The 56087-nt window shown below is 69.0% G+C and carries 55 protein-coding genes and 1 tRNA gene (2 of these 56 running past the window's edge); 18 read left to right on the top strand and 38 right to left on the bottom strand.

Annotation, left to right across the window (positions count from 1 at the left end; genetic code table 11):
• On the top strand, positions 1–191 hold the 3' portion of the coding sequence (locus ELQ94_RS05685) for an alpha/beta fold hydrolase (protein ID WP_127048079.1). The gene continues 712 nt to the left of window position 1, outside the view; only the last 191 of its 903 coding nucleotides appear in the window; its start codon lies beyond the left edge, outside the window; its stop codon occupies positions 189–191.
• 12 nt (positions 192–203) lie between these two features.
• Here ELQ94_RS05685 and ELQ94_RS05690 read toward each other — a convergent pair whose 3' ends face one another.
• From ELQ94_RS05690 to ELQ94_RS05705, 4 genes are all read right to left on the bottom strand, one after another.
• Complete coding sequence (locus tag ELQ94_RS05690) at positions 204–1478, bottom strand: DUF445 domain-containing protein (RefSeq protein WP_127048081.1); 1275 nt, start codon at positions 1476–1478, stop codon at positions 204–206.
• 66 nt (positions 1479–1544) lie between these two features.
• Positions 1545–2684 carry a hypothetical protein gene (locus tag ELQ94_RS05695; RefSeq protein ID WP_127048084.1) on the bottom strand — a complete coding sequence of 380 codons (1140 nt, stop codon included), beginning with the start codon at positions 2682–2684 and terminating at the stop codon, positions 1545–1547.
• A gap of 37 nt (positions 2685–2721) precedes the next feature.
• Positions 2722–3759 (bottom strand): lactonase family protein, encoded by a 1038-nt coding sequence (locus tag ELQ94_RS05700; RefSeq protein ID WP_127048086.1) that lies wholly within the window; start codon positions 3757–3759, stop codon positions 2722–2724.
• Between the two features lie 33 nt (positions 3760–3792).
• Positions 3793–6174: a M1 family metallopeptidase gene (locus tag ELQ94_RS05705; protein WP_127048088.1), complete on the bottom strand. Its 2382-nt coding sequence runs from the start codon at positions 6172–6174 to the stop codon at positions 3793–3795.
• A 168-nt stretch (positions 6175–6342) separates the two neighbouring features.
• Between ELQ94_RS05705 and ELQ94_RS05710 the strand changes: the two genes are divergently transcribed.
• The 3 genes from ELQ94_RS05710 (at position 6343) to ELQ94_RS05720 (ending at position 9893) form a co-directional block, all read left to right on the top strand.
• The gene (locus tag ELQ94_RS05710) at positions 6343–7869 is read left to right on the top strand and encodes an alanine/glycine:cation symporter family protein (RefSeq protein WP_208007561.1); all 1527 of its coding nucleotides are present in this window, start codon (positions 6343–6345) and stop codon (positions 7867–7869) included.
• A 52-nt stretch (positions 7870–7921) separates the two neighbouring features.
• Entirely contained in the window at positions 7922–8908 is a 987-nt protein-coding gene (locus ELQ94_RS05715; RefSeq protein WP_208007563.1) for an oxidoreductase, read from the top strand.
• An 88-nt stretch (positions 8909–8996) separates the two neighbouring features.
• Positions 8997–9893: a helix-turn-helix transcriptional regulator gene (locus ELQ94_RS05720; RefSeq protein WP_127048090.1), complete on the top strand. Its 897-nt coding sequence runs from the start codon at positions 8997–8999 to the stop codon at positions 9891–9893.
• Positions 9894–9906: 13 nt separating this feature from the next.
• Here the strand turns inward: ELQ94_RS05720 and ELQ94_RS05725 are convergent, their stop codons facing one another.
• The 3 genes from ELQ94_RS05725 to ELQ94_RS05735 all read right to left on the bottom strand — a co-directional run bounded on the left by ELQ94_RS05725 (position 9907) and on the right by ELQ94_RS05735 (position 13364).
• Positions 9907–11118 carry an MFS transporter gene (locus ELQ94_RS05725; protein WP_127048092.1) on the bottom strand — a complete coding sequence of 404 codons (1212 nt, stop codon included), beginning with the start codon at positions 11116–11118 and terminating at the stop codon, positions 9907–9909.
• A 234-nt stretch (positions 11119–11352) separates the two neighbouring features.
• Complete coding sequence (locus ELQ94_RS05730; protein ID WP_127048094.1) at positions 11353–12090, bottom strand: response regulator; 738 nt, start codon at positions 12088–12090, stop codon at positions 11353–11355.
• Positions 12087–13364 carry a sensor histidine kinase gene (locus ELQ94_RS05735; RefSeq protein ID WP_243696885.1) on the bottom strand — a complete coding sequence of 426 codons (1278 nt, stop codon included), beginning with the start codon at positions 13362–13364 and terminating at the stop codon, positions 12087–12089. The genes ELQ94_RS05730 and ELQ94_RS05735 overlap by 4 nt, the downstream gene beginning before the upstream one ends.
• Before the next feature lie 151 nt (positions 13365–13515).
• On the opposite strand from ELQ94_RS05735, the gene ELQ94_RS05740 reads away from it, so the two are divergent.
• Genes ELQ94_RS05740 through ELQ94_RS05750 form a run of 3 tightly spaced genes read left to right on the top strand, consistent with a single transcriptional unit; the run spans position 13516 to position 16677 of the window.
• Positions 13516–14538, top strand: coding sequence for a tripartite tricarboxylate transporter substrate binding protein (locus ELQ94_RS05740; protein WP_127048096.1), 1023 nt, complete (start codon positions 13516–13518; stop codon positions 14536–14538).
• Positions 14535–15125 (top strand): tripartite tricarboxylate transporter TctB family protein, encoded by a 591-nt coding sequence (locus tag ELQ94_RS05745; RefSeq protein WP_127048098.1) that lies wholly within the window; start codon positions 14535–14537, stop codon positions 15123–15125. The genes ELQ94_RS05740 and ELQ94_RS05745 overlap by 4 nt, the downstream gene beginning before the upstream one ends.
• 1 nt (position 15126) lies before the next feature.
• Positions 15127–16677 carry a tripartite tricarboxylate transporter permease gene (locus ELQ94_RS05750; protein ID WP_127048100.1) on the top strand — a complete coding sequence of 517 codons (1551 nt, stop codon included), beginning with the start codon at positions 15127–15129 and terminating at the stop codon, positions 16675–16677.
• A 341-nt stretch (positions 16678–17018) separates the two neighbouring features.
• Here the strand turns inward: ELQ94_RS05750 and ELQ94_RS05755 are convergent.
• A tRNA-Pro gene (locus ELQ94_RS05755) sits at positions 17019–17092 on the bottom strand.
• 134 nt (positions 17093–17226) lie between these two features.
• On the opposite strand from ELQ94_RS05755, the gene ELQ94_RS05760 reads away from it, so the two are divergent.
• Positions 17227–17856 (top strand): hypothetical protein, encoded by a 630-nt coding sequence (locus ELQ94_RS05760; RefSeq protein ID WP_127048102.1) that lies wholly within the window; start codon positions 17227–17229, stop codon positions 17854–17856.
• A gap of 285 nt (positions 17857–18141) precedes the next feature.
• On the opposite strand, the gene ELQ94_RS05765 is transcribed toward ELQ94_RS05760, so the two are convergent.
• Positions 18142–18882 carry an SDR family NAD(P)-dependent oxidoreductase gene (locus ELQ94_RS05765; RefSeq protein ID WP_127048104.1) on the bottom strand — a complete coding sequence of 247 codons (741 nt, stop codon included), beginning with the start codon at positions 18880–18882 and terminating at the stop codon, positions 18142–18144.
• A 114-nt stretch (positions 18883–18996) separates the two neighbouring features.
• Between ELQ94_RS05765 and ELQ94_RS05770 the strand changes: the two genes are divergently transcribed.
• Positions 18997–19617: a TetR/AcrR family transcriptional regulator gene (locus ELQ94_RS05770; RefSeq protein ID WP_127048106.1), complete on the top strand. Its 621-nt coding sequence runs from the start codon at positions 18997–18999 to the stop codon at positions 19615–19617.
• A gap of 23 nt (positions 19618–19640) precedes the next feature.
• Here ELQ94_RS05770 and ELQ94_RS05775 read toward each other — a convergent pair whose 3' ends face one another.
• Positions 19641–20543 (bottom strand): NUDIX hydrolase, encoded by a 903-nt coding sequence (locus ELQ94_RS05775; protein ID WP_127048108.1) that lies wholly within the window; start codon positions 20541–20543, stop codon positions 19641–19643.
• A gap of 160 nt (positions 20544–20703) precedes the next feature.
• Between ELQ94_RS05775 and ELQ94_RS05780 the strand changes: the two genes are divergently transcribed.
• Together ELQ94_RS05780 and ELQ94_RS05785 are read left to right on the top strand one after the other, a co-directional pair.
• Positions 20704–21675, top strand: a complete 972-nt coding sequence (locus ELQ94_RS05780; protein ID WP_127048110.1) for a TIGR03885 family FMN-dependent LLM class oxidoreductase — start codon at positions 20704–20706, stop codon at positions 21673–21675.
• Positions 21672–23324: an alpha-amylase family protein gene (locus ELQ94_RS05785; protein WP_127048112.1), complete on the top strand. Its 1653-nt coding sequence runs from the start codon at positions 21672–21674 to the stop codon at positions 23322–23324. Before ELQ94_RS05780 ends, ELQ94_RS05785 begins: the two co-directional genes overlap by 4 nt.
• A gap of 126 nt (positions 23325–23450) precedes the next feature.
• On the opposite strand, the gene tyrS is transcribed toward ELQ94_RS05785, so the two are convergent.
• On the bottom strand, positions 23451–24746 hold the full coding sequence (gene tyrS / locus ELQ94_RS05790) for a tyrosine--tRNA ligase (protein WP_127048114.1): 1296 nt from the start codon (positions 24744–24746) through the stop codon (positions 23451–23453).
• Between the two features lie 99 nt (positions 24747–24845).
• Between tyrS and ELQ94_RS05795 the strand changes: the two genes are divergently transcribed.
• Positions 24846–25490, top strand: coding sequence for a DNA-binding protein (locus ELQ94_RS05795; RefSeq protein ID WP_127048116.1), 645 nt, complete (start codon positions 24846–24848; stop codon positions 25488–25490).
• A 4-nt stretch (positions 25491–25494) separates the two neighbouring features.
• The gene (locus tag ELQ94_RS05800) at positions 25495–26079 is read left to right on the top strand and encodes a hypothetical protein (RefSeq protein ID WP_127048118.1); all 585 of its coding nucleotides are present in this window, start codon (positions 25495–25497) and stop codon (positions 26077–26079) included.
• Positions 26080–26197: 118 nt separating this feature from the next.
• Here ELQ94_RS05800 and ELQ94_RS05805 read toward each other — a convergent pair whose 3' ends face one another.
• The 8 genes from ELQ94_RS05805 to argC all read right to left on the bottom strand — a co-directional run bounded on the left by ELQ94_RS05805 (position 26198) and on the right by argC (position 33956).
• Positions 26198–26548 (bottom strand): VOC family protein, encoded by a 351-nt coding sequence (locus ELQ94_RS05805; RefSeq protein WP_243696886.1) that lies wholly within the window; start codon positions 26546–26548, stop codon positions 26198–26200.
• Between the two features lie 66 nt (positions 26549–26614).
• Positions 26615–27217: a DNA-3-methyladenine glycosylase gene (locus ELQ94_RS05810; RefSeq protein WP_127048120.1), complete on the bottom strand. Its 603-nt coding sequence runs from the start codon at positions 27215–27217 to the stop codon at positions 26615–26617.
• A complete protein-coding gene (argH, locus tag ELQ94_RS05815) occupies positions 27214–28650 on the bottom strand; it encodes an argininosuccinate lyase (RefSeq protein WP_127048122.1) in 1437 nt (478 codons plus the stop codon). The genes ELQ94_RS05810 and argH overlap by 4 nt, the downstream gene beginning before the upstream one ends.
• A 73-nt stretch (positions 28651–28723) precedes the next feature.
• A complete protein-coding gene (gene argF, locus ELQ94_RS05820; RefSeq protein WP_127048124.1) occupies positions 28724–29647 on the bottom strand; it encodes an ornithine carbamoyltransferase in 924 nt (307 codons plus the stop codon).
• A 25-nt stretch (positions 29648–29672) separates the two neighbouring features.
• On the bottom strand, positions 29673–30854 hold the full coding sequence (locus ELQ94_RS05825; protein ID WP_127048126.1) for an acetylornithine transaminase: 1182 nt from the start codon (positions 30852–30854) through the stop codon (positions 29673–29675).
• Positions 30851–31762: an acetylglutamate kinase gene (argB, locus tag ELQ94_RS05830; protein ID WP_127048128.1), complete on the bottom strand. Its 912-nt coding sequence runs from the start codon at positions 31760–31762 to the stop codon at positions 30851–30853. Before argB ends, ELQ94_RS05825 begins: the two co-directional genes overlap by 4 nt.
• The gene (argJ, locus tag ELQ94_RS05835) at positions 31762–32913 is read right to left on the bottom strand and encodes a bifunctional glutamate N-acetyltransferase/amino-acid acetyltransferase ArgJ (RefSeq protein WP_127048130.1); all 1152 of its coding nucleotides are present in this window, start codon (positions 32911–32913) and stop codon (positions 31762–31764) included. Before argJ ends, argB begins: the two co-directional genes overlap by 1 nt.
• Positions 32910–33956, bottom strand: a complete 1047-nt coding sequence (gene argC / locus ELQ94_RS05840) for an N-acetyl-gamma-glutamyl-phosphate reductase (RefSeq protein WP_127048132.1) — start codon at positions 33954–33956, stop codon at positions 32910–32912. Before argC ends, argJ begins: the two co-directional genes overlap by 4 nt.
• 266 nt (positions 33957–34222) lie before the next feature.
• On the opposite strand from argC, the gene ELQ94_RS05845 reads away from it, so the two are divergent.
• Positions 34223–35257: a zinc-binding dehydrogenase gene (locus tag ELQ94_RS05845; protein WP_127048134.1), complete on the top strand. Its 1035-nt coding sequence runs from the start codon at positions 34223–34225 to the stop codon at positions 35255–35257.
• Positions 35258–35361: 104 nt separating this feature from the next.
• Positions 35362–36924 (top strand): helix-turn-helix domain-containing protein, encoded by a 1563-nt coding sequence (locus tag ELQ94_RS05850; RefSeq protein ID WP_127048136.1) that lies wholly within the window; start codon positions 35362–35364, stop codon positions 36922–36924.
• Positions 36925–37092: 168 nt separating this feature from the next.
• On the opposite strand, the gene pheT is transcribed toward ELQ94_RS05850, so the two are convergent.
• From pheT to infC, 10 genes are all read right to left on the bottom strand, one after another.
• Positions 37093–39621: a phenylalanine--tRNA ligase subunit beta gene (pheT, locus tag ELQ94_RS05855; protein ID WP_127050105.1), complete on the bottom strand. Its 2529-nt coding sequence runs from the start codon at positions 39619–39621 to the stop codon at positions 37093–37095.
• Positions 39622–39623: 2 nt separating this feature from the next.
• A complete protein-coding gene (gene pheS / locus ELQ94_RS05860) occupies positions 39624–40664 on the bottom strand; it encodes a phenylalanine--tRNA ligase subunit alpha (RefSeq protein WP_127048138.1) in 1041 nt (346 codons plus the stop codon).
• A gap of 40 nt (positions 40665–40704) precedes the next feature.
• Positions 40705–41631 carry an amino acid ABC transporter permease gene (locus ELQ94_RS05865; RefSeq protein ID WP_127048140.1) on the bottom strand — a complete coding sequence of 309 codons (927 nt, stop codon included), beginning with the start codon at positions 41629–41631 and terminating at the stop codon, positions 40705–40707.
• Complete coding sequence (locus ELQ94_RS05870; RefSeq protein WP_127048142.1) at positions 41628–42275, bottom strand: amino acid ABC transporter permease; 648 nt, start codon at positions 42273–42275, stop codon at positions 41628–41630. The genes ELQ94_RS05865 and ELQ94_RS05870 overlap by 4 nt, the downstream gene beginning before the upstream one ends.
• Before the next feature lie 80 nt (positions 42276–42355).
• Positions 42356–43228 (bottom strand): glutamate ABC transporter substrate-binding protein, encoded by an 873-nt coding sequence (locus tag ELQ94_RS05875; protein ID WP_127048144.1) that lies wholly within the window; start codon positions 43226–43228, stop codon positions 42356–42358.
• Positions 43229–43313: 85 nt separating this feature from the next.
• Positions 43314–44102, bottom strand: coding sequence for an amino acid ABC transporter ATP-binding protein (locus ELQ94_RS05880; protein ID WP_424976875.1), 789 nt, complete (start codon positions 44100–44102; stop codon positions 43314–43316).
• A gap of 91 nt (positions 44103–44193) precedes the next feature.
• Positions 44194–44994 (bottom strand): TrmH family RNA methyltransferase, encoded by an 801-nt coding sequence (locus tag ELQ94_RS05885; RefSeq protein ID WP_127048146.1) that lies wholly within the window; start codon positions 44992–44994, stop codon positions 44194–44196.
• A 166-nt stretch (positions 44995–45160) separates the two neighbouring features.
• A complete protein-coding gene (gene rplT, locus ELQ94_RS05890) occupies positions 45161–45553 on the bottom strand; it encodes a 50S ribosomal protein L20 (RefSeq protein ID WP_127048148.1) in 393 nt (130 codons plus the stop codon).
• 33 nt (positions 45554–45586) lie between these two features.
• Positions 45587–45781 (bottom strand): 50S ribosomal protein L35, encoded by a 195-nt coding sequence (rpmI, locus tag ELQ94_RS05895; RefSeq protein WP_127048150.1) that lies wholly within the window; start codon positions 45779–45781, stop codon positions 45587–45589.
• Entirely contained in the window at positions 45774–46358 is a 585-nt protein-coding gene (gene infC, locus ELQ94_RS05900) for a translation initiation factor IF-3 (RefSeq protein WP_127050109.1), read from the bottom strand. Before infC ends, rpmI begins: the two co-directional genes overlap by 8 nt.
• Before the next feature lie 368 nt (positions 46359–46726).
• Between infC and ELQ94_RS05905 the strand changes: the two genes are divergently transcribed.
• Positions 46727–47080 carry a DUF1844 domain-containing protein gene (locus tag ELQ94_RS05905; RefSeq protein WP_127050111.1) on the top strand — a complete coding sequence of 118 codons (354 nt, stop codon included), beginning with the start codon at positions 46727–46729 and terminating at the stop codon, positions 47078–47080.
• Between the two features lie 12 nt (positions 47081–47092).
• Here ELQ94_RS05905 and ELQ94_RS05910 read toward each other — a convergent pair whose 3' ends face one another.
• The 6 genes from ELQ94_RS05910 to ELQ94_RS05935 all read right to left on the bottom strand — a co-directional run bounded on the left by ELQ94_RS05910 (position 47093) and on the right by ELQ94_RS05935 (position 51443).
• Positions 47093–47866, bottom strand: a complete 774-nt coding sequence (locus tag ELQ94_RS05910; protein WP_127048152.1) for an SseB family protein — start codon at positions 47864–47866, stop codon at positions 47093–47095.
• On the bottom strand, positions 47850–48596 hold the full coding sequence (priA, locus tag ELQ94_RS05915) for a bifunctional 1-(5-phosphoribosyl)-5-((5-phosphoribosylamino)methylideneamino)imidazole-4-carboxamide isomerase/phosphoribosylanthranilate isomerase PriA (protein WP_127048154.1): 747 nt from the start codon (positions 48594–48596) through the stop codon (positions 47850–47852). The genes ELQ94_RS05910 and priA overlap by 17 nt, the downstream gene beginning before the upstream one ends.
• Before the next feature lie 61 nt (positions 48597–48657).
• Positions 48658–49296, bottom strand: a complete 639-nt coding sequence (gene hisH / locus ELQ94_RS05920; RefSeq protein WP_127048156.1) for an imidazole glycerol phosphate synthase subunit HisH — start codon at positions 49294–49296, stop codon at positions 48658–48660.
• Positions 49293–49901: an imidazoleglycerol-phosphate dehydratase HisB gene (hisB, locus tag ELQ94_RS05925; RefSeq protein WP_127048158.1), complete on the bottom strand. Its 609-nt coding sequence runs from the start codon at positions 49899–49901 to the stop codon at positions 49293–49295. The genes hisH and hisB overlap by 4 nt, the downstream gene beginning before the upstream one ends.
• A complete protein-coding gene (locus ELQ94_RS05930) occupies positions 49898–50980 on the bottom strand; it encodes a histidinol-phosphate transaminase (protein ID WP_127048160.1) in 1083 nt (360 codons plus the stop codon). Before ELQ94_RS05930 ends, hisB begins: the two co-directional genes overlap by 4 nt.
• Positions 50981–51047: 67 nt before the next feature.
• A complete protein-coding gene (locus tag ELQ94_RS05935) occupies positions 51048–51443 on the bottom strand; it encodes a LysM peptidoglycan-binding domain-containing protein (protein ID WP_127048162.1) in 396 nt (131 codons plus the stop codon).
• A gap of 261 nt (positions 51444–51704) precedes the next feature.
• Here ELQ94_RS05935 and lexA point away from each other — a divergent pair, with 261 nt between their 5' ends.
• Positions 51705–52427: a transcriptional repressor LexA gene (lexA, locus tag ELQ94_RS05940; RefSeq protein WP_127048164.1), complete on the top strand. Its 723-nt coding sequence runs from the start codon at positions 51705–51707 to the stop codon at positions 52425–52427.
• A gap of 73 nt (positions 52428–52500) precedes the next feature.
• Here lexA and hflX read toward each other — a convergent pair whose 3' ends face one another.
• Positions 52501–54045 carry a GTPase HflX gene (gene hflX, locus ELQ94_RS05945; RefSeq protein WP_127048167.1) on the bottom strand — a complete coding sequence of 515 codons (1545 nt, stop codon included), beginning with the start codon at positions 54043–54045 and terminating at the stop codon, positions 52501–52503.
• A 42-nt stretch (positions 54046–54087) separates the two neighbouring features.
• Here hflX and ELQ94_RS05950 point away from each other — a divergent pair, with 42 nt between their 5' ends.
• A complete protein-coding gene (locus ELQ94_RS05950; protein ID WP_127048169.1) occupies positions 54088–54720 on the top strand; it encodes a class I SAM-dependent methyltransferase in 633 nt (210 codons plus the stop codon).
• A gap of 24 nt (positions 54721–54744) precedes the next feature.
• Here the strand turns inward: ELQ94_RS05950 and dapF are convergent, their stop codons facing one another.
• Complete coding sequence (dapF, locus tag ELQ94_RS05955) at positions 54745–55626, bottom strand: diaminopimelate epimerase (protein ID WP_127048171.1); 882 nt, start codon at positions 55624–55626, stop codon at positions 54745–54747.
• A gap of 9 nt (positions 55627–55635) precedes the next feature.
• On the bottom strand, positions 55636–56087 hold the 3' portion of the coding sequence (miaA, locus tag ELQ94_RS05960; RefSeq protein ID WP_127048173.1) for a tRNA (adenosine(37)-N6)-dimethylallyltransferase MiaA. 502 nt of this gene lie beyond the right edge of the window; only the last 452 of its 954 coding nucleotides appear in the window; its start codon lies off the right edge, out of view — the gene reads right to left on this strand; the stop codon is at positions 55636–55638.

Consider the following 56087-nt stretch of genomic DNA (forward strand, 5'->3'; position numbering starts at 1 on the left):
TGCTCGCAGTAGACGGTCCGAATTTCCCGTTCACGGCGAACAGCCTCCGCCAGGTCAGCACCGGGGAGCCGACGAGCGTGAGGATCGAGAACGTCGGTCACCTCGTCGCGCAGGAAGTCCCCGACGAGCTCGCGCGCGTGGTCCTCGGCTTCATCGAGCCGATCGACGCAGCGGCGGCCGCCGCAAGCTAGCGAGGAGTCGCCTCAGCCACCCAGGACGGCGTGCGCGATCGTGAAGATCACCAGTCCCGCGAGGGCTCCCACCACGGTGCCGTTCAGCCGGATGTACTGCAGGTCGCGGCCGACCATCAGCTCGATCTTCTCGGTGGTCTCCTCCGCGTCCCACCGCGCGACCGTGTCAGTGATGATGGACGCGATATCGTGCCGGTACCGGTCGACGAGGAAGACGGCGGCATCGACGACCCGCCCATCGACACGGCGCTGGAGTGTGGGATCCGTCGTGAGCCGCGCGCCGATGTCGCCGAGCACCTGCACCGCGCGTCGGCGCAGGCCGCTCTGCGGGTCGGCGAGCGAGTCGAGGAGGCCGGCCCTAGCGGTGTTCCAGGCATCCGAAGCCAGCTCGCGCACCCGGGGACTGTCGAACACCGTCGCCTTGGCGTCGTCGAGTCGGGCCATCGTGGTCGGGTCGTTCTGCAGGTCGTCGGCCAGCCGTTCGAGGTATCCGTCGATCGCGAGGCGGGCCGGGTGCTGCGGGTCGGCTTGGGCTGCGGCGACGAACTTCACGGCTTCGTTGTACGCCGTGTCATCGACGAGGCGGGAGGCGACCGAGGGGAGCCAGGACGGCAGGCGCCTCGAGATGAGTCCCGTGAACGCGGCGTGGTTGGCGTCCAGCCATGTCCCGATGCTGTCGAGAGCGAGGTCCACCGCACCATGGTGCGCACCGGACTCCACGACGGTGCCGAGTGAACGACCGAGCGGCGGGCCCGACTCCGGCTCGATCAGATGCTTCCGGGCGAGGTCCTCGATGACGTCGTTGACGTCGTCGTCGCTCAGGGCGCGCAGGACGCTCGCCGCCATGAGCGATCCCTCCGCACCGACCCGTTCGGCGTGCTCAGGGACGCTCAGCCACTCTCCGAGCCGCGCGGCGACCCCGGCGCTGTCGAGCTTGGTGCGCACGACGTCCCCGCGGAGGAACTCGGTCTCGACGAACTCACCGAGATTGATTCCGATCTCGTCCTTGCGGTTCGGGATGATCGCCGTGTGCGGAATCGGGATGCCGAGCGGATGCCGGAACAGCGCGGTCACGGCGAACCAGTCGGCCAGAGCGCCGACCATGCCGCCTTCGGCGAACGCACGGACGTAGGCCAGTGCCGGGCACTGCTCCTGCAGCACGAACGCGATCACGAAGAGCACCGCCATGAACAGCAGCGCGCCGAGCGCGACCCCCTTCATGGTCCGCAGACCGCGTCGTCGCTCCTGGTCGGCGGGGCTCAGCAGGGTGGTCGAGGTGTGCGGCATCCGGTCATCCTCGCACGCAGCTTCCCGACAATCCTCCCCGAGCGGGTGCGACGAATCGCACCCGGCTCATCCGTCCTCACGCGAATCGGGCCAGGTCCAGCTCGCGTCGGCAACATCGCGTTCCCTCGCGGAGCGACGGCGTCGGGATTGCCCACGCTTGGTGTCGGCAGCGCCGAGACGCTCCCAGACCCAGTCGGCGGGAATGACATGCAACGCGAGAGTCTCCGTCTCGTCGAGCCGGTCGCGTCCGTGCACGAGGACGGCGGCGTGACCACCGACGCGCCATGCATATACCGGGCCCATGGTCTCGATCCCGGTCCGTGCGATGTTCCGCCCGTACCCTTCCTCTGCTCGAAGGACCGTCTCGGCATGGAAGTGGTCACCGCCGTAGAAGTGGATGGCGTCCATCTGCAGTCGGTCGCGGACGGCGTGCAGCCGCTCTCTCGCTCCCGGCGCCTCCGCGCCGGCCGAGGCCAGGGGAAAGATCGCGGACAACCCACGATCGACCATCGGGGAGCCGATGTCCACCCACGGACGCGTGGCCGTTGAGGACGGTATGGGTTGCGGTTCGTCCAGCGTGGCAAGGAGCGCCATCCCCCGGGAGCGCGCGACCAGGGCCGCCCGGTCGGTGCTCGGAAGCCCGAAGGGAACCAGGTTCTCCATATCCGACGCGGCAGCTGCGACCGCGTCGGGGCCGAACCGTCGGCGTGTGTCGGTAATGGCCGCGAGGAGCAGCGGCGTCCATTCGCCGAAAGCCGGTACGTCGGTGCGGAAGAGCGTCATCGGGGCGTTCGTCACCTCGCGGAGCTGATCCGGCACGGTGGGAGACGAGAGGGTGACGTCGACCACCCCGTCGGAGAAGATCTGCTGGGCGACGGTCGTCACCTCGACGTAGGGGACGCGGCGGCCGGGGTCGCCATCCGGGTAGTAGAGATCGAGGATCCGACGGCACTGCAGCACATCGTCGTTCTTCTCCCACGTCACTGTCCGCAGTGGCGTCGTGCTCGATGCGTAGAAGGTCACCGTGAACCGTTGCCGCTGTGCCGAGACCTCCAGGTACCACCCGGGTGGATCAGTGTCCTCGACGACACTCAGACCGGCACCCGTCTCGTAGCGCTCCCGCGCAGCGTCGGGGTCCAGGTAGGGAGGATCACCGAGAGGCTCGAGACGGAAGTACTCGAACCGGCGCGGGTAGCGGACCGTCATCGGCGGAGTCTCCTCTCCTGCGGTGCACCGGCTCCGGTCAGACGAATCGCACCCAGTTCGCTTTGTCTCCGGTCTCGACCTGCTGCAGCAACTGCAGTTGGTCTCCACCGGCCGTGTAGAGCGACACGGTCGTCGAGAGCTCACCGGCGACGACGAGGTGGCGCCCGTCCGGGCTGACGGCGAAGCCACGCGGCTGGGGCTCGGTCGCGACGAACGATCCCGACGACGTGAGCGAACCGTCCGCGGCGACAGCGATGGAACTCAGCGTGCTCGCGGTGCGCTCGGACGCCCAGACGCGGCGTCCACCGTCGGCCAGGTGCAGGTCGGCGCCCCAGATGAGGTGCTCGTCGCGCGGATCGGCGCCGAACCGGCTCACCGACAGTCCCTGGGTCGGGTGGAAGAAGTCGGCACCCTCACGGAGCTCGAGCGCACCCGTCTCGCCGTCGCGCGCGTAGTGCAGCACCTGCCCGGAGAACTCGGTGAGCACGTAGACCGCGTCCTCGGCCGCATTCAGCACGAGGTGGCGCGGACCGCTGCCGGTCGGCGCCTCGACCGTGGGCGGGTCGAGCGGGGTGAGGGCGGCGTCGGCGCCGAGAGAGTATTGCGCGATGAGGTCGTCGCCGAGGGAGACGAAGTAGGCGAAGCGGCCATCGGCGCTCGGCTGCACGGCGTGCAGGTTGGCGTATTCGATGCGGCTGACGGGCTCGCCCACCACCCCGTCCGTAACGAGTGCGCTGATGCCGAAGCCGCCGCCGTAGGAGGCGCCGAGCAGGACGGTGCCGCCGCTAGCCAGGGCGAGGTAGTTCATGCCGCCGCCGGTGAGGTCGCGGCGCGAGATCTCCGAGAGCGCGCCGCTCTCGCGATCGAGCCGCAGGGTCACGATGCCGGACGCCTCGTGCCCGTCGCCCGGCTTCACCCCCGCATAGACGAGGTCTCGATCGCCGTCGACGACGAACGTCGACGTGCCGGCGAGACCGCCGGTCACCGCGAGCCGCTCGAGGGAGTCGCCGTCGAAACGGAAGGTGCTGATGCTGCCGTCACCGGAGTTGGCCACGAGGACGAGGGAATCGGTCATCCCTCGATCGTAGACACCGCAGGCGTCGGCCGCTCAGACCTCCGCGTCGCGACGCCGACGCATCGCCCAGATCGTGACGGCCGCGCCGAGAGCGAAGAGGAGCACGGCGGCGGCAGCGAGCGTCGGCGCGCCGTCCGAACCCGTCACGGCCAGCCCGTCGTCGGGACCGTCCGACGGCGGGTCCGACGGCGGGTCCGACGGCGGGTCCGTCGGGGACGGAACGGCCTGGGGCGCGAGCACGACGGCGGTCGGCTCGCTGAACGACGGCGCGGGCGACACGAAGCCCGGCAGGGTTCCGGTGACCGCGACGACGAAGGCATATCCGACGTCGTCGGACCTGACCTCGTAGGTCGTTCCGGTCGCACCGTCGATGGCGACCAGGTCGGACTCCGCCGCGTTGTCGAGGTCGTCCTCGGCGATCCGGAACCACTGGAACGCGAACGTCGTCCCGTCGGCCCACTCGCCGGGGGCGGCCGTCAGCGTCTCGCCGACCGCGGGTTCGCCCGCGATCGTCGGGGCGCCGACCGGGTCGATCGCGTAGGCCGAGATCGGGGTCGAGATCTCGCAGACACCACACGTCGCGCCGAGGCCCTCCGGCGCGACCGCGAGGACCAACGGCCCGGTGGACGCGTCGTCGGACACGGTCGCCGTGAACGACGCGACGGAGGGGCCGGCTCCCGAGGCGACCTCCGGAACCGTCCACGTCAGGGTGTCGCCGTCGAGCGAGAGCCCGTCCGCCAGACTCGTCGGGTCGATGCTCGCCCAGGGCAGCACCTGCGACAGGTCCGCGACGGCGGTCGTGCCGCCGAGAGTGCCGAGGCCCGTGTTCGCCGCCGTCAGCGTGTACGTGACGCTGTCACCGCGGGACAGCGGAGTGTCCGTCGCAGCGCCCGCGGAGAGGTCGAGGGTCCACACGTCGGGCCATTCCGGCTTGTCGAGGTCGAACAGCCAGTCTTGGAAAAACGCGCCCAGATCTTCGCCCGAGATCTCCTCCGTGAGAGCGATGAAGTCGGCGGTGGAGCCGTCGCTCCCGTTGAGGCGCTCGTACCACTGGCGGAAGATCTCCTGGAACTCCTCGTCGCCGATCGAGAGGCGGAGCGCTTCGAGTGCCATGCCGGAGCGTGTGTAGGCCTGGAAGCCGAAGAGGTCCGCGGGGTCGTCGAAACCGGCGACGGGCACCGTCCAGGCGGAACTCGACTCCGGTGTCCCTTCCCACTCCGAGTACCACACGGACTCGGTGTCGTCCCCGCCGTAGAGCGCCGCGGTGGCGGCCGAGCCGATGTGCTCGGCCGGCCCCTCGTTGAGCCAGATGTCGCTCCAGTCGGAGAGGGTCACAGCGTCGCCGAACCACTGATGCACGAGTTCGTGGATGAGCGTGCCGAGGCCGGCCGAGCGGTCGAAGAACGACCGGTCCTGCGTCTCCAACGCGTAACCGAGCCCCGCGTTGTCGACGACGATGCCGGTGCTGTTGCCGGGGTACGCGCCGTAGGCCGTCTCGAGCCAGCCCAGCACCGTCTCGATCTCGTCGCGCGAGGCGAGCGAGGTGGCCTTGCGCGTGTCACTCAGGTCCGAGTCGATGAAGCTCCACTCCGGGATCTCGCGTCCGCTCGGAAGCGCGATCGTCGACTCGTGGATGTCGTAGCGGCCGATCGAGACGAGCGAGAGGTACGTCGTCATCTGTTCTTGCTGCTCCCACGACCACGTCGTCGTGCCGGCGTCCGTGTCGTCGATCCGACCGACGAGCTCGCCGTTGCTGACCGCCGCAGCGGTTCCGCCGCCGATCGTCGTGGGGATCGTGACATCGATGTCGAAGGTGGCCTTGTCGAGCGGCGTGTTGTTGTTCGGGAACCACGTCATCGCGCCGACCGGTTCGTTGACGGCGGTCGCACCGTCGGGGGTCGCGACCCATCCCTCCGAGCTGCCGTCGGGGTCGATGTGCTCGGTGGGCTCTCCCGAGTACTCGACGGTCGTCGTGAACGCGCCGGTCACGGGCGTCGCGGGCGTGATGACGAGCTTGTACGTGGTCGTATCCGCATCGGTGATCCGGGTGAATTCCGCGGGGGCACCGTCCACGAGCACGGCGTCGACGGAGAGGCCCTCGAGGTCGAGGCTGAAGGACGAGAGCTCCACCGTCGCCGTGGCTTCGATCTCGGTCGTCGCGTCGATAGTGCGGTTGTCGTGGTCGTAGTCGATGGCGATGTCGTAGTGCTGCACGTCGTAGCCGGTGTTGCCGACGTTCGGGAAGAGCGAGTCCCCCGTCGTCTGTCCTCCCGGTTCTGCGGCGTGGGCGGGAGCGGCGACGAACGCGCCGGCCCCCACGATGCTCAGGGCGACGACGCCGGCAGCGACACGTGCGAGGCGCTGCCGGGGAAGACGCGGGCGGGAGGAACGAGCGGCGGAGCTGATCGGCGACATGGCGCCCCTTCGTGCGACGGTGAGAAGGATCCTGACCCGCGCGGCGATGCGCCCGGTCGGCCCGACACTACGCGACGTGCGTTTCCGTGAGATTTCGACCGGGAGACGGAGGAATGGCCTCGACTTGCGCGGCTCCTGGGAATCCGCCTACAGTTCCGTCATCCGAAGGTGCCTCTGATCCCCGACTGGAAGTTGACCACGATGGACCTCTACGCGCTCCTGCAAGACTTCTTCCTCCAGATCGATGCCTTCACCTGGGGATGGGCTCTCATCCCCATGCTGGTGGTCTTCGGCATCATCTTCACGGTGTCGACGAAGTTCATCCAGTTGCGCTACTTCGGCCGCATGTGGCGGGTGATCGGAGGAGGCGAGAAGGTCGCCGATCCCGACCAGATCAGCGCCAGGCAAGCCCTCGTCGTCTCGATCGGTGGGCGCGTCGGCGGCGGCAACATCGCCGGTGTCGCCGTGGCGATCACCCTCGGCGGCCCGGGTGCCGTCTTCTGGATGTGGGCGATCGCATTGGTCGGCATGGCGACGAGCCTGATCGAATCGACCCTCGCCCAGGCCTACAAGCGCCGCATGCCCGACGGGTCCTTCCGCGGGGGACCGGCCACCTACATCCGGCACGGGCTCGGCAAGAGTTTCAACTGGCTCGTCGTGATCTACGCGGTCTGCCTCCTGTTGTCCTTCGCCCTCGGCTTCAACGCCTTCCAGGCCAACACGATCGCCGGGGCCGCCGAGAACAGCCTCGGCATCGACCGGTGGATCACCGGAATCGTGATGGCCGCGATCGCCGGGTTCATCGTCTACGGCAGCATCCAGCGCATCGCGAAGGTCGCCGACGTGATCGTGCCCGTCATGGCGTTCGTCTACCTCCTCCTGGCCCTCATCGTCATCGCGGTCAACGTCACGGAGGTGCCGGCCATGATCGGGACCATCGTCGCCAACGCATTCGGGTTCGAGTCCGCCGTCGCCGGAGGGATCGGGGCTGCGATCGCCAATGGTCTCCGACGCGGTCTTTTCTCGAACGAGGCCGGACTCGGTTCGGCCCCGAACGTCGCGGCCACCGCCTACGTCAAGCACCCCGTCAGCCAGGGCATCACCCAGATGTTGTCGGTGTTCGTCGACACCATCCTCATCTGCTCGGCGACGGCGTTCATGATCCTGCTGAGCGGCGTCTACCAGCCGGGTACCGAAGAGATCGACGGCATCGTGCTCACCCAGAATGCTCTGGCGGACAGTCTCGGCAGTTGGACGCTCTACGTGCTCACCTTCGCGATCCTGCTGTTCTCCTTCAGTTCGATCATGTACAACTACTACCTCGGCGAGACCGCTCTGCGGGAGCTCACCCCGAGCAAGATCGCCACCCACGTCCTGCGTCTGGCCGTCATCGCCATCGTGCTCATGGGTGCGATCGCGCCGGGAGCGACCGCGGTCTTCTTCTTCTCCGACCCGCTCATGGGGCTGCTCGCTCTGGCCAACCTCACGGCGATCCTCATGCTGCTGCCCACAGCACTGCGCATCGTGAAGGACTACACCGACCAATTGAAGTCGGGCATCGACAAGCCGGTCTTCGACCCGTCGAAGTTCGCCGACCTCGACCTGGACGCCACCGCGTGGGAGGACGCCGACGTGGACACCGATGCGGGCGCGGGCAGGGCGACGAAGGCGAAGGCGAAGAGCAAGCGCCGGTAGGAGCGGGGGCGCGGGAACCCTGACCGCAGTGCGAGGAGCGTAGCGTCGTCGTATGACGACGACTTCCGACATGATCACCCGCCAACAGCCCCTCGCGACATCGTTCGGGTACCGCTCGACCGCCGCGGAGGTCATCGTGGGCCACGACCTGCACGGCCGGAGCGCCATCGTGACCGGCGGGTACTCCGGGCTGGGCCTCGAGACGGTGAAGGCGCTCAGCGGGGCCGGCGTCCGCGTGATCGTGCCCGCTCGCCGGGTCGACGTCGCCCGCGCTGCGCTCGACGAGGTCGCCGGCGTGGAGGTGGCCGCGATGGACCTCGGCGACCTCGAATCGGTCGCCACCTTCACGGCCGGGGTCCGCGATGCCGGGGCGCTGATCGACCTCGTGATCAACGTCGCGGGCATCATGGCGACTCCCGAGGGCCGCACGCCGCAGGGATGGGAGTCGCAGTTCGGCACCAACCACCTCGGGCATTTCGCCCTCGTGGGTGGCGTCGCGTCGTTGCTTTTGGAGGGCGCGCGGGTGGTGTCCTATTCCTCGGTCGGGCACTACCGCTCCCCCGTCCGCTTCGACGACATCAACTTCGAATCCACGCCGTACGATCCGTGGGTCTCCTACGGCCAGGCGAAGTCGGCGAACGCGCTCTTCGCCGTCGGCCTCGATGCGCGGGCAGCCGGCCGGGGCGTCCACGCCTACTCCGTGCACCCGGGGGGCATCATGACCGATCTGCAGCGCCACATGCCTCGCGAGGAACTCGTGCAGCGCGGCTGGGTGGACGCCGACGGCACACCGAACCCGCTCTTCAAGACGCCGGCCGAGGGCGCGGCGACGGGACTGTGGGCGGCCACCGCTCCCGAGCTGGTCACCCGGGGCGGCGTCTACGCCGAGGATTCCTCCCTCAAGGGCGTCGTTCCCGCCGACCACTCCGACGCCACCTCGGGTGGGGTCAAGGAGTGGGCCATCGACACCGATGCGGCCGACCGGTTGTGGGATCTGTCGGTCTCGGCCACCGGACTCGACCCGTTCGGCACCGCCTGAGCATCGGGGTCGGCCGTCTCCGTCGATTTCTCCGTCGCCGCCGAGCACGGCACGGAATAGCCGCGATCGGGCGGCCGTTGCAGCGGACATGACCTTCGACCCCGCGGCGCTCGACGACGTCCTCTCGTCCCTCTCCGTGCGGACGGGGCCGGCACGACGTTCCGTACTCGGAGCGGGCGGCCTGCATCCGCTCGTCCCCGGCCACGTCACGCTGATCTATGTCGTCGAGGGCGAGATCAGCGCCGACCCGCGGGACACGCTGGCCTGCGACCTGGACGTCGAGGCGGGTACCGCCTCACGGGTCGACGGCTCCCGCACGCTGCTGGCGGGAGATGCGATCGTGAGCGCCGGGCATCAGCCTTCCGTTCTCCACTCCGAGTCCGGCGCACGCATCGTGACCGTGCAGATGGACCTCGACTGGCCGAGGGCCGCCCTCCCCCTCCCGTCGCTTGTCCTCGTCGGGGGCTTCGCCGCACTCGAGCCGGCGGCCGCAGCGTTGGCCGCCGAGCTCGGTACGTGCCCCGTCGACGAGGAGGGTGTCCGCCTCGGCGACTCCATCATCTGCCGCACGATGGTCACGGCCGTGCTGCTCGCCGTCATCCGCGCGTGGGCCCACTCGACATGCGCGCCGCACGGCTGGCCGCGCCGGGCGCAGGACCCGTTCCTCGAACGCGTCGCGGCCGCGGTGATCGACGAGCCCGGGCACGAGTGGACCGTCGATACGCTCGCGAGCCTCGGCGCGATGTCGCGTTCGGTCTTCGCCGAGCGTTTCCGCTCCGAATTCGGGCAGTCGCCCGCGAGTTTCGTGACCGGCGTGCGGATGGCCCGCGCCAAGACGATGCTCGGCGCGGGCCATTCGGTGTCGGAGACGTCCCGCGAGCTCGGTTACACCTCGGACGAAGGCTTCAGCCGCGCGTTCCGCCGCCACACGGGGACGGCCCCGTCGCAGTGGCGGGCACGCCACCGCGACGAGGTCGCGAGCTGACTCAGTCCGTCGTTCACATCCGGGCGCGGGCCCTGCCTCGGTTGGCGAGACCGAACAGGACAGCGCCCACCGCGAGGAGCACCGCGGCCAGCACGTAGTCGACGGTCACGCCGACGGCGTCGATGAGCAGCCCGCCGAAGCCGGCCGCGATCACGATGCCGAGTTGGAAGCCCACCACGGTGAGCCCGCCGCCCGCTTCGAGGCGGTCGGGCATGCGGTGGCCGACCCACGTGTTCACGATGATCAACCACGAGGCGAAGAAGAAGCCCCACACGAACACGGCGGCGCCGACGGCGACCATGGCGCCGGGGAACGCCACGATCACGAGCGCCGTCACCGCGATCGTCGCCGGAGCGAACACGCCGAAGAAGACGAACGTGCGGTCGATCACGGCGCCGATGACGACGTTCCCGAGGAACCCGCCCGCTCCGAACAGGGCCAGGAGCAGCACGACGGTGCCGGCGTCCACGCCCTCCACACGTTCGAGCGCCAACCGGATGTAGGTGTAGGCGAGGAAGTGGCCGAGCACCACGAGCAGGTGCCCGGCGAGTCCGGCGCCGACGCCCGGCAGGCGCAGCGTCGCGAGCAGGAACCGCGGGCTCGACGTCGCCGCCGCGGGAACGCGCGGCAACAGCGCACGCAGAGGCACGGCGAGGAGAGCCGAGATGATGCCGACGATGAGGAACACCCATCGCCAGTCGACGAGCTCACCGAGCAGCACGCCGAGGGGCACGCCGGCGACGGTCGCGAGCGACATGCCGGCGGTGGTGAACATCACGGCGCGGCCGAGCCGTTCCGGCCCCGCGAGGCGGGCGGCGACCGTGATCGACATCGTCCAGAACGTGCTGATCGCCGCGCCGAGCAGGACCCTGGCGAGCAGGATCAGGAAGAGGTTCGGCGCGACGGCGACAAGGATGCTCGACACTCCCGTGGCGGCCGCCGTCCAGACGAAGAGCGTCCGTCGGTCGAGGCGGGGGAACATGAGCCCCACCGTCGGAGCGACGATCAGGCCCACGAGAGCCGTGACGGTGACGGTCTGCCCGGCCTGCCCCGGTGTGATGCCGAGGTCCTCGGCCATCTCGATGAGCATGCCGTTGGGTAGGAACTCGGCCGTCACGAGGAGGAAAGCCATGAGCATCATCGTCACGAGCGCCGCATAGGGCAGGCGCGATGGTCGTTCGGCGATCTCGGGTTCGATCGCTGGCAGGTTTGCGGTGTCCGTCATTCTTCGAGACTCGCGGGTGCGGTGGGTGTGCACCCGACCGAGCGTCCGGAGGGGGTGACCGTTCGTCCGGGCGTTCGCGAACGGTGCGCACTCGCGTGCCGGGACTTCTCTCCTCCTGCATGTCGGGGCAGAGGGATCAGGGTCGGAGGTCTTCCGCACTCGAGGGCGAGCACCTCGGCAAAGGGCTCGTAAGACACCGGGGATGGGGATGTCGACGGCGGTCGCGCGGCGGGTCTAGCGGGCCTGGCCGGACTGCGGCGGGGCGGACGGTGCGAGACGGTAGAGCACCTGGGGCCGGCCTTGGCGTCCGTAGCGGTGCGACCGGTCGATGACTCCGGCGTCGACGAGGTGCGCGAGGTAGCGGTGAGCCGTGGGCTGGGACAACCCGCAGGCTGCCGCGACCTGGCGCGTCGACTGCGGGGTGACGGGATCGAGTACATCGAGCACTCGAGCGAGAGTCGGCTCCGCGAGGCCTTTCGGCAGCCGAACCGTCCGATCGGTGCTCGGCCCCTTCACGACGATCCCCCCGCTGGCGAGCAACCGGTCGATCTCGCCTTGCCCCAGGGGTCTCTCGTGCGACATGTCGACGAATCGGGACCGGTTCTCGCGATACGTCTGCAGTCGATCCTGAAGTGCAGCGCGTGTGAACGGCTTCGAAAGGTACCCGACGACATGGGCGGCCAACGCCTGGCGGACGGTGGTCTGATCCCGCGACGAGCTGATCACCAACACGTCGGGTCCCCCCTCCCCCAACGTGCGGAGTCGGTGCAGTACTTCGATCCCGCTGATATCGGGGAGGCGCATGTCGAGCAGGATCAGGTCCACGCCTCGAGAGATCTGTGCCAGGGCTTCCTCGCCGGTAGATGAGGTTCCGGCGACAGCGAAGCCCGGAGTCTCGGCCACATATCCGCAGTGCAGGCCGCGGGCACCACGATCGTCGTCGACGACGAGGACTCTGATGGGATCACTCATCCCGCGACCGCCATCTCGAACGTGAACCGGGTCCCACCGAGCGGGGACGCGCCGACCTCGATCGTGCCGTCGCGCGAGGTCACGACGCGTCGGACGAGGTCCAGCCCGATGCCTCTGCCCCACCCCGCCGAATCGGCCTTCGTGGAGAATCCCCGGGCGAAGATGCGCGTCGCAGCGCGATCGTCGATGCCGGGGCCGTCGTCGTCGACCCGGCCGGACACGCGCCCGCCCTGGCTGGTGAGTGTGCAGCGCACTCGGACCGCGCCCGCCTCCCCCGCATTCCGGCAGAGGTTCGTCACCACCGTGACCACCCCATCGTCGAAGGGGACGTCCGGGTGGAGATCGAACTCCACCTGAGCGCCCAGGTCGAGCAACTCCGCCCGCACCGCGTGCACCGCCGCATCCCGAAGCGCAGCCGAACCCGGTCGCGAGACGCCGTCCGCTCGGGGTTCCTCCACGGTCACGACGTTCTCGATGTAGTCGAGTGCTTCCTGGGGATCACCGCGAGAGACCAGACCGTGCACCACGTGCAGCCGGGTATGGAACTCATGGGACTGCTCGCGAAGAGCAGCCGACGTCCGCCGCATCTGCTCGTGCTCGGCGGACAGGCCGTCCAGAACGCGGAATCGGCGCTCCACCGTGGCCGTGAGGAACGAACTGGCCAGCGTGCCCACGATGAGCGCGCCCACGACCCACGGCAGCAGGTGCGTCAACGCGGCGTTGCTCTGCGCCGCGATGTCGGCTTCGAGCACGCCCACCGCCACCATGCCGACGACCTCCCCATCGTCCGACCGCACGGGCACCTTGGCGCGCAGTGACGATCCCGAGGACCCTGTCTCGGTGCCGAGGAACCGATTTCCAGCCAGCACGGACGCGTTCGTCGTCGAGACCTGCACCCCGCGCTGGGACACGAGCGGATGGGTGATCCGCACACCTTCGTCGTCCGTGACGACCACGTAGTAGACCCCCGCCGCCTCGCCGACGAGTTCGGCTATCGGTTGGAGCGTCGCCGTCGCCTGGGCGAGATCGTCCGCGTCGGCGAGGTCACCCGGTGTCCCCGCGCCGGTGACCGATTCGAGCGTCACGCGTACCTCGTGCAGGTCGGCGAGACTCGACGCCACGGTCTGCACGCGGTCGGCGGTGGCGGATCGGATGCTGCTGGTCTGCAGCGACAACGCGACAGCGGCTGTCGCGCTCAGCGCTGCCAGTGTGATCACCGACGGGAGTACGAGCAGCACGAGCCGAACCGCTCTCGAGCTGGCCCGAATCGCCATGTCCACCCCTCGGTACGTCGGCGGACGTCTGCGAGCCGCCCGCGGTGTGCATTTAAGAGAACAACCCGTCGACGACGACGATCCCCGCGTGCCCGCTGACATCCTAGATCGATCTTGCGGCGACAACGATGTCCGCGGAGATGGAGTAGCGATGACGATGCATCCAGAAGAGACTCGGCGACGGGCGAAGAGTCCCGCGCGCACCCTGATCGGCCGCCTCATCGGCAGCGTGGTCGCCGCGTCGGCGGTGACGATCGCCGTGGTCGGGTCGGTCGGTTCCGCTGCGAACGGTCAGGACATCAGCGCCTCCATGACGATCATCGCCCCGGCGGCAGCGGGCGGCGGATGGGACGGTGTGGCCCGGGAGCTGCAACAGGCGCAGAAGGCGAACGGACTCGTCAACAACGTGCAGGTCGTCAACATGCCGGGCGCTGGAGGCACCATTGCGCTCGGCAACGTCTCGGTCCTGAACGGGCAGCCGAATAACCTCCTCGTCGGCGGAACGGGTCTGCTCGCCGCGACGATCCAGTTCGACTCGGCAGCGACCCTCGCAGACGTCACGCCGCTCGCGGTCGTCGTGGAGGAGTACGACGTGATCGTCGTGCCCGCGGACTCGCCATACGAGACGCTCGACGACCTGGTGACCGCCTGGAAGGAGGACCCGAAGGCCCTGCCGTGGACCGGTGGCGGGTCGTTCGACCAGCTCGTGGTCACGGATCTCGCGCTCGCGGCCGGCATCGATCCCCTCGACACCACGTACATCTCCTCCGATGGCGGCGGCGAGGCGATCCAGGCACTCCTCAACGGCACGGCTGGCGCGGCCGCGGGAGGCTACCCCGACAACATCGACCAGATCGAGGCGGGGCGGCTGCGGGCGCTGGCCCTCGTCGCCCAGGAGCCGATCAGCGGTATCGACATTCCCACGGCCGCCGAGCAGGGCTTCGACGTCTCTCTGACGAACTGGCGCATGCTCGCGGCTCCAGCCGAACTCTCCGACTCCGACGTCGATGCCCTGAGGCAGCTCATCCTGGAGAGCGTCGAGACTCCGGAGTGGCAGGACGCGATCAGCCGCTATCACTGGACCGAACGCATCATCGTCGACGACGAGCTCACGACATTCCTCGACGACGAGGAGACGCGCATCCGCGCGCTGTACAAGGAGATGGGACTGTGACTTTTCCCCCCAACCCGACCGCGGCATCAGCCGTCATCGGCGACCGCCTGCGCCTCGTGTCCGGTCCGGGACTATCGGCTCTCCTCAAAGGACTGACGATGCCGGTCATCGTGGCGGCCTTCGCTACGTACCTGCTCGTCGGTATCCTCACCATGAGGGTGCCCGCCGCCACCGACTTCCCCGGCCCTCAGTTCTTCCCGGCCATCGTGGCCGCCGGCCTGTACGCTTTCGCCGCGCTGCTCGCAGTCTCAGCGATCCGCGAGATACGCGCGCTTCCCCAGGACTACGAGGAGGATCTGCTCGCGGCCGAGAACGACGACGACGCACCCGCCGGCCGCTCCGTCCGCGTCGATGTGCGCTCGTTGGCGTGGGTCGTCGGCTCGTTCGTCGGCTTCGCGCTGGTTCTCCAGGTGCTCGGCTGGGTCATCTCCGCGAGCCTGCTGTTCTGGTGCGTCGCGCGTGGGTTCGGCTCCGACAAGCCCGTCAACAGTCTCCTCGTCGGTCTCACGATGAGTTCGCTCGCCTACATCGGGTTCAGCATGGTGCTCGGGTTGCCTCTTCCGTCCGGCATCCTCGGGGGGATCTGACATGGATACCCTGCAGCTCCTCGGCGAGGGATTCCTCAACGCCCTGACCCCGGCAAACCTCCTGTGGGTGCTGATCGGATGCCTCCTGGGCACCGCCGTCGGCGTCCTCCCCGGTCTGGGGTCCTCCATGGCCGTCGCTCTCCTGCTTCCTGTCACCTTCTCCCTCGAGCCCACCGCGGCGTTCATCATGTTCGCGGGGGTGTACTTCGGCGGACTCTTCGGCGATTCCACGATGGGGATCCTGATGAATACGCCGGGGCAGGCGTCGGCGATCGCGTCGACGTTCGAGGGTCACAAGATGGCCCTGAACGGGCGAGCCGCACAGGCACTCGCCACCGCGGCGATCGGCGCTTTCATCGGCGGATTCATCGCCTCGATCGCCGTCGTGTTCCTCGCGCCCGTCCTCGCCGACTTCTCCAGCAGATTCGGCCCGGCGGAGTTCTTCGCCCTCGCGGTGTTCGCCTTCGCCGCGACCTCCTCGATCGTGACCGACAACGTCGTGAAGGGGCTCACCGCTCTGTTCATCGGGCTCGGCATCGCCGTCATCGGCGTCGATGGCGTCTCCGGAGCGCCTCGCTTCACGATGGACTCGCCGAACCTATTCGACGGCATCTCCCTGGTCACCGTGACCGTCGGGCTGCTCGCACTCGGCGAGGTGATCTACGTCGCCTCGCTGGCGCGACACACCTCCGGCAAGCGCCTCATCGCACCGTCGGGCCGTCCGTGGCTCAGCCGGAAGGAATTCGTCGAGGCGACGCCGGCCTGGTTGCGCGGCACGGCCATCGGGCTGCCCTTCGGAGTCGTTCCTGCGGGTGGATCGGAGATCCCGACCTTCCTCGCCTTCGGGCTCGAGAAGCGTCTGGATGCACGACGCACGGACCCGCAATTCGGCCGGGGTGCGATCAGAGGCCTCGCCGCGCCAGAGGCCGCAGGAAACTCGACCACCAGCATGGCGATGGGCGCGCTCCTCGCACTCGGTCTGCCCATCTCCGCCACCGCGGCCATCATGCTGGCCGCATTCCGTCAGTACGGGCTCCAGCCCGGCCCCCTGCTCTTCGACCGCGCTCCCGACCTCGTCTGGTCGCTGCTCGCCAGCTTCTTCATCGCCATGGTGGTACTCCTGATCCTGAACCTGCCGTTCGCGATGCTGTGGGCCAAGCTGCTGCTCATCCCCCGCCCATACCTCTACGCCGGCATCACGGTGTTCTGCGGGCTCGGGATCTACGCCACATCCGGATCGACGTTCGACCTGCTCCTGCTGCTCGGCATCGGGTTGCTCGGTTTCCTCATGCGCGCTCTGGACTTCCCGATCGCGCCGCTCATCATCGGGATGGTTCTCGGCCCCCTCGCCGAGACCAGCCTCCGTGACGCTGCGATGAGCGCCAACGGCGACTTCTCCGTCCTCGTCGCCGGTCCCATCCCGATCGTGCTCTACCTCCTGCTCGCACTCGTGCTCGCCATCTCCCTCCGTAGCCGGTTCCTGGCCCGCAGGCGGGCTCGCGCGCTGCCCGAGCACGATGGGGAGCGGGAGCGGGCGTCGTCCGGTCGATGAGAGCGAGCACGAACGTCGCCTTCCTGCCACCGTGGCAACCGCTGTCGCCGAGGGCTCACCGTCTTCGCGTCGGCGGGAGCTGAGGAGCGCCGCGAGGGTGCGACGTATCCGGCAGCTCACGGATCTGTCCACTGTCGAGCGGTCACGCCCACGAGGCACGGCGTCGCGCTTGGAAAGCGTTGAGTCATGAGCGAGTCGAGAAACACGACTGGTCTCGGTGCAGGACGAGCACGAACACGCGCCGCCGTGATCGCGGTGGCCGTGCTGCGGGTGGGATGCTCGCCCTCTGCTCCCTCAACGACGAAGGCCCGATAAGACGTCCGTCTCATCGAGCCTCATTGTCGGGCTGACAGGATTTGAACCTGCGACCCCTTGACCCCCAGTCAAGTGCGCTACCAAGCTGCGCCACAGCCCGTTGTCGTGAAGACAACTCGTCCATCGTAGCGGACGCGGGGCCCTCCCGCGGACACGCGCCGGTGCCGGATCGCCCCCGAAGATGGGGAGCGCTGCCTCTGCCCGATCGCCTCCGCCGTCCCTAGGCTGTGGACCATGACCTCCCCCGGATCGTACGAGCCGCAGCCGAACGCCTACCAGCCGTATCCGCCGCAGCAGTACCCGCGCCCGCCGCAGCAGCAACCCGCGCAACAGAATCCCTACGCGCCGCAGCAGCACCCCGGCCAGCAGCCGCAGTTCGCGCACCCGTCCGCTCCGGTCCAGCCCGGCTACCCACAGCAGCAGGCTCAGCCGACGCCCCACCAGCCGCAGGGTCAGCCGACATCGTGGCGCACCCTCACGATCGACCTGAAGCAGCCGCCCTGGTACGGGTGGACGTGGCTGCAGCCCACCGTGACGATCGACGGCTTCGCCTACTCCGCCGGGTGGACGCGACTGAACTACACGGTGCCGGCCGGCCGACCCGTGTACGTGCAGTGCCACGTCAACTATCTGTGGGAGTACGGCAAGGCCGCTACGACCCTCGACCCGCGTCAGCAGCCGCACCTCGAGTACACCGCGCCGGCCCAGGCCTACTTCCCCGGCGACATCGGCGCACCGGGGACCACGAAGGCGAACGGGAAGGGCGTCGCGATCGGCATCCTGTGCTTCTTCGGCGCCATCATCGTCCTCATGCTCGGCCTGCTCGTCCTCTCCGTCGGACTCGCGGTCGCCTCGTCCTACTGAGCACCCCGCTCAATCACTCCGTCACATCCCGCCTCGCGCTGCAACTTATGGTGAGCGCTGCAGACATTGCTGCAGCGCCCACCAGAACCTGCCGCGCGATGCGCAGAAGCTGCAGCGCTTCAGCCGGAAACCTGCCCGCGGGCGCCGGGAGCAGTTCTAGCAGCCGCAACGGGCGCCGCGGGCGCCGCACGACAGTAGGCGCGCACGCAATTGCCCGCCGCGGGTGGAATTTCACCCGCGGCGGGCAATTGCGTGCGCAAAACCTGGAGAGACCCAGCGGGAGCGTCAGCGCGCGACGTACCCGCCGTCGACGACGAGCTCCGCGCCCGTCACGAAGGAGGCGTCGTCGCTCGCGAGGAACGCGATCGCGGAGGCGATCTCCTCGGGCTGGCCGATGCGGCCCATGGGTGTGGTGTCGACGAGCATCGAGCGGTCCGTCTCGCCGAGGATCGGGGTGTCGATGAAGCCGGGGTGGACCGAGTTGACGCGCACGCCGGCGGTCGCCCAGCCGAGGGCCGTGTTCTTCGTGAGGGTGCGCACGGCGCCCTTCGCGGCCGCGTATCCGGGGCCGCCGCCGAAACCACCGACGATGCCGAACATCGAGGAGACGTTGACGACCGATCCTCCGCCGTCCGCGTGGAGCGCGGCGCTCGCGGCCTTCTGGCCGAGGAACACGCTCGTGGACGTGATCGAGATGACCTTCTCGTAGCCCTCGAGCGTCGTCTCCTCGATGGGGAGCAGGTCGCCGATGCCGGCGTTGTTGACGAGCACGTCGAGGCGACCGAACGCGTCGAGCGTCGCCGCGATGGCCGCGTTCCACTCGGACTCCACGGTCACGTCGAGGTGGATGGCCACGCCGCGACCGCCGGCGGCCGTGATCTCCTCGACCACGGTCGCGGCCTTCTCGTCCTGGATGTCGGCGACGGCGATGGCGGCTCCCTCGCTCGCGAGGCGCAGCGCCGTGGATCGGCCGATCCCGCTCGCGCCACCGGTGATCAGGGCGACCTTGTTCTCGAAGCGATTCATGGTGTGTCTTCCTTACTGTCTCCGTCCGGCGGCTCTCGCGGGAAACGAATCGACGGGGCCGTCGGAGCACTATCCGACATCTGTCGGTTCCATTTTCCAGCATAGACTCGGTGAATGGACGCCCGCGCACGACGCAGCCGCGACAAACTCTCCGCCGCCGTCCTCGAACTCGCCGAACGCGACGGCATCGAGGCGGTCTCGATGGTGTCCATCGCTCAGGCCGCGGGTGTCAACCGCTCCACGGTCTACGAGCACGCGGCGTCACCGCTCGAGCTGCTCCGCATGGTGCTCCGCGACGAACTCGACGCGATCCGGGATCGTCACCTGACCCCGGGCGCGCACCCCGACACCCGCACAGCGGTGAGGCACACGACCCTCGACGTGCTCCGACACGCGGATGCCCACGCGGCCATCTACTCCCGCGCTCTCGGGAGCGCGGAATCGACGGCCCTCCACGGCATGCTGAGCGCACACTTCCGCCAGAGCGTGCTCACGCTCTTCCAGAGCGGAGCGATCACGCCTCCCGACATCCCCGGTCTCGACACGTGTTTCCGAGACGTGGCAGCCGCTCGTTTCGTCGCGGACGGAACGGTCGGTGCGATCGACGCGTGGCTCGCGACCCCGGCCCCCCGGGACCTCGCCGCCTTCGCCGCGCTCTACGTCGTCCTCCTGCCGACGTGGTGGCCGCTCAGCGCAACACAGGTCCTCGAGCAGATCGCCGCCGACGGCCAGTGATTGATTCCCTCAGCCATCGTCGCTCAGTAGCCGCTGAGCTCCAGCAGCACCCGCGGGCCGGAGAAGCCCGCACCCATGCGCTCGACGCGCCGCTGCAGGCCGTGATCGGCCGTCACGACGACGACGTGCTCCGCCCCGGCGTCGAATGCGTGCTGCACCTGCGCCACGATCTCGTCGTCACCGCTGCCCGGAGCAGGCACGACGGAGACGCGCTCCGCCTCCGCGGCCTGCGCCTCGCGGGCATCCCCCTCGAGCACCACCACGAACTGCGGCCACCACCATGACTCCGGAAGGTCGAACGCTGGCGCCGGAACTCCCTCGCGCGCGAGCGTCGACACCGACCCGAGAAGGCGCTCGGCGGCTCCCGCCCGGTCCTTCCACCAGCCGTCGGGCCGGGATCCCACCACGTTCGCAGCGTCCACGATCACGGTGGCTCGACGCTTGAGCGACTCGCGCAGAGCCGGCCAGGCGTCGCCGAACCCGGGGTGCAGCGGGAGGGAGTCGACCTCGGCGATCGGCACCCACTTGAGCTCGATGCTCTCCGGGTCGGTCGCTTCGGCGTCGAAGGGTTCGAGCACGTCCACGACGACGGTCGTATAGCTCCAGAACCCGAGGTCGAGAACGCTTGAGAGCCGGGCGCGCACGGAGGAATGCGGCACGCCCGCCTCCTCGGTGGCCTCGCGCAACGCTCCCTGCAGGGCCGACTCGCCCTGGTGACGAGCGCCGCCGGGAAGTCCCCACGTGCCGCCGAAGTGCGACCAGACGGCCCGGTGCTGCAGCAGGATGCCACGCTCGCGATCGAATGCGAGCAGGCCGGCCGCGCCGAAGAGGCCCCAGAATCGTCGACCGTCGGGACCCTCCACCCAACCGTCGCCGCTTTCGGGGGAACCGCGCCGCGGCGGAGTGTCTACAGGACCGGAATTCATCGTCCTTCAGCTTTTCATGGAAACGCCCTCCCCGCACGACGAATGTCCTCCAGTGACACCCGGATTCCGCTCCGAATCCTCGACCGCAACCCCCAACTCGCGCGGCGCGGATCCGCGAGGCTGAGGTAACCGCCGTCCCCGACCCCCTGGAGAGCCGAGCATGACGACGTACGGATTCCACTGTTCCCACGAAGAGATCGGGCCGCGCGCCCTTCTCGACTGGGCCAAGAAGGCGGAGCAGGCGGGATTCACCGCCGCCATGTGCTCCGACCACCTCGCCCCCTGGAGCCACCGGCAGGGGGAATCCGGCTTCGCCTGGTCGTGGCTCGGATCCGCCCTCGAGGGCACCGACATGTCCTTCGGCGTGGTCAACGCGCCCGGTCAGCGCTACCACCCGGTCATCATCGCGCAGGCGATCGCGACCCTCGGCCAGCTGTACCCCGGCCGGTTCTGGGCAGCGCTCGGCAGCGGCGAGGCGATGAACGAGCACATCACGGGTGAGCGTTGGCCGTCGAAGCCCGAGCGCAACGAGCGGCTCCTCGAGTGCGTCACGATCATCCGCGCCCTCCTGAACGGCGAGGAGGTGTCGCACCGCGGTCACGTCACCGTGGACCGCGCTCGCGTCTACTCCCTGCCCGAGGTGCAGCCGCTGCTCGTCGGCGCGGCCGTCACGAAGGAGACCGCCGGTTGGGTGGCTTCCTGGGCCGACGGCCTCGCGACGATCGCCCAGCCGGAGGAGAAGCTGCGCCAGGTCATCGGCGCGTACCGCGACGCCGGCGGCACGGGAGACGTCACGGTGCAGACCCACCTCAGCGTCGCGTCGACGCGCGAGGCGGCTCTCGCCGAGGCCTATGACCAGTGGGCCTCCAACATCTTCAACCCGCCGCTGTGCTGGGATCTCGAGACGCCCGAGGCGTTCGACGAGGCCTCCCGGTACGTCGAGCCGAAGGACGTGGAGGGTTCCGTGTTCATCACCGCGGAGGCCGCTCCGCTCCTCGAGCACATCGCGGTGCTCGAGCGCTGCGGCGCCGACCGCGTCTACCTGCACAACGTGGGCACCGAACACGACTTCTTCCTGGAGATGATGTCGAACGACGTCTTCCCCCAGCTCAGCATGGAGGCACGCGCATGAAGGTCACCGACACCAGCGACCTGTGGTGGAAGACCGCAGTCGTCTACAACCTCGACGTCGAGACCTACCTCGACTGGAACGACGACGGGGTCGGCGACTTCGAGGGGCTCGCCCACCGCATCGACTACCTCGCGGAGCTCGGCGTCACGTGTCTGTGGCTCGCGCCGTTCTACCCGTCGCCGCAGAAGGACAACGGCTACGACATCACCGACTACTACGGCGTCGATCCCCGCTACGGGCACCTCGGCGACGTCGTCGAGGTGTTCCGCACGGCGAAGGACCGCGGTATCCGGGTGATCGTCGACCTCGTCGTCAACCACACCTCTGACCAGCACCCGTGGTTCAAGGAGGCACTCAAGGGCAAGGACAACCAGTACCGCGACTACTACCGCTGGCGCGACGAGCCCCCGAAGAACCAGAAGGAGAACGCGTTCCCCGATACGGAGGAGGGTACGTGGTTCCTCGACGAGAAGTCGGGGCAGTACTACCGCCACTCGTTCTACCGGCACCAGCCCGACCTCAACACCGCGAACCCCACCGTGCGGGACGAGATCGCGAAGATCATCGGCTTCTGGTTCCAGCTGGGCGTCGACGGCTTCCGCGTGGACGCCGTGCCCTACCTCCTCGACGACGACACCCCGGACGACCCGTACGACTTCCTCCGCACTCTGCGCCGGTACGTGGGCCGTCGCAGCGGCACGGGCATGCTCCTCGGCGAGGTCAACCTGCCGCACGACGAGCAGTTCGAGTTCTTCGGCGATAAAGACGGCGACGGCCTGACGATGCAGTTCGACTTCGTCACCAATCAGGCGCTCTACCTCGCCCTCGCCCGCGAGGACGCACGCCCCATCGCCGCGTCGCTGCTCTCGCGCCCGGCCCTCGAGTCGAGCAACCAGTGGGGCAACTTCGTGCGCAACCACGACGAGTTGAACCTCAACCAGCTCACCGAGGAGGAGCGCGGGTTCGTCTTCGAGCAGTTCGCGCCGGAGGAATCGATGCGACTGCACGGTCGCGGTATCCGGAGGAGGCTTCCCCCTCTCATCGACAGCGACCCGCGCCGCCTCGCGATGGTCTACAGCCTGATGTTCGCCCTCCCCGGCGCCCCGGTGCTGTACTACGGCGAGGAGATCGGGATGGGCGAGAACCTCGACCTCCCGGGCCGCGAGTCGGTGCGCTCTCCGATGCAGTGGTCGGATCAGGAGAACGGCGGATTCTCGTCCGCTCCGAAACGGAAGCTCGTCACTGCGGTCACCGGAGGCGGCTTCGGTCCCGAGTACGTCAACGCCGCGCAGCAGCGCCACGTCGACTCGTCGTTGTTCACCTTCATGCGAACGCTCATCCAGACGTACCGGAACTCACCGGAGATCGGCTGGGGCGAATTCGCGCTCCTCGAGCAGCCATACGACGCGGTCCTCGCGCACTCGCTGCGCACGGACACGGGCTACCTCGTGGCGGTGCACAACCTCGGTTCCGAGGCGCACACGGTCCCGATCACGCTCGAGCGGATCGAGCCGGAGACGCGCGTGGTGGACCTGTTCCACGACCACGTCCTCGTGCCCGACGAGAGAGGCCGGCTCGACGTGCCGCTCGAGGGTTACGGGCATCGGTGGCTGCGCGTCGTGAGCCCGGGAGAGAAGCGCCTCACGTAGGAGGCCGCCCTCCGGACCCGACGCACCCAGGTCCGTCTCCCTCTCCTGGTTTTGCGTACGCAGTTCCCCACCGCTGGTGTAATTTCACCCGCAGATGGGAGTTGCGTACGCAAGATCCCAGAGGGATCAGGCGGAGAAGACGCCCGCGAGGGTGCGCTTGCCGCGGCGGAGCACCGCGACGCCGCCCGGGAGGGTCGGGGTGAAGACGGCGTCCTCGTCGGTGACCTTCGTGTTGTCCACGTAGACCCCGCCCTGCGCGAGAGCGCGTCGCGCCTCGCTCAGGCTCTGCACGAGGCTCGTCTCCACGAGGAGAGTGAGGATCGGCGTACCGGCCTCCGTCGTCGTGTTCGGGAGTTCGGAGAGCGCGGCGCGGAGGGTCGCCTCGTCGAGCGACGTCAGGTCGCCGTTGCCGAAGAGGGCGGCCGACGCGTCGATCGCCGCCTGGGTGGCGGCCTCTCCGTGCACGAGGGTCGTCACCTCGAGGGCCAGGCGCTTCTGCGCCTCGCGCCGGAACGGCTCATCGGCGACCGCCTTCTCGAGCCGCTCGATCTCCGCGCGGTCGAGGAACGTGAACACCTTGAGCCGCGCGATGACGTCGGAGTCGTCCGTGTTGACCCAGAACTGGTAGAAGGCGTACGGCGAGGTCATCTCCGGGTTCAGCCACACGGCGTTGCCCTCGCTCTTGCCGAACTTGGTGCCGTCGGAGTTCGTGATGAGCGGGGTGCCGATGGCGTGCGCGTCCACACGCTCCATGCGATGGAGCAGATCGATGCCGCTCGTGAGGTTGCCCCACTGGTCGCTTCCGCCGGTCTGCAGGACGCAGCCGTAGGCGCGGTACAGCTCGACGAAGTCCATTCCCTGCAGGATCTGGTAGCTGAACTCGGTGTAGCTGATGCCCTCGTCGGAGTTGAGGCGCGCGCTCACGGCGTCTTTCTTGAGCATCGTGCCGACGCGGAAGTGCTTACCGATCTCGCGGAGGAAGTCGATCGCCGAGAGCGGAGCCGTCCAGTCCAGGTTGTTCACCATGGTGGCGGCGTTGTCACCCTCGAAGCTCAGGAAGTTCTCCACCTGGGCGCGCAGGTTCGCGACCCACTCCCCCACCGTCTCGGGCGAGTTGAGGGTGCGCTCGGCCGTCGGTCGGGGGTCGCCGATGAGACCGGTGGAGCCGCCGACGAGGCCGAGAGGACGGTGACCGGCCAGCTGCAGGCGGCGCATCACGAGAAGCTGCACGAGGTTGCCGAGATGCAGGCTCGCCGCCGTCGGATCGAAGCCGCAGTAATACGTGATCGACTCTCCCGCGAGCAGTTCCTTGAGGGACGAGGCATCGGTCGAGACGTGCACGAGGCCACGCCAGACGAGTTCGTCCCAGATGTCCTCGAACGAGGCGTCATTCTGCTGGGTGTGGAGAACGGGATTGATCACCGCCTCACGATATCAGCGGGCTCCGGTCCACCTGATACTCGCGCGCCATCAGCTTCTGAGCTAATATTGCATACATATTAGCCAGGAGGCTTATTCATCATGTTCGTCATCACCGCCGACCAGGTCGACAGCCGGTCGCACGACGACGCCGTGAGCACCGCCCTCGCACGCATCGAGGCCATCGCGCCCGAGGGGCTCCTCCTCCCCGCCGAACGCACAGCGGGCGATGAGATCCAGGCCCTCACGGACGACGCAGACACCGCCTACCGACTCGTCCTCGAGCTGTCCCGCGACGGGCGCTGGAGCATCGGAGTGGGCATCGGACCGGTCCGGCTCCCCCTCGGCGACTCCACGCGCGCGTCCACGGGCGAGGCGTTCTTCGCCGCCCGTGCCGCGATCGATGCGGCCAAGCGCACCCCGTCCCGCTTCGCCCTGCGCGTCGAGCCCGAGCCCGCCCCCGACCCGCTCGCCGTCCGTGCCGAGGACGTCGAGGCGCTCATGACCGTGGTCCTCGCACTGCGCGAGAAGCGCACGGACAAGGGGTGGGAGGTCCACGACCTGCTCGCGGCGGGCGCGACGCAGTCCCGGGCCGCCTCCGCTCTCGGCATCACGCAGGGGGCCGTCAGCATGCGGGCGCGCACCGGATCGAGTCGGGAGGAGCTCGCCGCGTCGGAGGCGATCGTTAGGCTGCTCGCGATGCTCGATCACACGACGATGCTCGCCCACACGACGACGGAGGCATGAGCCGATGGACTTCTTCGACAGCACGCTCGCGAGCGTCCTCTACTGGGTGTCCACCGTCGGTTTCGCCGCGGCGGCCCTCGGCACCGCCGTCCTCACGGTGACGCTCAAGAGGAACGCCCTCATCTCGGTGTCCGCCGTGCTGCTCGCCGTCGGTCTCATCACCGTCGCCCTCCCGTCGCCCCAACCGCCGTTGTTCGTGGCCCTGTTGCTCGGCGTCGCGTCGTTCGCCCTCGCCGTGATCGGGGGATCCCCCGCCGCCGGTTTCGCCCTCGACCTCGCAACACAGGGCAGCGTGCATCCCGGAGCGCACGGCGGCATCATGGTGGATCGCGGAACGCCCACGGCGAGCGCCCCGCGGGAGGTGCTGCGCGGTGGACTCGCCATCGGCTACCTGGAACGCGCGGCCATCGCGGGTGCGCTCATCGCGGGCTTCCCCGAAGCGATCGCGATCGTCGTGGCGATCAAGGGCGTCGGCCGCTTCACCGAGCTCGCCGAGGCGGAGACGCGCGAGCGCTTCATGATCGGCACGCTCGCGAGCATCGTATGGGCCGCCGCATCCGCCGGCCTCTTCGTCTTCGCCGTCCGCTGACGACCCCACCCCAAAGGGCTACTCCCGAGCGAGGGCGCCAGCTACACCTGGCGCCCTCGACCCGCATCTGCAGCCTTCGACCTGGCGGAACAGAGGAAACCCGGCCGATCGTTGAAAGTCAGGCCGTGGTGCCGGTCTCGTCGTAGAGTCCGATGGTGTTGCCCTCACAGTCCTCCACGTAGACCCAGCGGCTGGTCTCGCCGAGCGGCTGGATCTCGCCGAGCACTCGGCCACCGTTCGCCACGAGCGAGGCGACGGTGTCCTCGATGCGATCGACCGTGATCACGACCGTGGGATGCGCGAGCGCCTCGCGCTTGTGGATGTCTCCGCCGATCCCGTCTCCGGTCGGCGAGATCATCACGTTGTCCTCGTCCCATTTCTCGGTCGTCCAGCCGAAGACCGTCTCGTAGAACGTGGTGGCGCGGGCGACGTCGTCCGCGGGAATCTCGAAATGCTCCACGTGTGCCATGACGACAGTCAAGTGAGCGCCGCCGCGCGGGTCAAGACCCCAGAATCCACGTCCGTCGCCGGAAGCTCAGGCCTTCGGATGCCGCTTGTACGGAGAGACGCTGGGATCGCCGTCGATCCAGAACCGCCACGGGAAGTCCAGCCCGCCACCCGGGCCGCTCACACCTGTCCGTGGGCCGGAAACGACATCGCTCTCGAGCCCGCCCAGCTCCAGCGCGTAGGGCGACGCATCGAGCGGGGCGCCGTCCTCGGCGAGTGCGATACCGAGCGCCGAGGCGAGGCGAGCCGGGCCCCTGGCCAGATCCCGATCGCGCGTCGCCGCCGGTCGCCGCGCTCGGGCGAGCTCAACGCCCTCCACGATCTCCCCGGCGCGCAGCAGCACCGCCGACGCGGAACCCTCCGGCCCGCACACGACGTTGGCGCACACGTGCATTCCGTAGGTGAAGTAGGCGTAGAGGCGTCCGGGCGGACCGAACATCGTGGCGTTCCGCGGCGACCGCCGCCGGAACGCGTGCGAACCGGGGTCCTCCCCCACACCGAGGTACGCCTCGACCTCGGTGATCCGCACGCCGACGACCCCCTCGGCGCTCGAGCGTCGGAGGACGGATCCCAGCAGGAGCGGTGCCGCGTCCAGCGCCGGCAGAGCGAGCACCCGCTCCAACTCGGTCATCGAGCGGGCGTCGTCCCCAGCGCCTGGGCGAGGGCGGCGACCCGCTCGGTCAGCAGCGAACGCTGCTCGGCCACGCGCGTCGGCGCCGTTCCCCCGGCACCGTTGCGGGAGGCGATCGAGCCTTCCACGGTCAGCACGCCGCGCACGTCGGGTGTGAGGTGCGGAGAGATACCGGCATAGTCCTCGTCGCTCGGCTCGTCGAGATCGATGCCCCGCTCTTCGCAGAACCGTACGAGCGCTCCGGAGATCTCGTGGGCGTCGCGGAACGCCACACCACCGCGCACGAGCCACTCGGCCACGTCGGTCGCGAGGGAGAAGCCCTGCGGCGCGAGCTCGGCCATGCGCTCGGTGTCGAAGCGGAGCGTCGCCACCATGCCCGTGAACGCCGGCAGGAGCACCTCGAGTGTCTCGACCGAGTCGAAGACCGGCTCCTTGTCCTCCTGCAGGTCGCGGTTGTACGCGAGCGGGAGGCCCTTGAGGGTCGCGAGCAATCCGGTGAGGTTGCCGATGAGGCGACCCGACTTACCGCGAGCGAGCTCGGCGATGTCGGGGTTCTTCTTCTGCGGCATGATGCTCGAGCCCGTCGAATAGGCGTCGTCGAGCGTGACGAAACCGAACTCGCGCGTGTTCCACAGGATGATCTCCTCGGCGAACCGGGAGAGGTCGATGCCGATCATCGCGGTGATGAAAGTGAACTCGGCGACGACGTCACGCGCCGCCGTCGCGTCGATCGAGTTCTCCGTCGGGCGATCGAGGCCGAGCTCGGTGGCGATGAGCTGCGGGTCGAGACCGAGGGAGCTCCCGGCGAGCGCGCCCGCGCCGTACGGCGAGGCGGAGGCGCGGTGGCTCCAGTCGCGCAGGCGCTCGAGGTCGCGCACGAGCGGCCACGCGTGAGCGAGCAGGTGGTGCGCGAGCAAGACGGGCTGCGCGTGCTGCAGGTGGGTACGCCCCGGCATCACGGCCGTCGCGTGGTCCTCCACTTGCGCCGCGATCGCGTCGATGAGGCGGATGAGTTCCGTCGCGATCACGCGGGCGTGATCGAGGAGGTAGAGGCGCACGAGCGTCGCGATCTGGTCGTTGCGACTGCGGCCGGCGCGCAGCTTTCCGCCGAGCTCGGGGCCGGCGAAGCCCATGAGCCCGCGCTCGAGGGCGGAGTGCACGTCCTCGTCGCCCTCGTCCGCGGTGAACTCGCCGGATTCCACGGCGGCCGCGAGCCGGTCGAGCGCGTCGCGCATCGCCGCGAGCTCCTCGGTGGTGAGGTACCCCGCCGCCGCGAGCCCCTTCGCGTGGGCCGTGGAGCCGGCGATGTCGTACGGCGCGAGCGCGAAGTCGAAGTGGGTGGACTTGCTGAGGCGGGCGAGCTCGGGCGACGGTCCACTCGCGAACCGTCCTCCCCAGAGTGCTCCGGCCTCTCCAGCGCGATTGTCAGCCATGTCAGTTCCCTCCGCGTTGCGGGTGTCGTCTCGTCGTATCGTTCGGGATGGCCGACCCGGGGCCGACCGGTGCTCAGGCGCGTTCGAGCAGCCAGAGCATGAGCGCCTTCTGGGCGTGGAGGCGGTTCTCCGCCTCGTCCCAGATGATGCTCTGCGGGCCGTCGATGACGTCCTCCGTCACCTCGAAGCCGCGATCGGCGGGCAGGCAGTGCATGAAGACCGCGTCGGCCTTCGCGAGGGCCATCAGGTCGGCGTCCACGCGGTAGGCGGCGAGGGAGGTGAGGCGCTTCGCCTTCTCCTCCTCCTTACCCATCGACACCCACGTGTCGGTCACGACCACATCGGAGCCGGCGACGGCCTCGTTGGGGTCCGTGTAGAGGGCGACCGAACCGCCCGTCTCGCGGGCGCGGGCGTCCGCGTCGGCGACCACCCGATCGTTCGGGCCGTAGCCGTCGGGCGAGGCGACGCGCACGTGCATGCCTGCTGTGGCCCCCGCGAGGAGATACGACTGCGCCATGTTGCTCGCCCCGTCCCCGATGAAGGTGAGGGTCTGGCCGGCGAGCGCGCCGCGGTGCTCGCGGATCGTCAGCAGGTCGGCGAGGAGCTGGCACGGGTGGAAGTCGTCGGACAGCGCGTTGATGACGGGAACGGTCGTCCCCTCCGCCATCTCCTCGAGTCCGGCCTGCGCGAAGGTGCGCCACACGATCGCGGCCACCTGACGCTCGAGCACGCGAGCGGTGTCGGCGGCCGTCTCCTTGCCACCGAGCTGGCTGCTGGCCGTGGAGATGATGAGCGGCACCCCGCCGAGGTCGGCGATGCCGACGGCGAAGGAGACGCGGGTGCGCGTGGAGGACTTGTCGAAGATGACGGCGACGGTCTGCGGGCCGGCGAGCGGCTTGTGCGAGAAGCGGTCCTTCTTGAGCTCGAGGGCGAGGTCGAGGATCGCGCTCTGCTCGGCCTGGGTCAGGTCGTCGTCACGGAGGAAGTGGCGGGTCACGAGATACTGCTTTCGGTCGGAAGGGTCAGAGGGCCGCGAGAGCGGCGCGGAAGCGGGCGTCGAACTCGGCGAGTTCCGCGTCGCCCACGATGAGCGGGGGCGCGAGCCGGAGGCTGCGGTCGTTCGGCGCGTTGATGATGAGTCCGTTGTCGAGAGCCGAGCGCACGAGGGCCGGACCCACAGGTTCGGCGAGCCCCACACCGATGAGGAGACCGGCGCCACGCGTCTCGAGGATGAGCGGCGAGCCGATCTCCGCGATGAGCGCACGGATCTGCTCACCGCGCACCCGCGCATTCTCCACGAGCCCGGCGCGTTCGATCTCGCCGAGCACGGCGTTCGCCGTCGCTGTCGCGAGCGGGTTGCCGCCGAAGGTACTGCCGTGCTGTCCGGGCGAGAACAGCTCGGATGCGCGACCGAACGTGACGAGCGCGCCGATGGGGAAGCCTCCGCCGATGCCCTTCGCGAGAGTGATGGCGTCGGGCACGATCCCGGCGTGCTGGAATCCGAACCACTCGCCCGTGCGCCCGGCGCCCGTCTGGATCTCGTCCACGATGAGGAGCGCGCCGTGCTCGGCGGTCAAGCGCCTCGCCGCCTCGAGGAAACCGTCGGGAAGCGGCAGCACCCCCGCCTCGCCCTTGATGGGCTCGACGATGAGCGCGGCGACGGAGTCGTCGATCGCGTTCTCGAGCGCCTCGACCGTGGACTCGATGTACTCGACGCCGCCCGGAAGCGGCTCGAAGCCCGCATGGAGCGCCGGCTTCCCGGTGAGGGCGAGCGCCCCCATGGTGCGCCCGTGGAACGAGTTCTCGAGGGAGAGGATCTTCCACTTCGTGCCATTCGGGCCCTTGTTGAGCCGGGCGAGCTTGAAGGCGGCCTCGTTCGCTTCGGCGCCCGAGTTGCCGAAGTACGCTCGCCCGGCCGCCCCCGCACCCGTGAGCCGCTTGAGACGGTCGGCGAGCTCGAGCTGCGGCGGCGTCGAGAAGTAGTTGGACACGTGCGTGAGCGTCGCGGCCTGGCGCGAGATCGCCTCCACCATCACGGGGTGGGCGTGTCCGAGCGAGTTGACCGCGATACCACCGAGGAAGTCGAGGTGCCGTTTGCCGTCCGAGTCCTCGACCCAGCAGCCGTCGCCGCGCACGAGGAGCGCTTGCGTGGGTCCGAACGTGCGCATCATGTCGCTCTCGACGCGCTGCTTCCATTCGCTCATTTCGTGCCCCTCACGACTTCGGTTCCGATTCCTTTGTTGGTGAACACCTCGAGGAGGGTCGAGTGCGGGAGACGACCGTCGATGATCGCGGCGTTCTCCACTCCCCCGTCGACGGCCTCGAGGCACGCCGTCATCTTCGGGATCATGCCGGACTCGAGTCGCGGCAGGAGTGCCCGCAGCTCGTCGGCGTCGATGCGGGACACGAGCGAGTCGCGGTTCGGCCAATCGCTGTAGAGCCCGGCGACGTCGGTGAGCACGATGAGCTTGCGCGCACCGAGCGCCACGGCGAGCGCCGAAGCGGCCGCATCGGCGTTCACGTTGAGGAGGCGCCCCGGGTTGTCCGTGTCCGGAGCGATCGAGGAGATGACCGGGATCTTGCCCGCGTCGAGCACATCGACGGCCGCGCCGGTGTTCACGGTGACGACGTCGCCGACGTGACCGAGGTCCACCATCGAACCGTCGACCATCGCGCCGCGCCGGCGGCCGCCGAAGAGGTCGCCGTCCTGGCCGGAGAGTCCGACGGCGAGGTCCCCGTGGCTGTTGATGAGGTCGACGAGGTCGCGGTTGACCTCATCGCGCAGCACGTCGCGCACCACGGTGATCGCCTCGGTGGTCGTGACGCGGTAGCCGCCCTTGAACTCGCTCTCGATGCCGAGCTCCTTGAGGCGGGCGGAGATCTGCGGGCCGCCACCGTGCACGACCACGGGGCGGAGGCCGGCGAGCCGGAGGAAGACCATGTCCTCGGCGAACGAGGCCTTGAGCTCGTCGGAGACCATGGCGTTGCCGCCGAACTTCACGACGACCGTGGCACCGGAGTAGTGCACGAGCCACGGGAGCGCGTCGATGAGGACCTCGGCTTTGGCGATGGCCTCGGCCTGACTGATGGGAGCGTGATCGATCGTCGACATCAGCTGGAGTACGCGCTGTTCTCGTGCACGTAGTCGTGCGTGAGGTCGTTGGTCAGGATCGTCGCGCTCGCGTCACCGGTCTTGAGGTCGATGAGCACGTCGACGGCGCGGCCGGTGAGGTCGACGAGGTCGCGCGGTTGGTCCGGTCCGCCGTTCGAGCACACCATGACGCCGTTCATCGAGACGTCGACCGCGTAGGGGTCGAACTCGGCCGCGGTCGTTCCGATGGCCGCGAGGACGCGGCCCCAGTTGGGGTCGTTGCCGAACACGGCGGCCTTGAAGAGATTGTTGCGGGCGACGGAGCGTCCCACTTCCACGGCGTCGTCCTCGGTCGCGGCGGCGACGACGCGGATCGCGATGTCGTGGCTCGCCCCCTCGGCGTCGCCCTGGAGCTGTGCGGCGAGGTCGAGGCAGAGCTCGGTGAGGGCAGCGCGGAAGGCTGCCGGGTCGGGCACGACGCCCGAGGCTCCCGAGGCCAGGAGCGTCACCTGGTCGTTGGTCGACATGCAGCCGTCCGAGTCGAGACGGTCGAAGGACACGCGGGTCGCGGCCCGGAGGTGCGCATCGAGCTCGGTGGCGGGCACGGCGGCGTCGGTCGTGACGACGACGAGCATCGTGGCGAGGCCCGGAGCGAGCATGCCGGCTCCCTTGGCCATCCCCCCGATCGTCCAACCGTCGGCCGAACGTGTCGCCTGCTTGGGCTTCGAGTCGGTCGTGATGATCGCGAGCGCGGCGTCGTCTCCTCCATCGGTGGCGAGGGACTGCGCGGCGCGCGCCACGCCGTCCTGGAGCTTCCCGAGATCGAGCTGGTCACCGATGAGACCCGTGGAGCACACGAGCACGTCGCCGGCGGACACCGACAGGGCGTCCGCGACGGCCTCGGCCGTGGCGTGCGTGGTCTGGAACCCCTGAGCGCCGGTGAAGCAGTTCGCCCCGCCCGAGTTGAGCACGATCGCGCTCACGGTGCCGTCGCCGATGACCTGCTGCGACCAGATGATGGGGTTCGCCTTCGCGCGGTTGCTCGTGAACACGGCGGCCGCGTCGCTCTGCGGCCCGCGATTCACGACGATCGCGAGGTCGAGGGCTCCCGTCGACTTCAGTCCTGCCGCGACTCCGGCGGCCTCGAATCCTGCTGCTGCGGTCACGCTCACGGTGCCACTCCGTTCACACTCAGTCCGGTGGATTCATCGATGCCGAGCGCGATGTTCGCCGATTGGATGGCGGCACCCGCTGTGCCCTTGGTGAGGTTGTCGACGGCCGTCACGACCACGGCCCGTCCGGCGGCCTCGTCGATCGCGAGCCCCAGGAGGGCGACGTTCGCGCCGATCACGTCCGCCGTGCGAGGGAACTCCCCCTCGGGCAGGAGCTCGACGAAGCGTTCGCCGGCGTAGGCGTCCTCCCACGCGGCGCGCACGTCGGAAGCGCTCGTGCCGGGCACGATGCGCGCCGTCGACGTCGCGAGGATGCCGCGCGACATCGGGACGAGCACGGGGGTGAAGGAGATCGAGACGTCGCCGGCGCCCGCGGCCTTGAGGCTCTGGGCGATCTCGGGGATGTGACGGTGCGTGCCGCCGACGGCGTAGGGGTTCGCACTTCCGAGGATCTCGCTCGCGAGGAGGTTGAGCTTGAGGCTCTTGCCGGCACCCGAGGGCCCGACGGCGAGCACCGAGACGATGTCCGTGGCCTCGATGACGCCGGCGGCGACACCGGGGGCGAGGGAGAGCGCGACGGCCGAGGCGTTGCAACCGGGGGCGGCGATGCGCGTCGCACCCACGAGGCGCTCGCGCTGCTTCCGCCCGGCCTCGATGGGCAGCTCGGGTACCCCGTAGTCCCACGCACCGTAGTAGTCGCCGCCGTAGAACGCGGCCCAGTCCTCGTCGTTCACGAGGCGGTGGTCGGCTCCGCAGTCCACGACGAGGGTCGAGGAGTCGAGGTGCGCGGTGACCTCCCCCGACTTGCCGTGAGGGAGCGCGAGGAAGACGACGTCGTGACCGGTGAGGGTCTCGGGCGTCGTGTCGACGAGCACGCGGTCGGCGAGCGAACGCAGATGCGGCTGCACCGAACCGAGGCGCTGACCGGCGTTGGAATGCGCCGTCACGGTGCGGATGTCGAAGTCGGGATGGGCGTCGAGGAGCCGGAGCAACTCGCCTCCCGCATAGCCGGAAGCACCGGCGACGGCCACGGAGAATGACATGGATCTACCTTATTGATCGAGACGAACGGTCGGAGGTCGGGCGACGCGTCTCGGACCCCTGTCGGGTCTCCCGGCGTCGCCTATCGTCGCTCGTCAACAAGGCGTCGACGCAGCGCACGGGCGGAGCCCAGTGCGGAGAAGCTGCGTGCGAGGAAAGCCATGCGGGCAAGCGTACTACTCGCCCGGCGGGGAGCGCGAATCCCGCGCCGCACGGAGTGGCGCCTCCGACGGGGTCGGCCGATCTCGTCGGGGATAGCCTGAGACCCATGAGAGCCCTCGTCTACGACGCCTTCGCAGGCCCCGTCGAGGTACGCGACGTACCCGCCCCCACGGCTCCGGACGGCGGCGTGCTCATCCGGGTCGGCGCCTCGGGACTCTGCCGGAGCGACTGGCACGCCTGGGCCCACGGCGACGACATGGTCACCCTCCCCCACGTCCCCGGCCACGAGTTCGTCGGGGTCGTCGAGGCCGTCGGTGCCGGGGTCGCGCGCTGGCACGTCGGCGAGCGGGTCACGGCGCCCTTCGTGTGCGGCTGCGGTCAGTGCGAGTGGTGCCTCGGTGGCAACGCGCAGGTGTGCCCGAACCAGACGCAGCCCGGCTTCACGCAGTGGGGATCCCACGCGGAGCTCGTCGTGATCCACGCGGCGGATGCCAACCTCGTCTCCGTCCCCGACGCGCTCGACGACGACGCCGCAGCGAGCCTCGGCTGCCGGTTCGCGACGGCCTTCCGCGCCGTTCACGCGCGCGCGCACGTGCGCGCCGACGAGTGGGTCGCCGTCTACGGCGCCGGCGGCGTAGGACTCAGCGCGATCATGATCGCGCGCGCGCTCGGTGCGCGCGTCGTCGCCATCGACCGCAACGCCGACGCGCTCGACCTGGCCCGCTCGCTCGGCGCCGAGCACACGGCGCTCGCCTCGTCGGGCGTCGCCGAGGAGGTCGCCTCCCTCACCTCCGGAGGCGCCCACGTCTCCGTCGATGCCGTTGGAACGGCCGAGACGAGCACCTCGGCGATCCGATCGCTCCGCCGGCGGGGCCGCCACGTGCAGGTCGGCCTCCTCGCTGCCACGGAGGTGCCCCGGCTCCCCCTCGATCGTGTCATCGGGTGGGAGCTCGACGTGCTCGGAAGCCACGGCATGGCCGCGCGCGACTACGACGAGATGCTCGCCCTCGTCGCGGGCGGGGCGCTCCGCCCACAGGATCTGGTGGCGGGAAGCGTCGGTCTGGACGAGGCGGCCCGACTGCTCCCCCGCACGGATTCGGCACCGCCGACGGGGATCCGGGTCGTCCACCCGATGGAGTGATTGTGCGCTCGAACGTCACGGAGCGGCATCCGACGTGTCCAGCGGACACGCCGAGAGCCGCTGAATGCACCATCCTCACGATTTCATCTCACATCTGAGATACGATGGGCGACGTGACTGATGTAACCACGCTACCCACGACCACCGCCCCGCTCCGCGAAGTCGGAGCCCTCATCCGTGGCGCCCGCCAGGGCAAGGGACTCACGCAGTCCCAGCTCGCGGAGCGCGTCGGCACGAGCCAGAGCGCCATCAACCGCATCGAGCAGGGCGGGCAGAACATGAGCCTCGACCTCCTCAGCCGGATCAGCGCGGCGCTCGACAGCGAGATCGTGACGTTCGGCGACACCCGCAAGGGATCGCACCTCCGCGTCCAGGGCGGCGCGAAGCTGCACGGCTCCATCGAGGTCAAGTCCAGCAAGAACGGCGCGGTCGCCCTCCTGTGCGCCGCCCTCATGAACCGCGGCACCACCCGCCTCCACCGCGTCGCCCGCATCGTCGAGGTCGACCGGATCATCGACGTCCTGCGGAGCCTCGGCGTGCAGGTCACGTGGTCGGCCGACGGCAACGACGTCGAGATCAAGGTCCCCGAGAAGGTCAAGCTCGACGCGATCGACGAGGAAGCCGGCCGCCGCACGCGCAGCGTGCTCATGTTCCTCGGACCGCTCCTCGGCCGCTTCACCGAGTTCGAGCTCCCCTACGCGGGCGGCTGCGACCTCGGCACCCGCACGGTCGAGCCGCACCTCATCGCCCTCCGCCCGTTCGGGCTCGAGGTCGAGGCGGGCGCGGGCTGGTACCACGCCAAGGTCACCCCGAAGTCCGACGAGCAGATCACCGTCATCCTCACGGAGCGCGGCGACACCGTCACCGAGAACGCGATCATGGCCGCCGCCGTGCGCGACGGCGTCACCGTCATCCGCAACGCGAGCCCCAACTACATGGTGCAGGACCTCTGCTTCTACCTGCAGCTGCTCGGCATCGAGGTCGAGGGCATCGGCTCCACGACGCTCCGCATCACGGGCAAGACGCACATCGACGCGGACGTCGACTACTGGCCCGGTGAGGACCCCGTGGAGGCCATGAGCCTCCTCACGGCCGGCATCGTGACGAACTCGGAGATCACCGTCACGCGTGTGCCGATCGAGTTCATGGAGATCGAGCTCGCGACACTCAGCGAGATGGGCCTGAAGTACACCATCACGCCGGAGTACCTCGCGAAGAACGAGCGCACGCGCCTCGTCGACGTCACGGTGCACCCGTCGGAGCTCCGCGCCCCGATCGACAAGATCCACCCGATGCCGTTCCCCGGCCTCAACATCGACAACCTGCCGTTCTTCGCGGTCATCGCGGCGTGCGCCACGGGCGACACTCTCATCCACGACTGGGTGTACGAAGGCCGCGCGATCCACCTCACCGACCTCACGCGTCTCGGTGCGAACGTGCGTCTGCGCGACCCGCACCGCCTCGACATCTCGGGACCGACGCACTGGTCAGGCGCCGAGGTCAGCTGCCCCCCGGCGCTGCGTCCGGCCGTCGTGATCCTGCTCGCGATGCTCGCGGCCAAGGGCACGAGCGTCCTCCGCAACGTGGACATCATCGCGCGCGGCTACGAGCAGCTCCAGGAGCGCCTCATCTCCCTGGGCGCCTCCATCGAGTCCTTCCGCGACTAACCCACAGGGCTACTCCCGAGCGAGGGCGCCAGGTACACCTGGCGCCCTCGACGCGTATCTGTAGCCCTCGACGAGGAGTCACTGTAAGAGGGCTCACTCGCACCGATGAGAAGAGGACGTGACCGCCTGGCGGTCACGTCCTCTTCTCATCGGCACGGTCGCCGTGCGTTACTCGCGGATCGTCGCTCCGAAGCGACTGCCGGCGAGCGCCGAGCCGGCGAGCTTGGCCGCGCTGGCTTCGGCGGCCGTGAGGGTGTGATCGCCCGAGCGGAACCGGAGGGCGAAGGTCAGGCTCTTCGTGCCCTCCTCGAGCCCCTGGCCCCGGTAGTCGTCGACGAGGCGGACGTCCTCGAGGAGCTCGCCGGCGCCCTCACGGACCGCGGCGAGCACGGCGGCGGCCGGCACACGATTGGCGACCACGAGGGACAGATCCTGCGTCGCCGCCGGCATGACCTGGATGGGGCTCGCAGCCACGGTGGCGGGGGCCGCCGCGATCACCGCGTCGAGGTCGAGCTCGAGCGCGGCGACGGTGCGCGGGAGGTCGACCGATCGCGCGACGGCCGGCAGCAACTCGCCCGCGAATCCGATCGGAGCACCGGAGACGCTCAGCGCCGCCGTCCGTCCCGGGTGGAAAGCGTGGTGACTGCCCTGCGTCACATCGATGCGCACGCCCGTCGCGAGGGCGACGACCTGCACCGCCGCGAGCACGTCGGCGAGACCGGCGGGCACGGCGGACTCGCCCACGCGCTTGGGAAGACGATTGCCGAGCGCGACGACCGACACATGGCGCGGCTGCGGCGGAATCCCGTCCTGGAGCTTCGCGAGCTGCTCCGGTGTCGGTCGAGCGGAGCCGGCCGGCAGCTCGCGCTGACCGTACGACCGCCCGCGCGCCGGTCGGAAGACCGTGCCGGACTCGAAGATCGTCAGGTCGGTCAGTCCGCGCGACTGGTTCCGGCCGGCGATCGCGAGGAGGCCGGGCAGGAGCGAGGTGCGCAGGAACGGCACGGTGGCGTCGAGCGGGTTGGCGACGCGCACGGCCTCCGGGGTGTCCCCATCAGGGGCTCCGAAGAGCGCGTTCTGCTCGGCCGACACGAACGGGTAGGCCAGGACCTCGGTCGCGCCCCACGCGGCGAGCGCATCGGCGACGCGCCGGCGCAGGATCTGCGCGGCGGTGAGTCCGCGGCCGGGAGGCGCCACGGGCAGCAGGGCCGGGATCCGGTCGTACCCGAGGATGCGCGCGACCTCTTCCGCGAGGTCGGCGCGCTCGGTGATGTCGGGTCGCCACGACGGAGGCGTGACCGCGAGGTCGGCGGCGGAATCGTCGACGACGCACCCCACCTCACGAAGGGCCGCGATCGTCTCCTCGCGATCCGCTTCGAAACCGACGAGACCGGACACGTATCCCTCGGGGAGGGTGATCGCGCCGGAGGTCTCGGCGTCATCGATGACCGTCGTCTCCTCGTCGACGCTGCCGCCGGCGAGCTCCACCAGCAGCTGCGCCACACGATCGGCCGCGTTCGACGCGACGTTCGGGTCGACCCCGCGCTCGAAGCGCTTGGACGCCTCGCTCGGCAACTTGTGCCGACGAGCCGTGCGCGCGATCGAGACGGTGTCGAAGCGGGCGGCCTCGATGAGGATGTCCCGTGTTCCGTCGCCGATCTCCGTCGTCGCTCCACCCATGACACCCGCGAGGCCGATCGGGCCGGAATCGTCCGTGATGAGGAGGTCCTCGCTGTGGAGCGCGCGGTCCTGTCCATCGAGCGTCGTGAGCCGCTCGCCGGGCTCGGCTCGGCGCACGACGATCTGACCACGGAGCGTCGCGAGATCGTAGCCGTGGATCGGCTGACCCATTTCGAGCATCACGTAGTTGGTGATGTCGACGGGCAGGGAGATCGACCGGATCCCTGCAAGGCGCAGGCGGGACGACATCCACTGCGGCGTCGCCCGGCTCACGTCGACACCGCGCACCGTACGCGCGACGAAGACGGAGGCTCCCACGCGGCCGCGGATCGGCGCCTGGTCCTGGATCGCGACGGGGTACCCGCCCTCACGGGCAGCGGGGCGATCGAACGCCTCGGCGGGGTCGGTGAACGCGGCACCCGTGGCGTGCGCGTATTCGCGCGCCACTCCCCGGATGGAGAAGGCGTAGCCGCGGTCCGGCGTCACGTTGATCTCCACGGCCGAGTCGTCGAGACCGAGCAGCGCGATGACGTCTGCACCCACCGGGGCGTCGGCGAGGCCGAGCTCGGTGAGGCGCAGGATGCCGTCGTGCTCGTCACCCAGACCGAGTTCCTTCGAGGAGGCGATCATGCCGTCGGACACGTGGCCGTAGGTCTTCCGTGCCGCGATCGGGAACGGCCCAGGCAGCACCGCGCCCGGAAGCGTGACGGCGACCTTGTCGCCGACGAAGAAGTTGGACGCCCCGCACACGATGCCGTGCACGCTCTCGCCGCCATCGGCCGCGGTCTCGCCCTCGGGCGCGACGCGCACCTGGCACCAACGGATCGTCTTGCCGTTCTTCTGCGGCTCCTCGACGAATTCGAGGACCTCGCCGACGACGATGGGGCCGGAGAGGTCGGTCCGGTGGATCTCCTCCTCTTCGAGACCCACGCGCACGAGTGCAGCGTGGACGTCCTCAGGGGTCGTCCCCTGTGAGAGCTCGACGTACTCCGCGAGCCAACTGAGCGGAACCCGCATCGTCACACCACCATCCCGAACTGCTGGGAGAAACGAATGTCTCCCTCGACCATGTCGCGCATGTCCTGCACGTCCGAGCGGAACATGAGGGTGCGCTCGAGCCCCATGCCGAAGGCGAAGCCGGAGTAGACCTCCGGGTCGATCCCCGCCGCGCGCAGGAGGTTGGGGTGCACCATGCCGCAGCCGCCCCACTCGATCCAGCGGGCGCCGCCCGAGAAGGTGGGGTGCCAGAGGTCGAGCTCGGCGCTCGGCTCGGTGAAGGGGAAGTAGCTCGGGCGCAGGCGGATCTGCGCCTCGTCGCCGAAGAGCGTGCGCGCGGCGTGCTCGAGCGTGCCGCGCAGGTGGGCCATCGTCAGCCCCTTGTCGACGGCGAGGCCCTCGAACTGGCTGAAGACGGGCGTGTGTGTGGCGTCGAGCTCATCCGTGCGGTACGTGCGTCCGGGCGCGAGGACGTACACCGGCAGCTCGCGCTCGAGGAGCGCACGGATCTGCACGGGCGACGTGTGGGTGCGCAGCACGAGGTGCGAGTCGACGGGATCGACGAAGAACGTGTCCTGCATGGCGCGCGCCGGGTGGTCGGCGTCGAAGTTGAGCGCGTCGAAGTTGAACCACTCGCTCTCGACCTCGGGGCCTTCGGCGATCTCCCACCCCATACCGACGAAGACGTCGGAGACGCGCTCCTGCAGGAGGGTGAGGGGGTGCCGGGCGCCGGGACGGTAGGCCGTCGCGACGGCGGTGACGTCGACGGTCTCGGCGGCGAGGCGTGCGTTCTCCTCCTCCACGACGAGCTCCTGCTCGCGCGCGGCGACCGCCTGGTTCACGCGACCGCGGGCCTGGCCGACGAGCTTGCCGAGCGAGGCCTTCTGGTCGGGGGCGACGTTGCGCAGTTCACCGTTCAACCGGGCGAGCGTCGAACGCTCCCCCGTGTGCTCGGCGCGGACCTGCTTGAGCGAGGCGGAATCGGTCGCGGACGCGACGGCGGCGAGCGCCGCATCGACCGCGGCGGAGACGCCGTCTTCCGTGATGGGAGTGGGTTCGGACACGATCACCAAGTCTAGTGAGTGATCGTGGGACCCCACGGCCTCACAAGCCGCCGATGCCTCCGGAACCCGAGGCCTCTGCCTGCAGCGACGCCGCCTTCGTCGAATCGAGGATGGTCTTGTCGGACTTCCTCTTCGCACCCGCGCGCTTGCGCTCCTCGCTCCGGGCGACCCACCGTGCGAGCCATGACAGGAGCAGATTGATCGTCAGGTAGATCGCGAGAGCGACGAAGAACAGCGAGAACATGTAGCGGTTGCCGTAGAAGTTCGCGAGGTAGTTCGTGGTCTGACGCAGCAGCTCCGGGTACCCGACGATGTAACCGAGCGACGTGTCCTTCAGCAGGACGACGAGCTGCGCGATGATGATCGGCAGCATCTGGCGGAACGCCTGGGGGAACTCGATGAGGAGCCGTGTGCGCAGCGGTGAGAGTCCGAGGCTGAGCCCGGCCTCCCGCTGTCCCTTCGGCAGCGACGCGATGCCCGCGCGGAGCGCCTCGCCGATGAGTGTGCCGTTGTAGACGATGAGTGCCGAGACGACGGCCCAGAGCGCACCGGTCGAGAAGACGAGCAGGATGAAGAGCATCATCAGGAGCACGGGCATACCGCGGAAGAACTCGATGAGCACGGTCGTCGGGATGCGCACCAAGGGGTTGGCAGCCGTCCGCAGGATGGAAAGGATCACGCCGAGGATCACCGCACCGACAGCACTGATACCCGCCGCCTGCAGCGTGGCGATCGTCGCCCGCCCGATCGATTCCCAGACGATGGCCTCGGAGAAGATGTCCCAACGGATGGGATCGAACATGCCGGGAAGGATGACTCCGCCGGAACTCGGGCGGGGGGCCGCAAGGGTCATGACGACCCACGCGAGACCGGCGGCGATCGCAACGATTCCGACGATGGAGAGAATGCGGGACAGACGCCGGGCCTTGGGGCCGGGGGCGTCGAAGAGGACAGCTGAGCCGCTCATCGGGTCACCGCGACCTTCCGCTCGAGGTGCGCAGCCACTTGGCCGAGCGGGACGGTGATGACGAGGTAGAAGAACGCGACGCCGAGCAGGACGGCGATGACGGCGTTGCCGTTGGCGTTCACGAGTGCGCGCCCCACGCCGAACAGCTCCGTCACGTAGAACGCTCCGGCGATCGACGTGTTCTTGGTGAGGGCGATGAAGACGTTGATGAGGGGCGGGATGGTCATCCGGATGGCCTGCGGGAAGACGATGTGGCCGACGGTCTGACCGAAACCGAGCCCGAGGCTGCGCGCCGCTTCGGCCTGGCCGAGCGCGACGCCGTTGATGCCGGACCGCAGTGCCTCGGCGACGAACGGCGATGTGTAGACGGAGAGCGCGATGAGCGCGAAGGAGAGGTACGGGAAGTCGACTCCCAGAATGGGCAGGACGATCGCGCAGAAGAACATCACGAGAGTGAGTGGGGTGCAGCGGACGATCTCGGTGTACACGGTGGCGAAACCACGGAGAGAGGCGACCGGGGAGATGCGGAAGACCGCGATGACGACACCGATGACGGTGGCGAAGACAGCGCCCACGAGGGTGAGTTGAAGGGTCACGAGGAACCCCGTCCAGTAGACGGGGAGGTTGTCGAAGATCACCTGCACGGGCGAGGCCTCTCTAGATGGAGCGGAAGGAGACGAGCGGTCCCCTGTGGCAGAACCACGGGGGACCGCTCGTCAGCGGGTCATTCCTCGTAGCGGTCGACCGCGGGCGGCTCGACGTACTCGAGGACCGTTCCGGCGGTGTCGGTCCAGGCCTGCTCGTACGAGCCGTCCTCGTAGGACTCCTCGAGGACGTCGTTGATCCAGTCGCGGAACTCGACGTCGTCCTTGGCGAGGCCGATGCCGTAGGGCTCCTCCGTGAAGGGCTGGCCGACGACCTTGAACTCGCCCTCGTTCTGGGCGGCGAGACCGGCGAGGATCACGTTGTCCGTGCTGACGGCGACGACCTGGCCCGTGCGGAGCGGCTCGAGGCAGTTGGCGTAGGTGTCGGTCAGGACGACCTCGGCACCGAGAGCGGTGAGGTTGTCGGCCGGCGTGGAACCGGACACGGAGCACACGGGCTGGCCGACGAGGTCGTCCTCGCTCTCGATGTCCTCGTTGTCCGCGAGGGTCAGGATCGACTGACCGGCCTCGTAGTACGGGCCGGCGAAGGAGATGACTTCCTTGCGCTCATCGTTGATCGTGTAGGTCGCGATGACGATGTCGACCTGGCCGTTCTCGATGAAGGGCTCACGGTTGGCGGAGACCGTCTCCTCCCACGTGATGTCCTCGGCGGCGATGCCGAGCTTCGCGGCGATGATCTTGCCGATCTCGACGTCGAAGCCGACGGGCGTGCCGTCGGGGCCCACCAGGCCGAAGAGCGGCTGGTCGAACTTGGTGCCGATGGTGATGGAACCGGCCTCGGAGAGCTCGGCCATCGTGCTGCCGGCCGCGAACTCCGGCGACTCCTCGACCTCGGCGCCCGGGTTGGCCGTATCGCTCGAACCGCCACAGGCGGCGAGCGCGAGCGCACCGGCGGCCGCCATGGCGACCAGCGAGAGCTTCTTACGCATCATGGGATATCCCTCTTCTTGGTTTGTACTGCTGCTGTGTTTCCTGGCCGCCGAGGCGACGAGGTTCTGGGGCCACGAACGCGGAGCGTCAGTGGTTGAGGATCTTCGACAGGAAGTCCTTGGCGCGATCCGACTGGGGGTTGGAGAAGAACTGCTCGGGCGTGGCCTGCTCGACGAGCTGGCCGTCGGCCATGAAGAGAACCCGGTCGGCCGCCTTGCGGGCGAAGCCCATCTCGTGGGTCACGACGATCATCGTCATGCCTTCTTTGGCGAGCCCGACCATGACGTCGAGGACCTCATTGATCATCTCGGGGTCGAGCGCGCTCGTGGGCTCGTCCATGAGGATGAGCTTGGGGCTCATGGCGAGCGACCGTGCGATCGCGACGCGCTGCTGCTGGCCGCCGGAGAGCTGCGCGGGCATCTTGTTCGCCTGGTTCGCGACGCCGACGCGCTCGAGGATGCCCATGGCCCGCTCGGTCGCGTCCTTCTTCGACATCTTCTTCACCTTGATGGGGGCGAGAGTGACGTTCTCCAGCACCGTCTTGTGTGCGAAGAGGTTGAAGGACTGGAACACCATGCCGACGTCGGCACGGAGCTTCGCGAGGGCCGCTCCCTCCTCCGGGAGCTTGTCGCCGTCGATCGTGATCGTGCCGGAGTCGATGGTCTCGAGGCGGTTGATCGCCCGGCAGAGGGTGGATTTACCCGACCCGCTCGGCCCGATGACGACGACGACCTCGCCGCGGGCGACGGTGGTGTTGATGTCCTTCAGGACGTGGAGCGCTCCGTAGTGCTTGTTGACGTTGTCCACGACGACGAGGGGTTCACCCAGCTTCGCCACGGGAACGGACGTCGTTTCGGGCATGAAATTGTGCTCCATGCCTCCACGGTATGTGAGGGTGTGTTACCTCCGTATGTCAGGGAGTCTCCGTTATGGAGTTGTGACCACCCCGGCACCTGTGGACGACGAGTCAGGAACGCTGAGCGAAGGCGCTCTCGTAGAGGCAGACCGAGGCCGCCGTCGCGAGGTTCATCGACTCGGCGCGCCCGAAGATCGGCACGGTCACGGCACGATCCGCGAGACCGAGGAACTCGTCCTCGAGCCCGTGTGCCTCGTTCCCGAAGATCCATGCGGTCGGCTCACCGAGCACGCCGTCGCGACGCACGTCGAGCAGACTCTCGCCCTTCACGTCGGCCGCGAGCACGCGCAGGCCGGCCTCGCGGGAGCGTCGGACGACGTCGGACAGGTCGGCGTCGACGGAGACGGGGAGGTGGAAGATGGATCCCGTCGTCGAACGCACGACCTTCGGGTTGTACAGGTCCACGGAACGGCCGGTGAGCACCACGGCGTCGGCACCGGCTGAGTCCGCGGCCCGGATGATCGTGCCGAGGTTGCCGGGGTCCCGCACCTCTTCGAGGATCGCGAGCAGTCGCGGCGGCTCCGCGAACACGTCCTTGAGGGCGGTCGGGAACTGTCGGCACACGGCGACGACGCCTTGAGGGGTCACGGTGTCTGCGAGGGACGCGATGACGTCCTCCGTGACGAACTCGACCTCGAGGCCCGCCGCCAGAGCCGCCTCCGCGACGTCGGGGTGACGCTCGAGCGCCGTCGGGGTCGCGAAGAACTCCAGGACGAGCTCCGGACGCCACGTCAAGGCCTCCCCGACGGCCTGAGGGCCCTCGAGGAGGAAGAGTCCCGTCTCCTGTCTGGCCGGTCGCTTCGAGAGCTTCGCGACGGCTCGGATTCGCGGGGAGCGCGGGTTGTCGATCACGCGATCAGTCTAGGCGCGACACCGGTGGAGCCGAGGGCGACAGGCCCGGTCGCGGCGGGAATCCACGCCCCGGAACGAGCAGCTGTGCGGCCGGGACTCCCCCGGATACGACGGAACCGGCCGGGGTATCCCCGACCGGTTCCTGTTCGTGCTGGTGGAACGCTGCTTACGCGGCGTTCTCGGTGCGCGGCGCCGACGTGTCGGCGGGCAGCGCTGCCTTGGCGCTCTTCACGAGAGCGGCGAAGGTGGTGGGCTCGTTCACCGCGAGCTCGGCGAGCATGCGACGGTCGACCTCGATGCCGGCCAGGCCGAGGCCCTGGATGAGCCGGTTGTACGTGAGGCCGTTCGCACGGGACGCCGCGTTGATGCGCTGGATCCACAGGCGACGGAAGTCACCCTTGCGGGCACGACGGTCACGGTACGAGTAGACCAGGGAGTGGGTGACCTGCTCCTTGGCCTTGCGGTACAGGCGCGAACGCTGGCCGCGGTAGCCCTCGGCCCGCTCCAGGATGACGCGACGCTTCTTGTGGGCGTTGACCGCCCTTTTTACTCTTGCCATTTCTTACGTATTCCTTGCGTTCGTGTCAGCGGATCAGATGCCGAGGAGCTTCTTGATGACCTTGCGGTCCTGGGGGGCGACGACCTCGTCCTTGTTCAGGCTGCGCTTGCGCTTGCCCGACTTGACCTCGAGGTTGTGGCGCATGCCCGCCTGCTGCTTCATGATCTTGCCGGTGCCGGTGACCTTGAATCGCTTCTTGGCACCGGAGTGCGTCTTCTGCTTAGGCATTCTTTTCCTCCTGCTTTGCCGCCTTGTTCGCGGCACGTTGTGCGTTGGCCTCTGCTTTGGCCTCCGACTTGTTCTTGAGCGGACCGATGATCATCACCATGTTGCGTCCGTCGATCATGGGGCTCGATTCGACGGTGCCCAACTCGGCGACGTCCTCGGCGAACTTCTGGAGGAGCCGCACGCCCAGCTCCGGACGCGACTGCTCGCGGCCTCGGAACAGGATCATGGCCTTCACCTTGTCGCCATCCTTGAGGAAGCCTTCAGCGCGCTTGCGCTTGGTCTCGTAGTCGTGGCTGTCGATCTTGAGGCGGAACCGAACTTCTTTGAGGATCGTGTTCGCCTGGTTGCGCCGGGCCTCCTTGGCCTTCTGCGCAGCCTCGTACTTGAACTTGCCGTAATCCATGATCTTGGCCACTGGCGGCTTCGAGTTGGGTGCGACCTCGACGAGATCCAGGTCGGCGTCCTGCGCGAGACGCAGGGCGACCTCGATCTTCACGACGCCCACCTGCTCTCCGCTCGGGCCAACGAGGCGGACTTCGGGGACGCGAATACGGTCATTGGTACGGGGATCGCTGATGCGTGGCTCCTCTTCTAGAGACTTCCGGCCACTCAGCCGGACGGACGTCCGGCGAGGCGAAAGGAGAGAACCACTCCACGAGTGCGACGAATCGCTCTCGGCACCGCACCCGAACCGTATCGATTTCGAGGAATGAACCACGGATTCGAGACTGGTGTTCTACCGGAGAGAGCGGATCCTCACGGATCCTCTCGCACCGGCGGAGTGCAACGACCCGGTAACCTGTAATCGGTCAAGCGCGGGTGGGATGTTATCCACTTTCGTACCGGGATATGGAAGTCCCGGAGCCCGAAGCAGTCTAGCAGAGGAATGTAGTGAGCACGAACGACAACGCATCGAGCACGACCGAGCCGACCGAGGGCGGATCCATCCGCTTCGAGGACGCCTCCGAGACCACCGTGGCCGACGTCACCCGGGACATCGCCGACGTCGCCGCGGTCGAGGTGATCACCACCACGGCGGTCCACCTCATGAGCGCGGCGGCGGTCAAGTGCGGGCTCGCCGACGACCCGGAGTCCCAGCAGGACCTCGACGAGGCCCGCAAGCTGATCAACGCACTCGCCGGCCTCATCACGGCGGCCGCCCCCGAGGTGAGCGACATGCACGCCCGCAGCCTGCGGGACGGCCTCCGCTCGCTCCAGCTCGCCTTCCGCGAGGCGTCGAGCATGCCCGACCCGATCGGTCAGGGCCCGGGAGAGAAGTGGACGGGTCCGGTCAACTGACCCATCGGGCCGTCACTCGCTCGCCGTGAGCTTTACGGCGAGCGAGTCGACGCGCGTCGCGATGACCTCGTCGGCGGCCCAGCGCCGCGCGAGTCTCTCGAGGATCTGATCGAGCTCCGTCCGAGTGAGCCCCGAGATGAGTTCGAGGACGACCTGCACCTCCGGCGCCAGCAGACGAGCGCTCGGGTCGCCGTGTCGCACGACGACCGAGATCACACCGAGTTCCGTCGCGATGGAGGCATCGAAGGCCGCGTAGACCTCCGGATCGATGGCCGCCGACACCCAGGACTCGCCTTGCGCGACCGCCCAGACGGCGGGGCGGCGGAGTGCGAACTCGGTCTCGCTCCCCGGATCGACGACGACGAGTTCCGTGCCCTCGGACGCGGCCGCGAGAGCCACGCGCGTCCCATCGGCGGGAACGGGGCGGGCCGTGGTGTTCCAGCGGGACATCGCGGCGACCGAGGAGAACACGGGCAGCACGTCGCGCCCGTCGGGGCCTGCGACCGACACGATCGAGAGCTCCTGCGTCTTCTCGACGCGGAGGCCCTTCTCGTTCTCCTCCACTCCCCCGGCCTCGGCCACGAGGGGGATCAGGAAACGCGCGGAACGGAAGACGTCCACGACGTCGCCGTGGGTGGCCTCACCGCGTCGGAAACGGGCGAGTACGTCGATCAGCTCGGGCGGCGGCGAACCGTCGTCTCCCGCGTGCGCTTGATCGTGGTGCCCGAAGGACCGGTTGGCCCACGGCCGACCGGCGGAATCCGCCTCGTCAGTCGGACGCGACATCCAGGGCCTCTGCGAGCGTGAACGCCCCCGCGTAGAGCGCCTTGCCCACGATCGCCCCTTCGAGCCCCTGGGGCACGAGTGCGCGGAGCGCCGCGATGTCGTCGAGGCTCGATACGCCGCCCGAGGCGATGACGGGACGGTCGGTCCGGTCCATGACCTGCTCGAGGAGCTCGATGTTCGGGCCGCGCAGCGTGCCGTCCTTCGTCACGTCGGTGACGACGTAGCGCGCGCAACCCGCCTGCTCGAGCCGGTCGAGCACGCTCCAGAGGTCGCCGCCCTCCTGGGTCCATCCGCGCGCCGCGAGGGTGGTCCCGCGCACGTCGAGTCCCACGGCGATCGCCTCGCCGTACTGACCGATGACGTTGGCCGCCCATTCGGGGTTCTCGAGCGCCGCGGTGCCGAGGTTGATGCGCTTGGCCCCGCTCGAGAGGGCCGCTTCGAGGGAGGCGTCGTCGCGGATACCGCCGGAGAGCTCGACGTTGACGCCGCGCACCTGCCGGATGACCCGGCGGATGACGCCCGCGTTGTGCCCACGACCGAAGGCCGCGTCGAGATCGACGAGGTGGATCCACTCGGCGCCCTGACCGGCCCAGTCGGCCGCGGCGTCGACGGGGTCGCCGTAGTTCGTCTCGGTGCCGGCCTCGCCCTGCGTCAGTCGCACGGCCTTGCCTCCCGCGATGTCGACGGCCGGAAGCAGCACGAGGTCAGGGGACTGGTTGAACTCGCTCATGGTGTTTCCTCGATCGGGTCGGAGACGTACGGCTCGCAAGCCGCACACGATCCTAGTCAGGTCAGAGCGATCCGAGCCAATTGGACAACAGGCGGATGCCGGCGTCGCCGGACTTCTCGGGGTGGAACTGCGTCGCCGAGAGCGGGCCGTTCTCCACAGCGGCGAGGAAGCGCTCCCCGTGCGTCGCCCAGGTCAGCTGGGGCTGCGGGAAGGGAGCCTCGACCTCGAGCGACCAGTCCGAGGCGGCGTAGGAGTGGACGAAGTAGAACCGCTCGTCCTCGATGCCGTCGAAGAGCACGCTCCCCGCGTCGGGTTCGACCGTGTTCCATCCCATGTGGGGAAGGACGGGCGCGTCGAGGCGCGTGACGCTGCCGGGCCATTCGCCGAGACCCCCGGCCTCGGTCCCCCGCTCGACGCCGCGCTCGAACATCACCTGCATCCCGACGCAGATGCCGAGCACCGGCCGACCGCCCGCGAGCCGCTTGTCGACGACCTCTCCCCCGCGCGCCGCGGTGAGCGAGTCCATGACGGCCGAGAACGCACCGACCCCGGGCACGAGGAGACCGTCGGCCTCCATCGCCGCCGTGCGATCCGACGTCAGTTCCACGTCGCCGCCTGCGCGCTCGAGCGCTTTGACGGCCGAGTGCACGTTGCCCGACCCGTAGTCGAGGACGACGACGCGGGGCCGCCTGCCGCTCACAACGCACCCTTCGTCGACGGGATGCCGACGACGAGGGGATCGAGCGACTTCGCCTGGCGGAAGGCACGCGCGAACGCCTTGAACTCGGCCTCCGCGATGTGGTGGGGATCGCGACCGGCGAGCACGGACACGTGGACCGTGAGTGCCGCATTGAATGCGATCGCCTCGAAGACGTGGCGGATCATGGACCCGGTGAAGTGTCCGCCGATGAGGTGGAACTCGAAGCCCGCGGGCTCACCGTCGTGCACGAGGTAGGGACGACCGGAGATGTCGACGACCGCGCGCGCGAGCGCGTCGTCGAGGGGCACGTGGGCATCGCCGTAGCGCGAGATGCCCTCCTTCGTGCCGAGCGCCTCGCGGATCGCCTGGCCGAGCACGATGCCGGTGTCCTCGACGGTGTGGTGGACGTCGATGTCGACGTCGCCGGAGGCCGTCACGGTGAGGTCGGTGAGCGAGTGCTTCGCGAAGGCCGTCAGCATGTGATCGAAGAAGGGCACACTCGTGTGGATCTCGCTCTGCCCCGTGCCGTCGAGATCGATCCGGAGATCGATCGAGGATTCCGAGGTCACCCGCTGGATGTGGGCGACGCGGTTGCCGATGCTCATGCCATCGAGTCTACGTCGGCGAGAGCATCGAGGAACGCGGTCGTCTCGGCCTCGGTGCCCGCGGAGACGCGGAGGCACCCGTCGATCGCGAGGTCTCGGACGAGGATGCCGCGCTCGAGGAGCGCCTCGAAGACGGCGTGCGGGTCGCGCACTCCCCCGAAGAGCACGAAGTTGCTCTCGCTGCGATACGGACGGTACCCGAGTTCGCCGAGACGCGTGACGATGCGATCGCGCTGACGACGGATGTCGTCGACCATCGCGAGCATCTCGTCGCTGTGCCGGAGCGCGGCGACGGCGGCCGCCTGCGTGAGGGCCGACAGGTGGTACGGCAGTCGGACGAGTCGCAGCGCATCCGTGACCGCCGGCGCGGCGGCGAGGTAACCCAGGCGAACGCCTGCGAACGCGAAGGCCTTGCTCATGGTGCGCGAGACGAGCAGGCGGTCGCGGCCCGCGAGCAGGCTGAGAGCACTCGGCGTGCCGTCCGGCGCGAACTCGGCGTAGGCCTCGTCGACGACGACGATTCCGCGCGCCGCCTCGTAGACGGCCTCGATCGTCTCGATCGAGAGCGGGGTCCCGGTCGGGTTGTTCGGAGAACAGAGGAAGACGATGTCCGGATCGTGTCGCTTGACGGCCGCCGCGGCGGTCTCGGGCGAGAGCTCGAAGTCCTCGTCGCGCGGGGCGCCGATCCAGCGGGTGCCGGTCCCGTCGGCGAGCAGCGGGTACATCGAATACGTGGGGTCGAAACCGAGCAACGAGCGGCCAGGGCCGCCGAAGGCCTGCAGGACCTGCTGCAGCACCTCGTTCGACCCGTTGGCGGCCCAGAGGTTGTCGGCGGTCAGGCCGTGGCCGAGATATCCGGCGAGTGACGAACGCAGGTCGAGGAATTCGCGGTCGGGATAGCGGTTGACACCCAGGACCGCGACGGCGAGCGACTGGACGATGTCCCGAGCGACCGCCTCGGGGATCTGATGCGTGTTCTCATTGACGTTCAGAGCAACCGGCACGACCTTCTGGGGGGCACCGTAGGGGGACTTGCCACGCAGGTCGGCGCGGACGGGGAGGTCGTCGAGGGAAGTCACTCGACGAGCCTACCGATCGCTCGCACCGACGCGTCCAGAGCACCCCGGGAGACGGAGCAGCGGCGACTCAACCCGTGTAGGCCACCGGGATCGCGATCCGCTGGCCGGCGTCGACCGACGACGTGGACATCTGGTTGAGCGACACGATGTCGGCGACGACATCGCGCGGGTCGGACGCCGGAGCGATGCGCTCGGCGACCTGCCACAGAGACTCCCCCGCACTGATCGTGAGGTAGTCGAACTCGACGACGGCGGAACTCGACGACGTCGCGATGGCGGAGGTTGCACTGACACCCGCAACGACGCCGGCGACGACGAGGGGGCCGACGAGGAGCGACGTGAGGACGAGGCGTCCGCGACGCGTGATGCGCAAGTGCGACCCGGTGTTCGACGTACGGTTCGCGGACGCACGGTTCGCGGACGCACGGTTCGTGAATCCACCGGTCGTGGTGATTGCAGTCATTGGTGCTCTCCTCGTTCTGTAAGGAAGCGAGTTCGCTTCGAGGCCTCGGCCGGGAGGACTCGAAGCGAATCTCTGTTCCGAATATATCTTCGAATGTTCGAACACGCAAGCGCGATGTTCGTACGGATCTCGCACCGGATCCACGACACACTCGAACGAATGTTTGGTTCACTCGTGCGGCACGGATACAGTTTCGATTGTCGAGAGACAGCAGATCACGAGCCACCGACATTCGGTCGTCGGGGCGGAACGGCGGGCATCATGAGCAACGGCACGAACGAGAGACGCGGCGCGGATGCGTCCGTCTCGGACGCATCGGCCGAGCGACAGGGGACGCGGCGCCGCAAGAGCCTGAGCGACAAGCAGCGCTCGATCCTCGACATGATCCAGCGCTCCGTGAGTCAGCGCGGTTACCCGCCGAGCATGCGCGAGATCGGCGACGCCGTCGGTCTCGCCTCACTCTCGAGCGTGACGCATCAGCTCAACCAGCTCGAGCTGTCCGGATACATCCGGCGCGACCCGAACCGCCCACGCGCGCTCGAAGTCCTCATCGAGCTCCCGTCGAACGCCTCGGCATCACTCGACTTCGAGAACAGCACGCCCGTGGGCGACGCAGCGATGGTCCCGCTCGTCGGGCGAATCGCGGCCGGAGTGCCCATCACGGCGGAACAGCATGTGGAGGAGGTCTTCCCCCTCCCCCGTCAGCTCGTCGGCAAGGGCGACCTCTTCATGCTCAAGGTCGCGGGCGACTCCATGATCGACGCAGCGATCTGCGATGGCGACTGGGTCGTGGTCCGGTCGCAGCGCACCGCCGAGAACGGCGACATCGTCGCGGCGATGCTCGACGAAGAGGCGACCGTCAAGGTCTTCCGCCAGCGCGACGGACACACGTGGCTCCTCCCGCGGAACTCCAACTTCGAGCCGATCCTCGGTGATCAGGCCGAGGTCCTCGGCAAGATCGTCGCGGTCCTGCGCTCGGTCTGAGCCACGCCGTCGTCGGCCGGGGCTCGAACGCCATCGGCCATCGCCCCGTGATGACGCCGGTCGTGCCCCGGTGTCAGTCCTCGTCGGGCGCGGTGTTGGGGCGGCTGGCCGTCACGAAGCCCTCGAGCTGGGCGGCGATCTCCTCGCTCACGAGCGCCTCGACCTTCGTGCCCTCCTCGACGTAGTCGAGGGAGACGACCTGTGCCCGACGGTGCAGCATGGAGATGAGTTCCCCCCGGTCGTACGGCACGAGCGCCTCGATGACGACGCTCGGTCGAGGCAGCAGGTCGGCGATCCGATCGAGGATCTCCTGCACGCCCTCTCCCGTGCGGGCCGAGGCGAAGATGCCGTCCGGAGCCAGACCGCGGAGGACGAGACGGTCATCCTCCGAGACGAGGTCGCTCTTGTTGAACACGATGATCTCGGCGATGTCGCGTCCGCCGACGTCGCCGATCACGTCGCGCACGGTGGCGATCTGCGAGGCGGGGTCCGGGTGCGACGCGTCGACGACGTGCACGATCACATCGGAGTCGGCGACCTCCTCGAGCGTCGAGCGGAACGCCTCGACGAGCTGGTGAGGCAGGTTCCGCACGAAACCGACCGTGTCGGCGAGGGTGAAGGTGCGGCCGTCCTCCGTGCGCGTGCCGCGGACCGTCGCGTCGAGGGTCGCGAACAGGGCGTTCTCGACGAGCACACCGGCCCGGGTGATGCGGTTGAGCAGACTCGACTTGCCGGCGTTGGTGTACCCGGCGATCGCGACGCTCGGGACCTCGTTGCGCTTGCGGTTGGCCCGCTTCGCCTCGCGCGCGGGAGCGAATCCCTTGAGCTGCGTCCGCAGCTTCGCCATGCGCGTGTTGATACGACGTCGATCGAGCTCGATCTTCGTCTCACCCGGTCCACGTGATCCCATACCGGCACCGCCGGCGGCCTGTCCACCGGCCTGGCGGGACATCGAGTCTCCCCAGCCGCGGAGTCGAGGGAGGAGGTATTCGAGCTGCGCGAGCTCGACCTGCGCCTTGCCCTCGCGACTCGTGGCGTGCTGGCTGAAGATGTCGAGGATCACCGCGGTACGGTCGATGACCTTGACCTTCACGACGTCCTCGAGCGCGCGACGCTGGCTGGGTGCGAGCTCGGTGTCGGCTACCACGGTGTCAGCTCCGAGGGAGGCCACGATCGCCCGCAACTCCTCCGCCTTGCCCTTGCCGAAGTACGTGCTCGGGTCCGGGTGGGGACGGCGCTGGAGCAGACCGTCGAGCACGACGGCTCCGGCGGTCTCGGCAAGGGCAGCGAGCTCGCGGAGGGAGTTCTCGGCGTCCTGCAGCGAACCCTGCGAGTACACGCCGATGAGGACGACGTTCTCGAGACGCAGCTGTCGGTACTCGACCTCGGTGACGTCCTCGAGCTCGGTGGACAGGCCGCCGACGCGGCGCAACGCCTGTCGGTCCTCGCGGTCGAACTGCTCGCCGTCGGAGCCGTCGCCGTTCGATGTCGACGGATTCTGCAGGGCCTGGGCTCGGCCGGATCCGAACATCGAGTATCCGGCGGACGGCCGACCGGCCGCCGCCAGCACGCGGTCGACGGCGTCGTCTTCTGGTGCGTCAGGAGGGGTCTGGTTCATCCGGTTAACCCTACTCTCTGGCTCTCCTGTACCGTACGGACTATGGCAGGCGACCACTATTTCACCTCATCGCCGGACAGCGACGAGGGCTTGCGGCCGCTCTCCGTGACCCTCGCCGGCGCCCCCCGCCGCCTGCAGACGGCCGGCGGTATCTTCAGCCCCGACCGCATCGACATCGGTACGGCCGTGCTCCTGGCCGCCGTTCCCTCGCCTCCTCCCGGAGGCGATCTCCTCGACATCGGGTGCGGCTGGGGACCGATCGCCCTCAGTCTCGCTCTGGAGTCGCCTCGGGCCACGGTCTGGGCGGTCGACGTGAACGAACGTGCCCTCGGTCTCGTGCGGCGGAACGCCGAGGCCCTCGGCCTCGACAACGTGCGCGCCGTCCTTCCCGACGAGGTGCCGGATGACGTCCGTTTCCGCACCATCTGGTCGAACCCGCCGATCCGCGTGGGCAAGACGGAGCTGCACGGCCTGCTCGAGCGCTGGCTGCCGCGCCTCCTCCCCGACTCCGACGCCTACCTCGTCGTGCAGCGGAACCTCGGATCGGACAGCCTGCAGCGCTGGCTCGACGGGACCCTCCCCGACGATCTCGGCGTCATCCGGTCGTCGACCTCGAAGGGCTTCCGCGTCCTGCGGGTGCGTCGCCAGCCGGAGGCCCCGATTCTCGAGGACTGAGTCCCGACGCCCTGCGATGCCGTCTCAGGCCAGGTCGAGCGTCCCCGTGTAGACGAGCTCGGCGGGGCCGGAGAGCGAGACGTGCTCACCGTCCTCCGCCGCGAACATCCGGACGCCGAGCCGCCCGCCGGGCACGTCCACGCGCCAGTGGTCGGGGGCGCCACGCCCGGCCCAGTGCCGGATCGCGAGAGCGGCGGCGACGACACCCGTTCCGCAGGACAGCGTCTCGCCGGAGCCGCGTTCGTGCACGCGCATGCGGATCCGTCCGACACCGTCACTGACGAGGGGGTCGTGGGGCACGACGAGCTCCACGTTGGCGCCCGCGTGCGGCTCCGGGTCCAGTTGGGGTGCGTAGGCGAGATCGGCGTCGGTCAGTTCCTCGTCGTTCGCGAGTGCGACGACCACGTGGGGGTTGCCCACGTCGATCCCGAGGCCCGGTCGCGGCACCGACACGTCCTTGATCCGCACGAGCGGTTCACCGCCCTCGAGTCCCCAGCGACCGAGGTCCACCTGGAATCCGTCGACCCCGCGCTGGACGTCCTTGACACCCGCCCGCGTGGCGATCGCGAGGGTGTCGCCGGTCTCGAGCGTCGCGAGACCGGTGTCGACGAGGTAGCGGGCGAAGACACGGATACCGTTGCCGCACATCTCCGCCACGGAACCGTCCGCGTTGCTGTAGTCCATGAACCACTCCGCCTCTGGCGCGCCGGCGAGGGTCGCGGCCGCCTCGGGCACGTTAACGGTGCGGATCGCCCGGATCATCCCGTCGGCGCCGACGCCGAAGTGGCGATCGCAGATCGCGGCGATCTGGGCCGGAGTGAGTGTCGAATCTCCGTCCGGATCCGCGTAGAGCACGAAGTCGTTGCCCGTCCCGTGGCCTTTGGTGAATTCGATCGTCGTCGGCATGGCTCAATTCTAGGCGGGCGGAATCCCGTCGCGGATCGGCCGGACGGCCGCGAACGCCTGGTCCGCGAGCCCCTCGTGGCCCGATGCGAGGACGGTCGCCCCGTCGTAGCGACGGAACCATGAGACCTGGCGCCGAGCGTAGCGTCGGGTGAGTCGTTGGGTGTCCGCGATGGCCTCGTCGCCGCTCATGACGCCGTCGAGCTGGGCGAGCGCCTGCGCGTAGCCGATCGCGCGGGACGCCGTGACCCCGGATCGGAGCCCCGCCTCCTCGAGGAGCCGGACCTCCTCGAGGAGGCCGTCGGCCCACATCCGACCGACGCGGGCATCGAGCCGCGAGACGAGGTCCGCCCGCGGTGCGGTGAGGACGACGATGTGCGACTCCGGGGTGGCCGACTGCTCCGGCAGGAGACCCGTCGAAGACTCCCCCGTGATCTCGGCCACTTCGAGGGCCCGGACCAGGC

Origin of the sequence: Labedella endophytica, assembly GCF_003990045.1 — a bacterium.
Taxonomy (GTDB): Bacteria; Actinomycetota; Actinomycetes; order Actinomycetales; family Microbacteriaceae; genus Labedella; species Labedella endophytica.

Bases quoted from the DNA above. Each gene is read 5' to 3' on its own strand.
- ELQ94_RS05690 (WP_127048081.1), bottom strand. From the start codon at position 1,478: ATGCCGCACACCTCGACCACCCTGCTGAGCCCCGCCGACCAGGAGCGA.
- ELQ94_RS05695 (WP_127048084.1), bottom strand. From the start codon at position 2,684: ATGACGGTCCGCTACCCGCGCCGGTTCGAGTACTTCCGTCTCGAGCCT.
- ELQ94_RS05700 (WP_127048086.1), bottom strand. From the start codon at position 3,759: ATGACCGATTCCCTCGTCCTCGTGGCCAACTCCGGTGACGGCAGCATC.
- ELQ94_RS05705 (WP_127048088.1), bottom strand. From the start codon at position 6,174: ATGTCGCCGATCAGCTCCGCCGCTCGTTCCTCCCGCCCGCGTCTTCCC.
- ELQ94_RS05715 (WP_208007563.1), top strand. From the start codon at position 7,922: ATGACGACGACTTCCGACATGATCACCCGCCAACAGCCCCTCGCGACA.
- ELQ94_RS05720 (WP_127048090.1), top strand. From the start codon at position 8,997: ATGACCTTCGACCCCGCGGCGCTCGACGACGTCCTCTCGTCCCTCTCC.
- ELQ94_RS05725 (WP_127048092.1), bottom strand. From the start codon at position 11,118: ATGACGGACACCGCAAACCTGCCAGCGATCGAACCCGAGATCGCCGAA.
- ELQ94_RS05730 (WP_127048094.1), bottom strand. From the start codon at position 12,090: ATGAGTGATCCCATCAGAGTCCTCGTCGTCGACGACGATCGTGGTGCC.
- ELQ94_RS05735 (WP_243696885.1), bottom strand. From the start codon at position 13,364: ATGGCGATTCGGGCCAGCTCGAGAGCGGTTCGGCTCGTGCTGCTCGTA.
- ELQ94_RS05740 (WP_127048096.1), top strand. From the start codon at position 13,516: ATGACGATGCATCCAGAAGAGACTCGGCGACGGGCGAAGAGTCCCGCG.
- ELQ94_RS05750 (WP_127048100.1), top strand. From the start codon at position 15,127: ATGGATACCCTGCAGCTCCTCGGCGAGGGATTCCTCAACGCCCTGACC.
- ELQ94_RS05760 (WP_127048102.1), top strand. From the start codon at position 17,227: ATGACCTCCCCCGGATCGTACGAGCCGCAGCCGAACGCCTACCAGCCG.
- ELQ94_RS05765 (WP_127048104.1), bottom strand. From the start codon at position 18,882: ATGAATCGCTTCGAGAACAAGGTCGCCCTGATCACCGGTGGCGCGAGC.
- ELQ94_RS05770 (WP_127048106.1), top strand. From the start codon at position 18,997: ATGGACGCCCGCGCACGACGCAGCCGCGACAAACTCTCCGCCGCCGTC.
- ELQ94_RS05775 (WP_127048108.1), bottom strand. From the start codon at position 20,543: ATGAATTCCGGTCCTGTAGACACTCCGCCGCGGCGCGGTTCCCCCGAA.
- ELQ94_RS05780 (WP_127048110.1), top strand. From the start codon at position 20,704: ATGACGACGTACGGATTCCACTGTTCCCACGAAGAGATCGGGCCGCGC.
- ELQ94_RS05785 (WP_127048112.1), top strand. From the start codon at position 21,672: ATGAAGGTCACCGACACCAGCGACCTGTGGTGGAAGACCGCAGTCGTC.
- ELQ94_RS05795 (WP_127048116.1), top strand. From the start codon at position 24,846: ATGTTCGTCATCACCGCCGACCAGGTCGACAGCCGGTCGCACGACGAC.
- ELQ94_RS05800 (WP_127048118.1), top strand. From the start codon at position 25,495: ATGGACTTCTTCGACAGCACGCTCGCGAGCGTCCTCTACTGGGTGTCC.
- ELQ94_RS05805 (WP_243696886.1), bottom strand. From the start codon at position 26,548: ATGGCACACGTGGAGCATTTCGAGATTCCCGCGGACGACGTCGCCCGC.
- ELQ94_RS05810 (WP_127048120.1), bottom strand. From the start codon at position 27,217: ATGACCGAGTTGGAGCGGGTGCTCGCTCTGCCGGCGCTGGACGCGGCA.
- argH (WP_127048122.1), bottom strand. From the start codon at position 28,650: ATGGCTGACAATCGCGCTGGAGAGGCCGGAGCACTCTGGGGAGGACGG.
- ELQ94_RS05825 (WP_127048126.1), bottom strand. From the start codon at position 30,854: ATGAGCGAATGGAAGCAGCGCGTCGAGAGCGACATGATGCGCACGTTC.
- argB (WP_127048128.1), bottom strand. From the start codon at position 31,762: ATGTCGACGATCGATCACGCTCCCATCAGTCAGGCCGAGGCCATCGCC.
- argC (WP_127048132.1), bottom strand. From the start codon at position 33,956: ATGTCATTCTCCGTGGCCGTCGCCGGTGCTTCCGGCTATGCGGGAGGC.
- ELQ94_RS05845 (WP_127048134.1), top strand. From the start codon at position 34,223: ATGAGAGCCCTCGTCTACGACGCCTTCGCAGGCCCCGTCGAGGTACGC.
- ELQ94_RS05850 (WP_127048136.1), top strand. From the start codon at position 35,362: ATGGGCGACGTGACTGATGTAACCACGCTACCCACGACCACCGCCCCG.
- pheT (WP_127050105.1), bottom strand. From the start codon at position 39,621: ATGCGGGTTCCGCTCAGTTGGCTCGCGGAGTACGTCGAGCTCTCACAG.
- ELQ94_RS05865 (WP_127048140.1), bottom strand. From the start codon at position 41,631: ATGAGCGGCTCAGCTGTCCTCTTCGACGCCCCCGGCCCCAAGGCCCGG.
- ELQ94_RS05875 (WP_127048144.1), bottom strand. From the start codon at position 43,228: ATGATGCGTAAGAAGCTCTCGCTGGTCGCCATGGCGGCCGCCGGTGCG.
- ELQ94_RS05880 (WP_424976875.1), bottom strand. From the start codon at position 44,102: ATGGAGCACAATTTCATGCCCGAAACGACGTCCGTTCCCGTGGCGAAG.
- rplT (WP_127048148.1), bottom strand. From the start codon at position 45,553: ATGGCAAGAGTAAAAAGGGCGGTCAACGCCCACAAGAAGCGTCGCGTC.
- rpmI (WP_127048150.1), bottom strand. From the start codon at position 45,781: ATGCCTAAGCAGAAGACGCACTCCGGTGCCAAGAAGCGATTCAAGGTC.
- ELQ94_RS05910 (WP_127048152.1), bottom strand. From the start codon at position 47,866: ATGTCGCGTCCGACTGACGAGGCGGATTCCGCCGGTCGGCCGTGGGCC.
- priA (WP_127048154.1), bottom strand. From the start codon at position 48,596: ATGAGCGAGTTCAACCAGTCCCCTGACCTCGTGCTGCTTCCGGCCGTC.
- hisB (WP_127048158.1), bottom strand. From the start codon at position 49,901: ATGAGCATCGGCAACCGCGTCGCCCACATCCAGCGGGTGACCTCGGAA.
- ELQ94_RS05935 (WP_127048162.1), bottom strand. From the start codon at position 51,443: ATGACTGCAATCACCACGACCGGTGGATTCACGAACCGTGCGTCCGCG.
- lexA (WP_127048164.1), top strand. From the start codon at position 51,705: ATGAGCAACGGCACGAACGAGAGACGCGGCGCGGATGCGTCCGTCTCG.
- hflX (WP_127048167.1), bottom strand. From the start codon at position 54,045: ATGAACCAGACCCCTCCTGACGCACCAGAAGACGACGCCGTCGACCGC.
- ELQ94_RS05950 (WP_127048169.1), top strand. From the start codon at position 54,088: ATGGCAGGCGACCACTATTTCACCTCATCGCCGGACAGCGACGAGGGC.
- dapF (WP_127048171.1), bottom strand. From the start codon at position 55,626: ATGCCGACGACGATCGAATTCACCAAAGGCCACGGGACGGGCAACGAC.